Here is a 57,671-nt window from a genome sequence, read left to right on the forward strand (position 1 = left end):
AAGTAGGATATCCAAAGTCTGATTAGATGTTTTATTGGATTTTATCCAACAGAAATTCCAATACCTCAGCCTATGGATGTTCAGTTAGTTCTATGAACTCAATAACTCATGAATTTATGGCCACATATATGCGAATAGTGTCCGTATTATAAAAAAAGCGACCCCGCGGGGTCGCTTTCTCTATGCACAGATATTACTTCGCAGCGTCGTAACGTTTGCCAACTTCGTTCCAGTTCACAACGTTCCAGAAAGCCGCGATGTAGTCAGGACGTTTGTTTTGGTAGTTCAGGTAGTAAGCGTGCTCCCATACATCAAGACCAAGTACCGGCGTTTCGCCTTCCATGATCGGGCTGTCTTGGTTAGGCAAGCTGTATACTTTCAATTTGCCAGCTTTGTCCACAGCTAGGAAAGCCCAGCCAGAGCCAAAACGTGTTGTAGCTGCTGCAGCGAAGTCTGCTTTGAACTTGTCAAAGCCGCCAAGCTCGCTCTCGATAGCTGCTGCTAAAGCGCCAGTAGGTGCTCCGCCAGCTTCTGGTCCGATTGTTTCCCAGAAAAGGGAGTGGTTCGCGTGTCCGCCACCATTGTTACGAACGGCTGTACGAATATCTTCAGGAAGGCTGTTCAGGTCAGCGATCAGGTCGTTTAAGGATTTGTCATGCAGAGCAGGGTGTTTGTCCAGAGCTGCATTCAGGTTGGTTACATAGGCGTTATGGTGACGATCGTGGTGAATTTCCATTGTTTTTGCATCGATGTGTGGCTCAAGTGCGTTGTTCGCGTACGGAAGAGCTGGTAGTTGATGTGCCATTGTATAAATACCTCCTAAAATTATGTAGTTTCAACTTCATTATGAAGGAATTTCGATAATAAAGCAACATGTATGTTTACTAAGTCAGACGCCGCGGCGCTCAATTTCCTGGATGATTTGATTGTGAATATGGTTTCCTTGTTCATTGAGCCAAGGAGATAAATCGCTCATGGCACTGTGATTGTAACGGAGTTCGATCTTCGTCCATTCGCTCGGCTTCATAGTGCTCAGTACTTGAAAGTCACGTATTTTTCGTGGATATGAGTCACCGATCTCTTCATTGGTTGACATGAATTCACCTCCCGTTCCTTGCGCATCCTTCTATAAAATCCAACGTTTCGTTACTTTTTATACATAGGTTTGCAGTTGGAAAATGTTTGAATAAAAGTTGGGAGTTTAAGGGACAATGAGAGGGCGGAGAGGGTTACTCAAAAAGAGGTGTACAAAATGAGGTTTTTTCACCGTTTGTTTCGATGGGCGAATCGACATCTCAAACAAGCAGATGATTCGGCTCAGAAGGGACTTGATCTCATGCAGGAAAGAGGAATGCTCAGTACAGCTATCACTCAGAATATAGAATCGCTGAACAGCATTTTTAATGACACACCGGATTTGGTTGTCCGTACCTTCCTGTATAAGCAAACAGGCAGCCAGGCTGCACTAGTGTATCTTTCCGGTCTTACGGATAAGAACGCAATCAATAACAATGTGCTGCATCAGCTCATGTTTTATACTGTGGATGAAGATCAAGGTGAATTGCCGGTCACACTTGGAAGTATGGAAATGATGCATTCATGGGAGCGGGCAATGACAGCCATTTTGCAAGGAAACTGCTTTCTTTTCATAGATGGATTTTCACATGGATATTCGCTGGAGACACAGGGATGGCCGCAGAGAGCGATCACAGATTCCCAGATTGAAGCCTCATTAAAAGGAGCTCATCAAGGATTCATTGAGACAAGCAATCAGAATATTGCCTTAATTCGCCGATATATTACCAGCCGTGAACTGAAAATCAGGGAATTATACATTGGCCGAAGAGCGAAGAGTAAAATTTCCATCTTATATATTGAGGACATAACTTTGCCGGAACTTCTGCAAGAAATGGTAAATCGAATAACCAAACTGGATATTGATTGTATTCTGAATACCGGCGAATTGGTCGAGTATATCGAAGATAATCCGTTCTCATTGTTTCCTCAAATGATAACAACCGAACGGCCGGACACGGCGGCGTCTCAGCTTTTGCAAGGAAGGATTTGCGTAGTGGTTGATCGTTCTTCCAGTGTGTTGATTGCGCCGGTTAGCCTCGTTGCCTTCTTTCAAGGCATTGATGATTATAGTACGCGGTGGCCTGTGGCGACTTTCCTGCGATTGTTGCGTTTCTTAGCTTGCTTTGTTGCTGCCTTTCTCCCAGGAATTTATATAGCCTGCATTTCCTTCAATCATGAATTGATTCCTTTGGATTTAATATTATCCGTTGGCGAGTTTCGAGCGGCCGTTCCTTATCCTCCACTGATTGAGGCGCTCTTAATGGAGCTTATGCTGGAGATGCTTCGCGAAGCAGGGATTCGACTTCCATCGCCAATAGGTCAAACGGTCGGGATTGTCGGAGGCATTGTCATCGGTCAAGCAGCTGTCCAAGCAGGGATTGTTAGCAACATTATGGTTGTGATCGTAGCATCAACAGCGGTTGCCTCCTTCATATTGCCGAATTATGACATGGCCTCCGCGATTCGATTAGTTCGATTTCCCGTGATGATTATTGCTTCCTTGTTCGGCATTATTGGGATTATCGCAGGTTTCATGATTTTAATAGCGCAAGTCATTAATTTAAAGTCGCTAGGTGAATCGTTCAGTTCCCCCATAGCACCGGTTCGGTTGTCTGATTGGAAGGATGTTTTCATACGTGTACCATTGTGGAAGATGGTGATGCGTCCCAAGAGTGTACGATCTCTTCAAAAAAAGAAAATGAGCTCAAACCGTCCCAAAGGTGATGAACAATGACCATGAACGCCATGAATCCCTATAAAAGTAACCAAATTACACGATTACAGTTCATATTAATGGTTCATGGTATGCAGATGGGTGTCGGTGTCATCGCGATGCCTAGTCAGCTGGCCAAGACCAGCGGCACGGATGGGTGGATAGCCATCATCATTGGCTGGTTAGCTTCCATACTGGCCAGCCTAATCATTATTCAAGTGATGAAAAGACATCCAGACGGAACGATTTTACAACTCCTGACACACTATTTCGGCAAATGGGTCGGCAAAATGGGGGCCGTTATTTTTGCATGTTATATGGCTACACTTGCATACTTAGTTTTTGACCGAATGGTGCTTCTCATCAGGACTTGGATCATGCAGAACACCCAGGGGTATATCCTCATGCTTTTATTTATTATTCCTGCTTACATGCTTGCCATAGGAGGCATGCGCAGTTTAGGCCGATTCGCGGAAATTGTGCTGTTATGTACGCTTTGGATGCCGTTTTTTTTGCTTTTGCTGTTGAAAGATGCTCATTGGATTCATTTGCTGCCGGTGCTTAAAGAAGGCTGGATGCCGGTATGGCATGGTGTGAGTTCAACCGTAATTTCTTTTTTAGGCTTTGAAAGTGCGTTTTTTTTATATCCTTATTTGGATAATAAAAAGTCAGCATCAGCCAACATCATTATCGCTAATACATTAACTTTCCTTGTCTACCTATTTATTACAATCCTTTGCTTTATTTTGTATAGTCCGGATGAAATTACTCAGTTCAATGAAGCTGCTTTATCCGTTATTAAAGTGGTTGAGTTTCGTTTCATTGAAAGGTTTGACATCATTGTATTAACCATATATGTGTTGATTATATGCAGAACATGGGTGCCAGAACTATATATATTCACGTTATGTACGGAACAGCTTGTGTTGAAAGGGAAAACACGCGTACACTTGATCGTTCTGCTTTTTGTTATGGTTATACTAACGTACATCTTGGATCCGAGCTGGAACCAAAGTGTATCTTGGTTTAAAATTAGTGGCTACTTTGGGTTTGGTGTGGCGTATTTGTTCCCCATCTGTTTATGGGTGCTCCTTTCTGTGACTAGCCGGATAGCGAGGTGGCGAAAATGAAGCTTACACGTAGATTGATGCTGATGCTACTAGCGATAATGCTTCTGCTTCCCGGATGTGGAGACCGAGTTGATTTGGAGGATATGACGCTTGTTCTGATGCTGGGAATCGACTTGGATAAGGATAATAATCTCGTGTTCTATTCCTCAAGTCCAGTCTTCAACAAGGAAGCGAAAAAGAAAAATGAAGAATCCAAAGTAAGCGCCATGACAGTGCGAGATTCCAGAAATGGGCTTGACGCTCGAGTGTCAGCGCTAATAAATGCAGGCAAAGTTCAGAATATACTTCTGAGCAAGCGAATCCTTCAGCATGAAGGTTGGTTTAAGCTGTTGGATGTGTATTTTCGAGATTCGAAAACCAGGATAAATGGGAGAGTTATTGCCGTTGACGGCACTCTAGATGAAATTATGTTTTTTACCCCCGCCAACAAGCGGCGACTTCCCTTGTATATAGCTAAGCTCATTAAAACGGCGCATGAAAGAAGCATCACGCAAGAGACTACGCTTTTAGAATTGCACCGACAAATGTACGATAAAGGAATTACGCCCTGCTTGCCGCAAATTCAGAAAAATGGAGAAGTTCAAGTTTTAGGAACAGCGCTGCTAAATAAAGAAGGCAAGTATTTAACGACGTTAAACTTGCATGAAAATCAACTGCTGCAATTGCTGCAGGATAAAATAGAAGGGAGTCTGTCCTACACGATCGAGTTACCGGAGGAAAGTAAGCCAGATATTTTTAGTACTGGTGCTATGAGCTTCAATGTGGGTCATTTTAAAAGAAAGGTAAATGTGACCTACGCACAGGATAAGTTTCGTTTTGACGTGGCCCTGGAACTGCCTGTCCGTTTGACGGAACGGCTATTTTCTTATGATGTAGAGAAGGAAGGAGATAAACTGGAGGGTATGATTAATAAACATTTAGAAGAAGAGATGAAGGAGCTAATGACAAAGATACAAAAATATAAAATCGACCCGATAGGCCTCGGTCTTTTCGCGCGTGCTTACCAATATGAAGCATGGAAAAAGGTGCAGTATGACTGGGGAAAAGCTTTGTCAATAGCTGAGGTACATATTCATATCGCTACAACTGTTAAAGATATGGGGGAAGTTAAATAAGGAGAGGTCCGTTTCGACGCCTCTTTTTACAGTAAATTCATTGAAAACGCTTGCATTTAAGCGCTTTCAAGAGGATTTGCGAAAAAAACAAAGTTTTTTGTGAATTTTGACACATTTTTAGCAGGATTCCGCATTTTTTTGTCGTATTTACTACTTTACCAAAAAAATTATTCCTAACAAATAAAAGTGGAATTGGGAGAGAACCGTATGCACGTTCGTTCATTTCAGCTTGGTGATACCTCTTCGGTGAAGACACTTCTGCAGGATGTTTTATCGGAAACCTGCTATGAGGAAACGATTGAAGCATTTGCACGTCAGCTATCATGGGATACAGAGCTTGTTTTAATCGCTCAAGAAGAAGAGCAAGTTGTAGGCATGATTATCGGTACGATTGATAACAACAATGGCTACTACTATCGGATCGCAGTTGCAACAGAGTATCAACGCAAAGGTATCGGTAAAGCTTTGATCGAAGCAATGAAGCAAAGGTTCCTTCAACGGAACGTGAAGAAGATTATGGTGACGGTAGATATCCATAATGAAATGGTGCTGCCTGTGTACGAGTCTGCTGGTTACAGCACATCGGACTTTTCCCGTACCGCACATCGTCTTAGCATTGTGAAGAAAGTCAGTGTTTAACTGATCGTTCGGATGTCCATGAAATGAATAGATTTGGAACGAGGGAAGCATATCTGTGCCGCCATTGCAATTGGGGGTCAGATATGCTTTTCTATATAATATGGGAACTTTTCGGCAGCAATGAATAGAGGAGCTTTGGACATGGATAACTTCGCGTCGTATGTGATAAAAAGCTTCAAACATGATGGACATCTTCACCGGATGTGGCTGACGAATTGGCGAGTACCGCAGCACATCCTTCATGCCGATCATCAGCAGCAAGAAATGATGGTGTTTATTAACAGCCAGACCAAGATTCAGGAAGCAGACGGCAAGGAGTGGGTTAGCCGCATTCCAGGAGTATCTTTTTTTATTCCTAAAATGTGGTTTAATATTGTTGCACTTATAGAAGAAACAGGTGTTAGATACTACTGCAATGTCGCATCTCCACTGTATGTGACCCAGCAAGTACTGACTTATATTGACTACGACCTTGATGTTATTCGGATGCCGGATCGTTCCGTGCATATCGTAGATCAAGATGAATATGAACGCCATAAACTGAATTATCACTATTCTTCTCTTGTGGAAACGAAGGTGAAGCAAGGTCTTGCAGCTTTACTCGCGTTGGTTAACGCAGACAAGCCGCCGTTTCAAGATGATATGGTTATGTATTATTACGAGCAGTGGGAAAAGTATAAGAACGGAGGAGCATAAATGAGCTTCTTTGTAGGACGCAGTGAATCGAATAAGGCAGCTTCTCAGCCTAAGAACTATCATGAGGCTAAAAGCCTAACCCATGAGCTATGGGATTGGACGAAATCCATTCTTGTAGCTCTTCTTGTCGTTATTCTCGTACATCAATTCGGATTCAATCTCTCCACGGTTCGAGGTCACTCCATGCAGCCCACCTTGCAGGAGGGGGAGTGGTTGTTCGTGAACAAGGCTATAACGTACCTGAAGGCACCCAAACGCGGAGAGATTATCATTCTCAAAGAGTCTGAGGAATTTGTTACAGTGACGCATCCTTTCTTGGTTAAAAGGATTGTCGCGATTGCGGGCGACGAGGTGCAGGGCCGAGCCGGTTTTCTTTATGTAAACGGCGACAAGATGGAGGAGCCATATACAGATACGCTCATCGAGGACGGAGACTTTGGACCGACACGCGTCGGTCAAGGCCACGTCTTCGTGATGGGCGATAACCGTCATGCGGCGGCAAGTGGCGACAGCCGCAGGTTCGGGGCTGTTCCGACCGGCCAGATCCAAGGCCGCGCCGAGTATGTGTTGTGGCCATTCGCGATGGCTAAGAAGCTTTAACGTTAACGGACGCGAAAGAAGAGAGAGGTGAGAGGGTTGGCGGTTTCCATAGCAGCAGGAACAGATGCGGATTGGCGCAGGCTACAACAAGAGATCGTGGAAGCCGCGTCGTCCCTCGGTATTGATAAGATCGGCTTCACGTCAGCGGAGCCGTTCACAGAACTGAAAGAGATCCTTCTCCGCCACAGGGAGAAGGGGTTTGAATCCGGCTTCGAGGAGCCGGATATCGAGAAGCGGATACATCCAAGCTTAAGCTTCGCCGCGCCGCAGTCGATCATTTCCATCGCTGTTGCGTACCCGTCGAAACTGCCGAACCCTCCTCGATCCGAGCCTGGGGCTTATCGGGGGATTATTTCGCGCTCCTCGTGGGGGAGCGACTACCACGACGTGCTTCGCGATAGGCTCGCGAAGCTGGAGGCTTTCATCGCGCAGCGCGTGCCTGACGCGAGGCTAATGAGCATGGTCGACACCGGTGCACTGGTCGACCGCGCCGTAGCCGAGCGGGCTGGGATCGGCTGGACCGGCAAAAACTGCGCCGTCATCACCCCCGAATGGGGATCGTGGGTTTATTTGGGCGAAATGATCACGAATATACCGTTTACATCCGATACATCTATTATGGATCAGTGCGGGGACTGCACGATTTGTATCGATGCTTGTCCGACTGGAGCGCTGGTCGGGCCAGGGCAGCTGAACTCAAGCCGCTGCATCTCCTTCATCACGCAGACCAAAGGCTATGTCGACGATGAGTTTAAGCTCAAAATCGGCAACCGCCTCTACGGCTGTGACACCTGCCAGATCGTCTGTCCGAAGAACAAGGGGATGAACTGGACGCATCATCCCGAGCTCGAGCCTGACCCCGAGAAGGTCAAGCCTTTATTAATCCCCTTGCTGACCATGTCGAACAAGGATTTCAAAGAACAGTACGGGCGCATCGCAGCGTCCTGGAGAGGCAAGAAGCCGATCCAGCGCAATGCGATAATCGCGCTCGGGAATTTCAAGGATAGATCAGCTGTACCTGATCTTAGTGAGCTGCTGCTGACCGATCCGCGCCCTGAGATCAGGGCTACGGCAGCATGGGCGCTAGGGCGCATTGGCGGCGAAGACTCGGCGGCTGCTCTCGATAAAGCCCGAGCAGCTGAGCAGGAAGCCGCTGTAATGCAGGATATCGAGAAGGCGCTCGAAGTTGTAAGCCAATCTACAGCTGATAAGGGGGAGAAAGAGCAGATATGACACAGCAACAGACACAAGCTGCGACAGTCCTTTCCTATACGGAGGTTAATTCTCCAATAGGTCCTCTTGTTCTTGTATCGACCTTACAGGGACTCTGCAAGGTCGATTTCGGCACCTACGAACAGAACCGAGAGAAGCTGCAGCAATGGGCTAACCGATGGTTTGGCAGGCATGAGCTGCAAGAGAATGCCTCAAGGCTCGAAACGGTTGTGCAGCAGTTGGAGCAGTATTTTAGAAGAGAACGTTTAAGCTTTGAGGGTGAACTGGATTTACAGGGAACTGAATTTCAGAAACAAGTCTGGACAGCACTGCTTTCTATTCCATATGGAGAGACAGCTTCCTATAAACATATTGCAGAAGCCATAGGCTCGCCGAAAGCCGTCAGAGCGGTTGGTGGAGCTAACAATAAAAACCCAATTCCCGTCATTATCCCCTGTCATCGCATCATTGGCGCTAGTGGCGACCTTGTTGGCTACGGCGGAGGTCTCCCAATTAAAGTACTCTTGCTCGATTTGGAACAATGCTCGAATACAGTATTAACTAATAAATAAAACGTGGAGTGAATCCTATGAAATATGTGCATTTGGATTCCGTTGAGCCGGGTCAATTTCTGGGCCGAACGATATTTGCCAGCAATGGAGCTATTTTGCTTTCAGAAGATGTGCAATTAACGGTGTTTATGATTAACACGCTTAACCGAATCGGAGTCACAATGATTTACATCAAAGACCCGAACCTAGAGGATGTAGAAATCCCGGAAATCCTTTCGGATGAAACCAAACGTATCGTTATGCAGCAAATGGGCCAAACGTTCGCGGCTATCCAGTCAGGTAAGGAATTTAACTCGCGTGCTATGAGTATTTCGATTAATACGCTGCTGGATGAAATCATGAAGAATCGTGATGTACTCGTGCAGTTGACGGATATTCGTACGGAGGATAACAAGATGTATGTCCATGCAACGAATGTCTGTATGATGGCCGTGCTCATTGGGATTAATATGGGATTCAATGGAACCCAATTGAAGGAGCTCGCCATTGGTGCGCTTCTTCATGATGTGGGTAAGCTGGAGCTTGTTTGCGATGATGAGTCGCCCGACATGAAGAAGCATCATACTTGGCGCGGCTTCGAGCTTCTGAAGAACAAGCGTGAATTCAGCCTGCTCATTGCCCATGTAGCCTTCCAGCATCATGAAACGCTTAACGGCCAAGGGGTTCCAAGAGGACTTATGAGTGAAGATATTCATATTTATGCGAAAATTACGGCTGTAGCGAATATGTACGATAATCTGCTGTTTGATGTCTCCTTAGGGCGCCGTATGCTGCCGCATGAGGCTTGCGAGCATATGATGGCGGTAGCGGAGACCCAACTTGATCGCGATGTCTTGATCCAGTTTCTGAAAATCGTCTCGATCTATCCGACGGGAGCTTCCGTGCGTTTGTCCAATCGGGAGACCGGTGTTGTGGTTGGACAGCATAGAGGACTGCCAAGCCGTCCGATTGTGCGAATCGCGAAGCAAAATACGATGGATAAAGAGCTGGATATCACAGAAATTGATCTGGCCAAGCATACGACCATTTTTATCGAACAGGTTTTGTAATAAAGGGGTAGTCATTTGTAAAAAGATGAACAGAAATGATATGATAAGGCAAGCAATCGATACCAATTTGTACATGCAGGGGGCATAATTATGTGGAGTTATCTGATTCCCATTCTCACGTTAATTGTTGGCTTGGTCGGTGGGTTCTTCATCGGCGTATTCTATTTAAAAAGACAGCTGGAATCCATGCAGAACAATCCAGAAATGCTGCAAAAAATGGCCAAGCAAATGGGCTACAACATGAATAAGCAGCAGCTGAACAAAGCACAACAAATGATGAAAAACCAAAAGTGGAAATAAAACGTGGGGTTAGAATAACCCTTCAAAAGGGCTTTGCTGTTTAACCGTACGAACGGTGGGCAGCACGAGCCCTTCCTAATATGGGGATCTTTGAGTGTAGCTCAAAGTAGGACATACCAGTACTATTCAGAGGTGGCTCAAGCGATGGCTAGCAACAAAGACCGCATCATGGAAGCAGCCATGGATTTATTTCATGATCATGGTTTCCAAGGAACGGGTCTGGAAGATATATTGACGAGCAGCGGGGTATGCAAAAGCAATTTTTACTACCATTTTAAAAGTAAAGAAGAATTAGGTTTGAAAGTTATTGAGCGCAAGGTGCAGGAGATGCGGCAATCTGTGATGGAGCCTAGTTTGGGAAATGCGCAATTATCGCCGAAGCAGCGGGTACTGGCATTGTTTGAACGCATGCTGGCCTTTTGTGAGGAGCATGAGTGCCGCAGAGGCTGCTTCTTCGGTAATCTGGCCCTGGAGTTGAGTGATAGCTCTGAGGAGCTGCGTAAGCCGTTGAGCCGCTTTTTCAGGGAGTTGGAGGCTGAGGTAGAATCCTGTTTGCAGGAAGGTAAGAGACAAGGCGAGCTGCTGTTGCAGGGATTAACCCCTGTGGAACTGGCGACCCCGATCGTATCCCTTTTGCAGGGTGGGATGCTGCTCACCAAAACGCACAAAGACAGCAGAGCGCTGCGCGAAAGTATCAAGGTTTTGACCGTTTGTATAGGGTAGAGGATAAGAAAGAGGAGTGATAAATAGATGGCGTCTATTGACTACAAAAATGCAAGAGTTGCTGAGAATCGGGAGCTGATTGAACAGCATGTCCGAGAGATTTTAAGGCTGATTGGCGAAGATGTAGATCGGGAAGGCTTATTAGACACACCTGCTCGCGTAACCCGTATGTATGAAGAAATTTTTTCGGGCTATGAGGCGAATCCACGCGATGTGATGGGTGTAACTTTTGATGAACAGCACGAAGAGCTGGTTATTATTAAGGATATTATTTATTACAGTCAATGCGAGCATCATATGGCGCCCTTTTTCGGGAAAGTGCATGTAGGGTACTTGCCTAGCGGAAAAGTGGCTGGACTTAGCAAATTTGCTCGTCTGGTTGATGTGATCACTCGTAAGCTGCAGGTGCAGGAGCGGATTACTTCAGAAATCGCCGACATTCTAGACGATGTGCTGAAGCCGCACGGGGTCATGGTTGTTGTTGAGGGAGAACATATGTGCATGTGCTCCAGAGGCGTGAAGAAATACGGAAGTCAAACGATTACCTCAGCTGTTCGCGGTTCTTTCCGCTCAGACTCGACACTTCGTGCCGAGTTTCTGTCTTTGTTAAAATAAGCAATGCGTACGAGGGATGTGCATGGAGACAATAGTCTTGTGCATCATCCCTTTTTTTGTTCAGGAAGTGCGGCATGACTTGTTGCGAGGTAGACGATATAGTATTATTTTACCACATAAGAAAGTTTGAGATGTTCAGACCTCGAGAGAGGTTTTCTCAGTAGATAAGAAAGTATAAGTTTTATACTTTTGCTTCGCATCTACCTTGACAAACGCGCTCGTCCCAGAAGGACGACGGAGTCGTTTATCCTTGCATAATTCAAGATCCCCAAGGGACTATCGTACATGCTTTAGCATAAACTGATAGGAAGAATGCTGAGGTATACGGAGTAGCTGATTTGAACAAAGAGAGTAAGAACTATACCGGGGGTCCGGCAACAGCACTAGAGGAGGTAAGCTTATGAACAACATACGAAAATATCGGCCAGGTGAGGCCGGTTCCTCTAAATTGAGTGAAGAACGGGATGAATTTGAGCGGGATTATGCGAGGTTAATCCAATCTCCGACCTTTCGTCGGCTGCAGGGGAAGTCGCAAGTGTTTGGCGCAGGATCAGGTGATTACTATCGAACACGTCTAACCCATTCGCTCGAAGTTGCCCAAATCGCTAGAGAAGTGGCGAAGCGGTTAGAACGGACGAATCCTTTTTTGAGTAAAAGAGAGCATCCTGGCTTGATCATTGATCCTACCGTCGTCGAGTGTGCGTCGATTGCTCACGACTTCGGTCACCCGCCATTCGGGCATAAAGGGGAAGAGGTTCTGAATCATATTCTGATGAGGGATCATGGCTTAAAATATGAAGGCAACGCCCAAAATTTCCGTATCCTGATGTTTCTCGAAAAAAGAGCAGGCAGTGAAAGCGGCCTGGATCTTACAGCTGCGGTACTTCTTGGAATTAATAAGTATCCATTTTTGATCGAGGAAGAAGGCCGACTTAAGGGTGTTTATGCCTCGGAGTGGGAAATCATTCGTGATCTGCGTTCGCAATGGAACATGCCTGAGGGCTGTTCGACCTTGGAAGCACAATTGATGGATTTATGCGACGATATCGCGTACTCCACCCATGATATTGAAGATGGTATTCGTGCTGGCAAAATTCAAATGAACGCAACCTTTTTTGAGGATCAAAGACTGATGCGTCATGTGGTCATGGAAATATTAAATGATCCCAACAAGCATAAATTCGGCTGGGAGCAAGTCAATATCGAGCAAATGGTCAGACAAGTTCTGTCGGACTACTTGGAGCAGTGGGAGCAAATTTTCTCAGAGTGCAACGGGGAAGAATCGCGTACGCGCAGAGAGATGAAAGCCCGCTGGGTGAACTCTTTCGCGAGTAGTTTGGACATTCTGGATGACCCTGACCGAGGCTGGAAAAAGGTTGCCCTCGTGAAAGACGGCGCTGAGGATATGAATCTGCTGCGCACGATGGAAATTCTCAAGAAGCTTGCGTGGGTCACGCTGATCAAAGACTTCCGTGTGCTGCGCCTGCAAAAACGCAGCGAGATCATCGTCGAGCGCCTGTGGGACAGCTTCATCGACAAGGACAAGGGGCAGTGGATCATGCCTCCCGACTGGATAGATAGCTACGAACGCCGTAATGCCGCCTGGAGCTGGCCGCGTTTCGTCGCGGATTACATTTCCGGGATGACCGACGCCTACGCGGAGAAAGTCTACGCCGAATTGTTCGCCAGCAAATCCGGCTCGATTTATGAGATGGATTAGTTGGGGGTTAAGATTCAGACCCCAAGTGGCTGATTGGACCAGCATAATACCTTCTGTTGTAAAAAGTGATTGATTAACCACAGAAGAATGCTGAGAGAGCCGAAATGGACTTCTCATCGCCGGAAAAGTAGCAAAGTGTTGCTGAGAAGTCCGAAAAGGACTCTCGGAGCCAGAAGGATGCTGGTTAACCAACAAATGAATGCTGAGAGAGCCGAAATGGACTTCTCATCGCCGAAAAAGTAGCCAAGTGTTGCTGAGAAGACCGAAAAGGACTTCTCAGAGCCAGAAGGATGCTTGTTAACCACAAATGAATGCTGAGAGAGCCGAAATGGACTTCTCATCGCCGGAAAAGTAGCCAAGTGTTGCTGAGAAGTCCGAAAAGGACTTCTCGGAGCAGAAGGATGCTGGTTAACCGACAAATGAATGCTGAGAGAGCCGAAATGGACTTCTCATCGCCGGAAAAGTAGCCAAGTGTTGCTGAGAAGTCCGAAAAGGACTTCTTGGAGTCAGAAGGATGCTGGTTAACCGACAAATGTAAGCTAAGAGAGCCGAAATGGACTTCTCATCGCCGGAAAAGTAGCCAAGTGTTGCCGAGAAGTCCGAAAGGGACTTCTCGGTGCTTTAGATGCTTGGAGTAGCTAAATAGCAAGTCCGGTACAATTGGCAGGTGTTTGGAGTCATAACGAAGAAGCGGAAAGAGGTCCAATAAATAGGGCTTCTTTTTTTGATGATGCGATAAAGTTAAAATATGAGTGTCTACACAAGAAGAGGGTAAATGGACAAAATGGTGATGATTTAGACCGTTAAAGCGGAGTGTCGCAGGAGGTTGGAAACTTTCGGCAGAAACAAGCCGGTACAGAAAAAAAAATATCGGCCCACGAGGGGCCGATTTTATAGGGAGGAGGGAATACCAAGGTTAGCTTGCATAGGAGTGGTCGTGATACCGTTAAGGAAATTCATCGTTCGGCGCATATACGTTTTCGGCTCTGCTCGGTACAGCAGCTCATGCTGCGCTTTTGGGATAATCCACAGCTTGGATTGGGAGTCTTTTTGCTGCTTGAACATATCCTCTACCATGCCATAGGGTGCTTTGTAATCTTCCGTACCATGGATGAAGAAAATCGGCATCGGATAAGCTGTTGAAGTTACTTTGTTGTAAGGGACTTCTTGCAAGCTTACGCCATTGAGCAAAGGGAAGAATAAGCGTACGAGCGGTAGAGATGGAAATTTTGGCACATTAACGACTTGCTTCATATTATGATAGAGTGTGTCTGGATTGAGCAAAAAAGTGCTGTCCAGAATCATCCCCGAAATATCATTGCCACTTAGAAGAGCAGTCTGTAGTGCTGTTCCTGCTCCCATAGAGAAGCCCCAAATATAAATAGGACCGCTGGATACCTGCTTGATATAATGGATGGCGCCAAGCAGCTCTTGCGATTCTTGAATGCCGCCAGTCATAATTCGTTTACTGTTAGGGTGCACATAACCATAGTCGAACATGAGTACATTGTAGTTTTGCAAATGAAGTTCGCGGGCTAAGTTGTAAATGGGAACCCAAAGTTCTTCGCGATTGCCGCCGTAACCATGGGAGAAGATGACGGTTTTGTCGGATTTTCCAGGTATAAACCAACCGTCTAGGTTTGACGTGCCATTCAGACTTGGGAAGGTCACACTGCTGTAAGGAAGACCAACGGCTCTCATCGGATCCGAATGAAGCGGGTCAATATGCGGCCGAGCTAGTGTCCATGCAATATAGGCGTGAAAACCAAGAAGTAAAGAAGTGCATAGGATTAGGAATGAAGTGAGGATGGTGAAAACCAGCCTTTTTTTGCGTAAAAGCGGTCGGGTGACCACTTGCTCCAGTGTGGGTTGTAGTGAACCAGTTCCAGGGGATAGAGATGTTGTTGACATCGTAGTACCCTCCCTCCATTAAAATTAGTGTGATTATGCTGCTGCGGGTTAGAGGTTAAAGGGAGAATAAATTATTTAAATATTCAGATAAGTGTTCTATTAACTTAATATTATTCTGAATGCGCTTACAAGTCAATGAGGTTGCGCTAATTGTAAGCCCTTTGTAATCGTCCTGTAACAATGAGAAAACGGCCGTTTGACCATATATAGGGATCTTTGGTCTTGACCAAAGTCTCTCCTCCATAGGGATCTTGGTGACCAAAGTCTCTCCTTTACGGTTTACACGAGTTTCGTTATACTGATTATAACTGAGTTTCATATAGTGAAACTTTTTCACACGGATGAAAGTGGTGAAAAACGATGGAAGATGGCAAGCTGACGGTGCGTGCTGTAGAGCGCGCTTTAGATATTATGCTTTGTTTCACCGGGGCGTCGGAATTGACGCTGACCGAAATAGCAAGTCGTGCTGGGCTTCACAAAAGCACGGTACACCGACTTCTGGCGTCCCTAGAAGGCAAAGGCTTCATCATGCGCGATGGCTCGACAGATAAATACAGACTCGGTTATCGGTTATGGGAGTTGTCCGCTAACCTCTCCAAAGAGGGAGACCCCGGCGTTATTCTGCTGCCGGAAATGGAACGGCTGCGCGATCAACTCGGCGAGACGATCTCGCTGTACGTGCAGGACGGCCTGGTGCGCGTACGCGTCCAAGCCGTTCAGAGCAACCACGCCATTCGCCGCGTTGCCCCTGTCGGGGCGAGAATGCCCTTATACGTCGGCGCCTCGAGCAAGGTGCTCGTCGCCTTCGCTGAGCCAGCGCTGCAGGAACAGCTTCTAGCCTCGGCCGATTGGCCGACTGGGCTAGATAAGACTGCGTTCCTACAGCAGCTCAGCGACACACGACGCGCAGGCTTCGCCACGAGCGTCGAAGAGCGTGAACCCGGTGCGGCGGCTGTGTCCGCACCGGTTCTGGACCGCGGCGGCCGGCTTGTCGCCGCCCTCGCGGTCTCTGGTCCAGCGAACCGGCTTACGCTGGAGCTGATGCAAGAGCAGGCGCCGCTCATTGTGGAGGCGGCGCGTCGTATGGGAACGATGCTGCGCTAGCGCATCGTCCTTTTGAGCGGCTTCGTGCTGGCGCGAAGCCGCGGCCCTACCCGTCATCCGTCGTCGGGATGACGGATGCTTTGCTTCTAGGAGGTCATACTAGAAGAGGGAAAGGGAGTGGCAAGTGATGAATAAGACAGCCTCGATGCTGGCGATCTGGATCAGTCTTGCCAGTAATATCGTGCTGACCGCCATCAAAATCATCGTCGGCCTCAATTTTAAAAGCCAAGTGCTTATCGCCGACGGCATCCATAACGCGGGTGATGTCATAGCGACCGCAACGGCTTATAGCTCGATGCGCGTCTCCTCCAAACCAGCGGATGTTGATCATCCTTACGGGCATGGCAAAGCCGAGGTGCTCGGAGCCTTCATTGTCGCTATCATCTTAGGTGGAGCAGCCATTTACATGGGCTACCACTCTATTCATGCGCTATTTGAGCCAGCTGGAGAGGCGCATATTATTGCATTTATCGCGGCGATCATCTCGCTAGTTTGGAAGCAGATTCTTTATGTCTACACGAAACGCATCGGCAATAGGGTCAATAGCAAAGGATTAATAGCCACTGCGTATGACCATTTGGCTGATGTATATGCTTCGATTGCGGCTTCGATTGGCATAGGTTTAGCTTTAATCGGGGATCACTACAACTATGGCATATTGGCTTACGGCGACCCCGTGGCTGGTATCATCGTTTCTTTTTTAGTGTTGAAATTGGCGTACGAAATGGGTAGCGAGTCATTCGACATTCTCATGGAGCGCAGTGTAAGTACTGTATACATTGAACAATACGCGGCATTGATCCGATCTGTACCAGAGGTCAAACGAATCGACCGCCTACGCGCACGCGAGCACGGTCATTACATATTAGTTGACGCCAGACTTGCTGTTTCGGGGAAATTAACCATCCAAGAAGGCCATGACATTAGCCGCCTTATTAAGCAAAAGATCAAGGAAGCGCATAGTGATGTGGATGAGGTGCTGGTTCATTTGAATCCTTGGTATGAGGAGTCAACTAAATCAGGCGGTAACTGATCTTAACTCTTGATCTAATCTCTTGAGCCACCAATTCCCATATCTATGTAAAAACACCTCTACGCGAGGTCGCTCATTATAGAGCGGCTTTCGGTAGAGGTGTTTGCTTTTCTTACATCTTTATCTTTGATTACCTAGCAAAAATATGATTCCCAATCCGCACAGTCTGCGGACGTGACCAGATCCATTTGCTCGTCGCAGTTTTAGGATTAAAATAATACAAGGCACCCTTGGTAGGGTCTAAGCCCCGGACAGCATCCTGTGCTGCCATGTAGGCCGTCGAATCCGGCTTCAGCCAATATTGGCCGTCACTAACGGCTGTAAAAGCCCCAGGTTCAAAGATAATGCCTTGGATGGAACTCGGGAACTTACTCGATTGTAGACGATTCATGACAACGGCCCCAACGGCCACTTGTCCCTCATAGGACTCACCGCGAGCCTCGCTGTAAATCACCTTCGCCAACATATCCAATTCAGCTTGATTCACCGAATAGTTACGTAAAGCCTCCCATGTTTTCGCTCCAATCATGCCGTCAACGGTTAGACCATAATTATATTGAAAATTGCGAACAGCAGCGGCCGTAATCGGACCATATTTGCCATCCACAGATTGCTGGTAGTAGCCTAAAGTCTCGAGTCGGAACTGAGCGTCCCAGACATCACCGTTTTGACTGCCTTGCTTCAATGTCGTTGCTGCAGAAGCCGGCAGGCTCCATTCACTTACAGTAAAACCTAGACCCATTGAAGCTAACAGCACGACAAGGACGAGTTTTTTTATCAACTTCATCTTCATCTCCCCTTTCGTTCTATCAGTATAGGTGCCGAGAAGGGGAGGCTCAACCCGCAGTTATTGGAAATGTACCCCAAACGCTTGGCGCTCTAAGGGAATTTAGTTTGTAAATATGGCTCAAAAATTGTTGATTTGGTCTTTTTATAAAAAATAAAAGCCCGAGATCGCCAATAAGGCAATCCCGGACTTTTGCTGTGTGTAATGCGTTTTTTTGTGTGTTTTGCTGTATTAGTTTTTCTCAGCAAGGATTGAACGAAGAACGGTTTGCAGAATACCACCATTGCGGTAATAGTCTACGTCCACCAAGCTATCCAAACGCACAAGTGCGGTGAATTCGAAGCTTGTGCCATCTTCACGAGTAGCTGTTACTTTTACAGTAGAACCTGGTTGTACATCGTTGCTCAAACCAGTGATATCGAATGTTTCACGACCTGTGATACCTAGTGTTTTCCAACCATTTCCTTCAAGGAATTGAAGTGGAAGAACGCCCATACCAACAAGGTTACTGCGGTGAATACGCTCGAAGCTTTCCGCGATAACGGCTTTGACGCCAAGTAGGAATGTACCTTTTGCCGCCCAGTCACGGGAGCTACCAGTTCCGTACTCTTTACCTGCGATAACTACAAGGTTTTGGCCTTCAGCTTGATACTTCATGGAAGCATCGTAGATGGATTCAACTTCGCCAGTTGGCAGGTAAGTTGTTACGCCGCCTTCTGTTCCTGGTGCCACTTGGTTACGAATACGGATGTTCGCGAACGTTCCGCGCATCATCACTTCGTGGTTACCACGACGGGAACCGTAGGAGTTGAAGTCTTCTTTTTTCACACCATGGTTAATCAGGTATTGGCCTCCAGGGCTGTCAACTTTGATGTTACCGGCAGGGGAGATATGGTCTGTTGTAACGGAATCTTCCAAGAGTGCCAACGTTTTTGCATTGCGAATATCTGCGATATCATCCAGAACCGTGCCCAGATCTGTGAAGAACGGAGGCTCTTGAATGTAAGTGGAATTATTGTCGAACTCGTATAGATCGCCTTCCGGAATTGCGATTTGGTTGAAACGCTCATTCGCACGGAATACGTTGCTGTATTTATCACGGAACATATCAGCACTCATTGCAATACCAAGAGCTTCTTGAATCTCTTGGTTTGTAGGCCAAATGTCTTTGAGGTAGACAGGTTGATTGCTTTGGTCGTAGCCGATTGGATCGTTAGCCAAATCAATGTTCACTGTTCCTGCAAGTGCATAGGCAACAACAAGCGGAGGTGATCCCAGGTAGTTTGCTTTTACTTGAGCATGTACGCGGCCTTCGAAGTTACGGTTACCGGAAATAACGGCAGCCACAGTCATATCGTTGTCGATGATGGCTTTGCTTACTTCTTCTGGAAGCGGACCGGAGTTACCGATACAAGTTGCGCAGCCGTAACCTGCAACGTGGAAGCCAAGTGCTTCTAGAGGCTCAAGCAAGCCTGCTTTAATCAAGTACTCGGTAACAACCAGGGAACCTGGTGTCAATGAGCTCTTAACGAATGCTGGTTTTCTCAAACCGCGAGCTACCGCTTTTTTCGCTACAAGTCCGGCACCTAGCATAACGCTTGGGTTGGATGTGTTGGTACAAGAAGTGATTGCCGCGATGACAACTGCGCCTGTACCCATTTTGACAGTTTCGCCGTTTGGATAAACAACATCAACGACTTCTTCGATTTTCTCATCAGTAAGGCCATAGCCGCCTTTGTCGATAGGTGTACGGATGATGGAGTTGAAAGACTCCTTCATGTTCGTAAGCTCGACACGGTCTTGTGGACGTTTAGGACCAGCTAAGCTTGGTACTACAGAGCCAAGATCAAGTTCAATTACATCTGTGAACTGAGGATCTGGTGTGCTGTCTGTACGGAACATACCTTGAGCTTTGTAGTAAGCTTCTACGAGTGCGATTTGATCTGCGTCACGACCTGTACTTCTCAGGTAGTTCAACGTTTCGTTGTCGACTGGGAAGAAACCGATTGTTGCGCCGTACTCAGGAGCCATGTTCGCTACCGTTGCACGGTCAGCCAAGGAAATGTTGCTCAGACCAGGACCGAAGAACTCAACGAATTTACCAACGACGCCTTTTTTACGTAAAATTTGTGTAACAGTCAGAGCCAAGTCAGTTGCTGTAGCGCCTTCTGCCAGGTGGCCTGTCAATTTGAAACCAACAACGTCCGGAGCTACGAAGTAAAGCGGTTGTCCAAGCATACCAGCCTCAGCTTCAATACCGCCTACGCCCCAACCTACAACACCAAGTCCGTTAATCATTGTAGTGTGGGAATCTGTACCTACGAGGGAATCTGGGTAAACAACAGTTTCACCATCGATTGTTTTCGTAGCTGCTACGGAAGCCAGGTACTCCAAGTTAACTTGGTGAACGATACCTGTTGAAGGTGGAACAGCACGGAAGTTATCGAACGCTGTTTGTGCCCAACGTAGGAAACGGTAACGCTCTTCGTTTCTTTCGAACTCTAGGTTAATGTTGTAGTCAAGTGCATCCGGGGATCCGAAAGCATCGACCATAACAGAATGGTCAATAACAAGGTCAACAGGAACGAGTGGGTTGATCCGTTTTGGATCTCCGCCTTCACGAGCCATCGTCGCACGCATTGCCGCAAGGTCAACAACGACGGGTACGCCTGTGAAATCCTGAAGAACGATACGAGCAGGAATGAAAGGAATTTCTTTGTTTTCATCGCGGCCTTCAGCCCAACCAGCGATTTGTTTAACATGTTCACTTGTAATAGCACGACCGTCGAATTGACGAATAGCGGCTTCGAGCAAAACACGAATGGAGACAGGCAGATTGCTAACGGTTCCGTGACCTTGATTTTCAAAGTCAGGAAGACTGTAATACTGGAACGATTTCGTTCCCACAGTTAACTGCTTACGCACAGAAAAAGAGTCCTTATTGGACATGGGTAATTCCTCCTCAAAATATGTTCATCCATTGGTTTCATCTAGTGAAACTCAATTTCATTAATCCCTCTACATCAAGTATAGCGTTTCGGTGTGTATGAGTAAAGATTAATTTCAATCATTTTTACCGTCAAAATGTCATATATTGAATCAATTCAAAGCAATTCGGGCTTGTCCTAAGGAGGATACCAAGATGTCCTGGAAAACAGCGCTCTATAATTACGTTCACGCTAAGAACCAGGCAGAGATCGAAGGCTCTGCTGCACCTTTGGAAGCTTATGTCTCAGACAGCGCTTATGTACGGAAACAGGATGTCAAGGTACGTAGGCTCCTGAACAGTTACCGCGACCGTGATGCTAAATTGCTGCGCGGAGAAACAAAGCTGCGTCTTACTGGTGTCAAAGAATCACCCCAAGTGATTATCGCGGATATCCAATTACATCGATTTCTAAATTATCGGATTGGGTCCATCGAACATCTTGAGGAACGTATTGAACCTGAACGTGTGTTCATAGATAGCGCGGCGAACCGCTGGCAGGTCCGGTACACAGAATCTCTCCATGGAGAAAAGTCGCTTCCGAGCAAGCAGCGAGGCGTCTTTTTGCCTGACCATGAAGGTTTTGTGGATGGGTTTCGCAGAGCGCCCTCACTTCCTTATATCAATCATAGTATACTCAACAGCGGTGCTCAGGAATCAGCTCCTCGCAAAATCATTTATAATCGCGCCAAAGCGGCCCATTATGCAGAAACCTGGTGGCAAACCCCGAATCCGAAATACGAGGAATTTGAAGTCGACTGTACGAATTTTGTATCGCAATGCCTCTTTGCAGGCGGGGCTCCAATGGACTATACTGGGAAAAGGGATTTGGGCTGGTGGTATGCTGGCAAAAGAGGCAATCAAGAGCTTTGGAGCTTTAGTTGGGCTGTTGCCAATAGCCTACAAACATTTCTCTCACATAGCCGCAGAGGTCTGCAAGGTCATGCGGTATATGATCCTAGCGAGCTTCAAATGGGAGATACAATTAGCTACGACTGGGATGGCGATGGCCGCTATCAGCACAATACGATTGTGATAGGCAAAGATGCCAACGGGATGCCGCTGGTCAATGCGCATACATATAATAGCCGTAATCGCTATTGGGCTTATAAGGATTCACCTGCTTGGACAGAGAGGACGAAGTACGTTTTCGTTCGGGTTGCTGATTATATGTAATAGGAAAAGAAAATGCAAATACTAAACGGAGGTACGTAATGAGCCGCAAAATACGAATTGGACTAATTTATGGGGGGAAATCCGGAGAGCATGACGTGTCCCTGCAAACAGCATTGGCGGTTATGAAAGCTGTGGACTTCAATAAATATGAGATCACACCGTTTTATATATCCAAAAAAGGCGAATGGAGAAGCGGTGCACCCCTATTAGCTCCGGCTGAATCCAAGGAAGTATTGACTTTTAGCAGTGGAGAAACCGCTGCAGCCGCACCTGCTTCCAATGCATTGGCACCCATATTCGGGGCCATTCAGACAAAAGGCGATGTGGCTATTGCTGCAACGAATACAGCTGGCATGAAGGACACTGGCTTAGACGTAATTTTCCCTCTTTTACACGGCACTTTCGGCGAAGATGGGACCATTCAAGGATTACTTGAAATGGCGAACATTCCATACGTAGGTGCAGGCGTGCTTGCATCAGCCGTTGGGATGGATAAAGTCATGATGAAGAAGGTTTTCGCACAAGAAGGGCTTCCGCAGTGTATTTTCCGCCATTTCACTCGTACCGAGTGGGAGAAGAACCGTGCATATCACCTAATTGAGCTCGAAACAGCTATTGGTTATCCGTGCTTCGTGAAGCCGGCTAATCTAGGCTCCAGTGTCGGTATTTCCAAAGCAAGAAATCAAGAAGAATTAATTGAAGCGGTCAATTTCGCTTTCCAATATGATCGCAAAGTCATTATTGAAGAGAATATCGATGCCCGCGAGATCGAAGTAGCCGTTTTGGGCAATGATGAACCTATCGCTTCTGTTGCTGGTGAAATCGTGTCCTCGAACGAATTTTACGATTACAAAGCGAAATATATGGACGGCAAATCAGCGATGGTTATACCTGCAGACATCCCCGAAGAAACGTCCGAACAGATCAGACAGCTGGCACTTCAAGCATTCCTTGCAGTGGATGGTAGCGGCTTATCGCGCGTTGACTTTTTCTTAGGCAAAATCGATCAGAAGATCTACATCAATGAAATCAATACGATGCCCGGCTTTACACCATTCAGCATGTACCCGCTGCTATGGAAAGAAACCGGTAAACCATACACAGAGCTGCTCGACGATCTTATTCGTCTGGCTATCGAACGGCATACAGCGAAGCAGAATATCCAATATTCTTTTGATGTGGAGTAGATGCATATGGGATTTCAAACGGAGTTCAATTCGGTCTGCAAGTTTAAGTCCGCGCAGGAGCTCTACGAGCTTCTAGAGTACGGCCGCGGCAAAATGGTGAAAAGCGGCTTCCGCGTCTTCCCAACAGGTCAAAAGGTCATTGCATACACGCCTGAGAATCAGGCGATTGCCATTGTCCGAATCGTTGCTTCCATTGCGGAAATCAATTTCCAAGGTGATGAAGTAACGCAAGTGGAGATGGAGCTCATTCGCCGTCTGACGGAAGAAGAGTCACGGATTCAGACCTCACTTGCTTTTGAGATGTTTTTTGGTGAGCAAGCATAGCCGCATAGCGTAAATTAGAAGACATCGTCCGATATGGACGGTGTCTTTTTTGAATACCTCAAGAGGCTTATCTCATGTTTGTGAGTGCGAGGATCGGCTGAGTTGTCGACATAGTTGGTTTTCCGCTCGTAAGGATGATTTTCATCACTAAAGTATGCGCGAGGCGGTAAAGTACCACATTGCAAAAAGTCGCTCTCACCGTAGGTACTACAAGAACTTAGTACTTATTCAATCTAGCTCGAAGAACTACAATATACCTTGTAGATATTCAGATTGGAGCGTGAAAAGGATGAGACAAAAATTATTGACGGACAGAAAGTTTATTGCCTATTGGGTTTTCAATATTGGGTTAGGTATACCAACTCCATATGTACTTATTTATATGATTTTTGGGTTTTATGGCTTTATGTCGCCTCCATCGATGCAAGATCGGTATATGGCTGCGGGGGTGCTTTGCGTCTACTTGTTGGTTTGGTTTATCGGAAACTATATATGTTTGCGAAAAGAAGATCGAGGCACCAAGTACGGTATGTTAGCGTTAAGCTTGCTGCCACTGGCGATTTCGTCTTTTATCAGCTTCAAAATCATAGCATCCATCTCATCCTAATTAGGTGAGTTGTGTATGTGCGGCTCCTCCAGAGGGTACCCTATGAAAGGAATTTTTTCATCACAAATAACAAATGCAATCGTCCAACAGGACGATGTAAGCCATTTATCCTTGCAACTCTTCTTGGAGGTTACCTTGCATGATTATTCGCCTTGGGTATGTGGCTATGTCGACGATAGTCAAGAATGCGTCCCCTTCCAAAACGATGACAGTGACGAACTTCAGCAAGCTTTTGGATCGAGATGCAGCCATTCGGAAGCTAGAGCGACTTGGCGCCGAAAATTTGCATAATACGCTTAGATTGCTTCGGCACAACCGTGCGCATGACATCATGGTGTTTCGCTTTTCCTCGAGGCTGATCCCTCTCATAGGACATGAAATGTTAGGTGACTGGGACCCCATTACTACGCTTTCTGCGGAATTCAAAGAGCTTGGCAGCTACGCTAAACAGTCTGGCATGCGCGTAAGCTTTCATCCGGATCATTTCACCGTCCTGAGTACGCCAAAGGAAGATGTGCTGCAGAAATCAGTGGAGGATCTTGAGCGGCATACGGCTATGTTTAACGCGATGGGGCTGGGAATGGAATCCATGTGCAATATTCATGTAGGAGGTTCCTACGGCGATAAAGAGAAAGCTGCTAAGCGATTTATTCAGAATTTTTCCGCGCTGCGCCCTGAAATTCAGAGGCGGATTACACTTGAGAATGATGATAAAACCTTTACATTGCAAGAGACACTTGATATTGCAGAAAAAGTGGGAGCGCCTATGGTGCTGGATATTCATCATCATGCGGTCAATAACAACGGAGAGGATGCGGCAGATCTCTGGCCGCGGATCCGACAAACGTGGTCGAGACAGGAGAGTGAGCAGTCGGAACAGGCTGCAAACGTACTCCCACCGAAAATCCATGTTTCAAGTCCAAAAAGTGAAACGGATCTAAGAAGTCATGCTGATTACGTGGAAGTAGGTCCTCTTTTCGCATTCCTACGTGCGATAGCTCCAACCACGCCTAATCTCGATATCATGATTGAAGCGAAGAAGAAGGATGAAGCGTTATTTCGCCTCATGGAAGACCTCAAGATGCAAGAGGGAGTCAAGGTTCTCGATCAAGCCTCGTTCCAGCTATAACCGTTCAGATTTAATTCTTGAATTGTTGGACAAAATGGGGTACTTTGGAGAGTGGGAATGAACGACGCACAATCCATTGTGAGAGGGGCTTCTTAATACCATGAGTCAATTGTTAACAGGAAAAAATATACTTGTAATGGGTGTTGCCAACGACCGCAGCATCGCTTGGGCTATTGCTCAATCCTTAGCAGCACAAGGAGCCAATCTTGTTTTTACGTTTGAAAATGAGCGTGTTGAAGAACGCGTTCGCAAGCTTGCAGACACGATTCCAGGCTCAACCTTGATGCCTTGCAATGTAACTGTAGATGCTGAGATCGAAACACTTGCATCCACACTCAAAGAGAAGTTCGGTGTGCTTCACGGTCTCGTACATAGTATTGCTTTTGCTAAAACCGAAGAGCTGGACGGGCTATTCGTTGACACATCGCGTGATGGCTTCGCATTAGCGCATGACATCAGCGCTTACTCCCTTGTAGCGGTATCGAAACGGATTTACCCGCTGATGACAGAGGGCGGCAGCATCATGACAATGACCTACCTCGGCGCTGAGCGCGCGATGAAGAACTACAACGTCATGGGCGTTGCCAAAGCTGCGCTGGAAGCTAGCGTGCGCTACCTAGCGAATGACCTCGGTCAATTCGGCATTCGCGTCAACGGTATCTCCGCTGGCCCGATTCGCACCTTGGCTGCCAAAGGCATCAAAGACTTTAACTCCATCCTGCGCCAAGTGGAAGAGAAAGCACCGCTGCGCAAAACAACGGATACAGCCGAAGTAGGCGACACAGCGATGTTCTTGATGAGTAACCTTTCCCGCGGCATCACGGGTGAAGTTATCTATGTAGACGGTGGATATCATATCGTTGGCATTTAATCCTGCATACTAAGAAATTCCGTATTGCCTTATGGGTGATACGGTTTTTTTACGCAAAAAACAGGCTGATTCTAGTTAAAATGTAAAATTATACGAATATTTTGGGATGAAACGCACTAGTATTTAAAACGTATAATTTACTATACTGGAGTTACCAATTAAATTAATGAAAAGAAAGAGTTGAGATAAATGGTTGAGAGTAAGGTGGAGCCTTTCGTGGTGGGCAGTAAGAGCTTTACAGCGGTGGCCATTAATACGGCAGCTAAGGCTGGGCAATGGATTAAGAGCAAGCTGGGGGACATCAATCGCGTGGATACGAAGTACTCCTCTCAAGATTTGGTCACTGAGGTGGATAAAGGTTCGGAGAAGCTAATTCGTAATTTGATTATGACTCATTTTCCAGATCACTCCATTCTTGGTGAGGAAGGCGTGGAGCCAGGACCAGAGGCATCGGCCAAAGCGCTTCAAGCGATGAGCGATGAGGAGTATCTCTGGATCGTGGATCCGATTGACGGAACGACGAACTTTGTTCACGGCTTTCCGTTCTACTCTGTTTCGATTGCGCTTGCACATCAGGGTGAAATTATTGTAGGTGTCGTTTATGACCCGTCACGTGATGAGCTTTTCGTCGCTGAAAAAGGGAAAGGCGCCTATATGCACGGCAATAAGACTAAGGTTTCGCTCGATAGCAAGCTATCCGAGAGCTTGGTTGCAACCGGCTTCCCTGCGGACCGTGACGGCGCGCTCCCGATCAATCTTAAAGGGACGCTGGCTTTGGCGCCTAAGGTAAGGAATCTTCGCTCGGGTGGATCAGCAGCGCTGCATATGGCTTACGTTGCAGCAGGACGATTAAGCGGGTTCTGGGAGATTGGTCTCAGCGCATGGGATGTTGCTGCAGGCTCGTTGCTGATTCAAGAATCCGGCGGTAAAGTGAGCGATACGGCTGGGAATCCATACCGGCTTGCCGTAAGAAATGTGCTTGCTACCAATGGTCACATTCATGACGAACTTCAGCAGGAGCTGGCTGGAGCGGGAGCGACAGGTTTGTAAGCTTGAGCAGCTTACAAGATTTTCTTGTTGACAATCCAGCTATTTAAAGTATTATAAGACTATAATTTAATTTAGCTGCGGAGCTTAGGAGAACAGCAAGTTTATTTCAAATTGTACGTTACCATGCGTGCATTTGGAATAACTTGCTGTTTTCTTTTTGTTCCCAGAAAAAAAGGCGGTGAAAATGAAAGCGTTTTAAAAGGGTGGTTTAAATAAGGAGAGACTTTGATCTCCGATCAAAGCCCCAAAGCGGAGAGACTTTGATCTACGCTCAAAGATCCCTATATTAGGAGGAACAACATGAGTCCATTTTTTGGTGAGCTGATTGGTACAATGATTTTAATTATTCTTGGTGGCGGCGTTTGTGCAGGAGCAAGCTTGAAGAAGTCGTATTCGAAATAGTCCTGGCTGGATTGTTATAACAATGGGTTGGGGGATGGCGGTTGCAATGGCCGTTTTCGCAGTTGTTGGGAGCCATTGTAGGAGCGACTTTCGTGTGGGTGTTCTACTTCCCGCATTGGAAAGAGACGGAAGATCCAGCTACAAAGCTTGGCGTATTCTCGACGGGTCCTGCAATAAGAACACAGGAGCTAATTTTATTAGCGAAGCAATGGGTACGTTCTTTCTTGTATTTGGCATCATGGCGATTGGCGCGAATAAATTCGCAGATGGGCTCAATCCATTGATCGTTGGGTTTTTCATCTTAGCTATCGGCTTAGCATTGGGCGGAACGACAGGTTATGCGATCAACCCGGCACGTGATTTGGGACCGAGAATAGCTCACGCAATCCTGCCTATTCATGGTAAAGGCGGTTCCAATTGGGGGTATGCTTGGATTCCGGTTGTCGCTCCGATTATAGGTGGCGTTGCTGGAGCGCAATTTTATAAGATTGCTACTTCAGGAAATCAAACGCTTACAATTATAGTATTGGCTGTATTTTTCTTAGTTGCCATTATCGTTGGTAAAATGACTTCCTCTACTGAAGTGAGCAGTCAGGTACTTAGACAGAAAAAAGCCGGTTAACAAGTAACCGACAAAAGAAAATATATTCCAATGTAAGTGTATCATAGATGAAATAAAAATTCTAATTATACTTTTGGAGGCTGATAACCATGGAAAAGAAATATGTGCTTTCATTAGATCAAGGAACGACAAGCTCTCGTGCTATTTTATTTGATAAATCCGGTGCCATTATGGGTGTTGCTCAAAAAGAGTTTACACAAATTTACCCGAAACCAGGTTGGGTTGAGCATAATGCCGAGGAAATTTGGGAGACGCAGCTTGAGGTGCTCAAAGAAGTTTTGATCAAAAATCATGTGCATCCGCACCAAATTGCAGCTATCGGGATCACGAACCAACGCGAGACAGCGGTTGTTTGGGATAAACATACGGGCAAACCCGTGTACAACGCCATCGTGTGGCAAAGCCGACAAACCATGGACATTTGTAATGAACTGAAGGAACAGGGCTTTGATCCTACAGTGCGCCAGAAAACTGGATTGCTTATCGATGCGTATTTCTCCGGTACGAAAGTAAAATGGATATTAGACAACGTACAAGGCGCTAGAGAAAAAGCCGATAACGGCCAATTGTTATTTGGCACCATCGATACTTGGCTTATCTGGAAATTGACCGATGGTAAGGTCCATGTGACGGACTATTCCAACGCATCGAGAACAATGATGTACAACATTCACGAGTTGCAATGGGATCAAGAGTTGCTAAACATGCTGAATGTCCCTTCATCCATGCTGCCGGACGTGCGTCCTTCCAGTGAAGTGTACGGTGAGACGTCCAAAAGTTTGTTCGAAGTTCAAATTCCGATTGCCGGAATCGCTGGTGACCAGCAAGCGGCATTGTTCGGACAGGCTTGCTTCGAAGAAGGGATGGCCAAAAATACTTACGGTACTGGCTGTTTCATGCTTATGAACACGGGCACCAAAGCTGTTGCTTCCCAGAACGGACTGTTGACTACAATTGCATGGGGCTTGGATGGAAAAGTGGAGTATGCGCTGGAAGGAAGCATTTTCGTTGCGGGCGCTACGATCCAGTGGTTACGTGACGGTCTTAAACTTATTGAGAAGGCTTCTGATTCTGAAAAGCACGCAGCAGCTGTAGCTAGCACAGATGGCGTGTATCTCGTGCCTGCTTTTGTAGGACTAGGCGCACCTTACTGGGATATGGAAGCTCGTGGCGCGATCTTTGGGTTGACTCGTGGTACGACGCAGGACCACTTTATACGTGCAGCAGTAGAATCCTTAGCCTACCAAACGAAAGATGTGCTGGAAGCAATGGAAGCAGATTCGGGCATCCAATTACAAAAGCTGGCAGTTGACGGAGGCGCAGTGGCGAACAACTTCCTGATGCAGTTCCAGGCAAACCTTTTAGGCGCAGCCGTAGATCGCCCTCGTGTATTGGAAACGACAGCACTGGGAGCAGCTTATCTGGCTGGTCTAGCTGTTGGCTACTGGGCAGGCAAGCAAGATATTATCCAGAACAAAGTGATCGAGCGTACGTTCGAATCATCCATGGAATCTGCTGAGCGCGATGGGTTATATGAAGGCTGGAAAGCAGCGGTTCAAGCAACAATGGGCTATAAACAAAAGAAAGAGCAATTGGCCTAATCGAATAGATGCAGTGCATGGAGATGAGAGTCACAATGTGGCTCTCTTTTTTTTGCGCTTTGATCAGGATAAGAGAGAAGGGGAGATTGTTGAGATTACCCATCGCATGATCGAAGCTCTCGGGCTCTGTGCACGGTAAGTCAAGTCTGGTGTAAACGCTCAACATGCACTATAATATGAGATATATCCTTTATTTAAACGTTTCAATTAACTGGACACGCACAGGCGTGATCGGGAAATGGATGGAGAGCTTCTATGACAGCAAATACACAATCGCATTCAGGTTCTGGCCCGGATATCATCACTTTTGGGGAAACGATGGCACTGCTCATGCCCTCCGGTGGCAAGGGGTTGGAATATTCATCTGAGCTTCACAGCTTGTTTGGTGGTGCCGAAAGTAATGTAGCTATTGGTATATCGCGCCTCGGTGGCAAGGTTGGCTGGTTCGGGCGATTAGGCAAAGATCCATTAGGTCGCATGATTTTCAAAAAAATCCGTGGTGAAGGCGTCGATGTTTCACGCGCTGAGTTGACAGCAGAAGCTCCTACAGGGCTGATGATGCGTGAAGTACTTATGGGCAAAACGTCTGTTTACTACTATCGTAAAAATTCAGCAGCGAGTCTGATGAGTGCGAAGCATTTGGATGAGGCTTATATCGCTGGGGCCAAAATCCTGCATATCACAGGCATCACTCCTGCCTTAAGCGAATCTTGTAAAGAGGCGGCTTTCGAAGCTATTCGGATGGCTCGTAAGCATGGCGTCAAGGTCAGTTTTGATCCCAATTTGCGTTTGAAGCTTTGGAGTATGGAAGATGCGCGTCCTGTGCTGCTAGAACTGGCTAAGCTGTCTGATATTTTCTTACCTGGTCTAGATGAACTGAAGCTGCTCTATCAGACAGAAGACTGGGATGTCATCGTAAGCAAGCTGCGTGAATTGTCAGCGATATCCATCGTCAAAGGTGGAGAAAATGAGACGTACGTCGTAACCTCAGATAGCGTTACAGCAGTTCCTTATTTCAAAGCGGAGCATGTGGTTGATACCGTTGGAGCGGGTGATGGTTTCTGTGCGGGCTTTTTGGTTGGCTTGTTAAAAGAGTATGAATATGCAGAAGCTGTGCGCATCGGTAATCTCGTGGGCTCCTTGATCGTTCAGACCGAAGGTGACTGGGAAGGCGCTCCGACTTGGGAACAAGTGGATGCCGTACTTAACGATGTTAAACATATAGAACGTTAAAAGCTTGAAATAGAAGGGTGTAGATTCTAATGAAAAAGATTAAACTTATCCAACAAATATCAAGTGAAGGTGTCGTTGCCGTTCTACGTGGCGATACGCCAGAAGAAGTCGTGGAAATGGCTGATCAAGCCATTGCCGGCGGTATTAAGGTCATCGAAGTCACAATGACCGTGCCTTTCGCGCTGCGCGCTATCGAGGAGCTCGCGAAGCGCTACTCGAGCACAGCGCAGGACGCGGCCAAGTACGCGATCATCGGGGTGGGCACAGCCCTTGACCCCGAGACGGCGCGTGCCGCGATCCTTAGTGGGGCCGAGTTCGTCGTCGGCCCATCGCTTAACCCGAAAACGGTTGAGCTCTGCAACCGTTACAGAGTTCCCGTCATGCCAGGGTGCATGACGATTCAAGAGATTCAGACGGCGCTTGAGCTCGGCGTCGATATCGTCAAGCTCTTCCCGGGCAATCTCTACTCGCCCGCGATGATTAAGGCCATTAAAGGTCCGCTGCCGCAGGCGAACATCATGCCGACTGGCGGCGTCTCGCTGAGCAACCTCGGCGAGTGGATCCAGGCCGGCGCCGTTGCCGTCGGCATCGGTTCCGATTTGACTAGCGAAGCGGTCAAAACCCGTAACTACAGCCTTGTTGCTGACAAGGCAGCTCAATATATCGAGGCCTACAAAGCGGCCAAGAAGTAGGAAATGCGCACGCTCCGTCGAAATGAAGACGGAGCGTATTTTTTTTGATGAAAGGAAAAGAACTATGAGTCATGGCAAAGCGAGGCTGCTGCTGCAGGTCGATAATCTTCAGAAGTCGGTGTCTTTTTATACAAGACAGCTTGGTTGGGAGTTGTTGGAGGCAGAGCCTGCGGGCCGTGCAGCATTGCTTCGCATTTGGTTGAACGATGAAGTTGTATTGATACAGAGAGGTCAGTTAACCAAGCAGGAGCATGAATTACAAGAGACTTATCTAACTCGTTGGTTGCAGCCTAATTCCACCAACCCGAAAGCGGGGGATCTCGTTTATATAGGGGTTAGCTCCGTTAACGAAGTGGAAAAAAGCTTGCAAGAAAACGGATGGAAAGAGTTGAGAAAAGAAGAAGAAGCGGGGCATATTCGTAAGGTTTTTGTTCCCGCCGTTGATGGGTACACCTTCGTTTTCTGGGAGGAACTATTTGCTTCGGATGATGAAATTATGAAGATGTACGCTGAAGGAATAGATGAGTTGGAATGTGCCGTAGATGGCTTGTCTGAGGAGCAGCTCAATTTAACGGAAGCCCCGGGTAAATGGTCGATTCGAGAACAAGTGCTGCATCTAATTGATTTGGAATTAGTCACGATTCACAAAGTGAAATTTGCCTTAGCAGAGTCGGGGCGTACCTACCAAGGAAATCGTTTTTCACAGGATGATTGGAGTGTTAGTCTTCATTATACGGCGAGACCAATTACGTACGAAGTGCAGATGTTTCGTAGTTTGAGACAGCATATCCTTGGACTATGTGAACATCTGCCCGGTGCACTTGAACGGACAGTTATAACTACAAATAATCGCGAAGAGTCGGTTGCTAGATTGCTCAAAATGATGGCAGGACATGCTAGTCACCATGTACGGGCTGTGGAGCGAATTCGTGAACTTCATGGCTGTTAATTTACGGTATTCTATCTTAAAAACCGAGCAGAAAAACCCAAGCGCACAAGCTCTTGGGTTTATTTGTTGATTTTAGGCAAGTGAATTGATATGATAAAGAGTGATTAGGAAAAAATGTAATAAATAACATTATTATCCTAATATAATTATAGCATCAAGACAACCTTCGTGTCAAATTTGCATTTTACATGGTCTGAAAAGAGGTGTTGGAATGAATCTAACTGAGCAGGATTGGGCAGATGAGGAACAGAGAGTTCAAGAAGTAACAGCCAAGATGTGCATAAGAATGACAGGGTTAGAAGATCAGGTCGGCAAGGTTCAATCGGATGTTGTTGAGATTCGCAAGCATTATTGGGATGAAGTCACGATGGATCTAAGTACGACAGAAGACGCGGCAGAATCGATTGCAAGTATGCGGCAGCAAGCGGAGGTGCTATCTGAACGAGAACGTACTCATCGACAAGCAACAGCAGCTTTAGGTAAGTTAAAAAGACTTATGAAATCCCCTTATTTTGGGCGCATCGATTTCATGGAACGAGAAGAGAGGCAAGGAGAAGCCATTTATCTTGGTATTTCTGCCTTTTTGAATGAGCAGGAGGATCACTATCTGGTTTATGATTGGCGAGCGCCTATATCTAGCCTTTACTACGATTATGCGCCTGGGGAAGTAGCCTTTACAACACCGAACGGCATGGTAGAAGGACAAATGCTGTTGAAACGCCAGTTTGTGATTCGCGACAGCCATATTCAGCTGATGTTTGATACAGGAGTAACGATCGGAGACGAATTGCTGAAGCAAGTGCTCAGTCGAAGCTCTGATGCGCAAATGAAGACGATCGTGGCGACGATTCAAAAAGAACAAAATCGCATTATTCGAAACGACAAAGCACGAATGCTCATTGTGCAGGGGGTAGCTGGCAGTGGGAAAACATCGGCTGCTCTGCAAAGAGTCGCCTACTTACTATATAAGCACCGAGATCAGCTGAGTTCAGATCAGATGGTGCTATTTTCACCAAATCCGCTTTTCAATAACTATGTATCCACGGTATTGCCAGAATTAGGCGAAGAAAACATGCAGCAAACGACCTATCAGGCCTATTTGGAGCATAGATTGGGTGAAGAGTTTGATGTGGAGGACTCATTTACGCAATTGGAGTATGTGTTAGCACAGGGACGTTCATCAGAAAATGGGGAGAGGATTGAGGAGTTTATCCCACATGGCGATGAGGAATATGCTTACAGTGCTCGTTTAAGTGGAATTCATTACAAGTCATCGCTGGAGTTCCTTGCTGTTATACATGCTTATCAGGAACGATTGATGTATGCAGATATGCTATTTAACCCTATTAAGTTTCGTGAAAAAGAAGTCCTGAGCGCTGCTCGATTGGTGGAGCGGTTCTACAGCTATGATCCGGCCATTCGGCTGCCGAACCGATTGGAATTGATGCGCGGCTGGATTCTGGAACAGCTAGAGCTCTTTGCAGAACTCGAGCTGGAAGAAGCTTGGGTTGAGGAAGAGATTGAACTTCTCAGTAGTGAAGAGTACCACCTTGCCTATTTGCGGCTGCGTAAATTGGAGTGGGGGCAGGGAGACACATTTGATGATTTTGATCAGGAAAGGGTGCTGCTTGCACGCGACGTTATCAAGGAGCATTTGAAGCCAGTGCGGAGCGCTGTGAAGCGGCTTATGTTTGTAGATCTGAGAGGGTTGTATGGGCAATTGTTTCGTGAAGAGATCCGTGAAGAGGAAACCATGCATGAAATAAAAGTAGGTCAGGGGAATCCGATTGAGAATCAGGTGAGACCGATGGAGAATCAGTGGAGTCCTATAGAGAATAAGCCGCCATATTGGTCGGCAATCTGTGAGCGGACGCTGAAGGAGCTGGCGCAGGCCAGGCTGGCGTATGAGGACGCGACGCCGTTCTTATACATGATGGAAGCGGTCTGCGGCTTCCAAACGAACGGCGCCGTGCGCCACGTCATCATCGACGAGGCGCAGGATTATTCCCCGTTTCAGCTGGCCTACCTGAAACGACTCTTCCCGCGCTGCCGGATGACAGCGCTTGGAGATCTCAACCAGGCGATCTATTCGCACGCTTCCGCGTACAGCGTAATCGATCCGATCGCCGCTCTGTATGGGCCGGAGCAAACGGAGGTTATCCGTTTGCACCGCAGCTACCGCTCCACGCGTGAGCTCGTGGAGTTCACTCGCGGCATCGTGCCAGGCGGCGATGCCATAGAGCCCTTCACCCGCGGCGGCGCAAAGCCGCGGGTGATCAAGGTCAGCGATCGCGGATCGCTGCATAGCCTGCTGGCAGCCGAGATCGATCGGCTGCTAGGCGAAGGCTATGCCTCCATCGCGATCATCGCCAAAACCGCGAGCGAGAGTAAGCTCGCGCACCAAGCCCTAGAGCCCCAGCTGCAAGTGCCTCTGGGGCTCATCACCAAACATAGCCCGACCTTCGAATCGGGCGTGCTCGTCATCCCTTCGTATCTGGCGAAGGGGGTAGAGTTCGATGCCGTACTCATCTATGACGGTTCCCGTCATCAGTACGGACATGAAAACGAACGCAAGCTGTTCTACACCGCTTGCACCCGGGCTATGCATGAGTTATGTATATTCTCGCTAGGCGAGTTAACTGGGTTTGTAGGGGAACATCTAACGGATGCGTATGACTGGGTTTAATGTGACTTTGCTGCCTTACCTCTTTGAAATTATGAAAGGGGTGAGGTTATGTTAGTTATGAGGTGTCTTAAATTGGGATCAATCGTCATAGATGCTCAATTGAGGTTACTGGATGAATGAGTCCATATTCGCGGTCCGAATGATGTTGTAGAAAGTGCAACAATTGCTGCCTAAATCTCGCCTCACTCCCTCTGTTGTTGTATCATGTACAACAATTTGGTCCTATACAGGCCATTTCGTAACAAATGGGCTCGGAATGTTGTACAGATTGCAACAACAAGTTGCAAAATAGCCTTTGGGCGTGTGAATTGTTGCGGAAAATACAACAATTCCACCACAAAGCAACTTTTCACCTTGGAAAAGGAGCTTTACATAATGAATAACCCTTCTGCAAGGTTTGCAAAAGGGTTATTTTTGTCCAATTCTCAAAGCATCTTAGACTTGGTTCAAACAATATATATAACATATACTATATAACAAATTGTTGGAACTGAATAGAGTATCAAAATTTCTTTTTATCATACAAGGTTTGAATAGAAATGGTTTGGAAATGCTTAGGGCTATATGCTATATTTGATATGAGATCTTTATAACCATATATGAGAGTAATCTTGGAGGCTTGTAGTAGGATGAGCACAGACAGGGAACCGCTATATATTCAGATTCAAAACCATTTTAAAGAACTGATCAGCTCTAGAAAATTGCAAGAAGACGACAAGATTCCGACCGAGAAGGAAATTCTCGAACAGTTTAATGTTAGCCGGATCACGGTGGCCAATGCGTTGAATGAGCTTGCTCGTGAAGGTTGGATTTACCGCATTCCGGGTCGGGGGACCTTTGTTAAGGGTATCCCAGAAACTTATATTCCTACTGCGAAGACAGTTGCCGTTCAAACGCCGCCCGTTAATCACTCGGAACGTCCGAAGATCGGGCTTATCTTTCCATTCGTTGACGATTTTTTTGCTATCCGGCTGATCCGGGGCATTACTTCCGTTCTTGAGAATAGCGGCTACGCGCTGCTAATGATGTTCTCTTTCAATTCAAAGGAGCGGGAAAAGGAAATCATTCGGGATTTGAAAGATAAAGTAGCTGGCTTGATCATTTTTCCAGTGGATGCTGAAGTCTATAATGAGGAAATCATTACACTTAAAATGACGGACTATCCTTTCGTCCTCATTGACCGATATTTGCCTGGCGTAGAAACGAACACAGTTTATTCCGACAGCGCTTTGGCAGCCAAATTGGCTGTGGATCATTTGTGGGGCCTCGGTCACCGCAACATCGCAATTTGTTCCGATTCGCCTCAACCTACTGTATCCGTGGAAGATCGGGTGAATGGCTATATTAGCGCACTCAGGAATAAAGGCGAGATGATCAACCCAGCGTTATTCTTGACGGACTTTGCATCCCCACTCTCATCAGTTAATCCTGAGCACCCTCTGTACCGTTTTATCAAAAACCGGATGGCAACCGCATACATTGCGTTGAATGGAAACCTAGGTGTACACATTTTGTCCATTGCCAAGCGTGAAGGGCTCCGCGTGCCGGAAGATTTGTCCATCGTGACCTTTGATAATCCGAGTCCGATGATGGATGAGCTAAGTCTGTTCACCTATATCGACCAAAACGAGGGCGAAATAGGGGCTAGGGCTGGGGAGTTGATTATGGATACTATAAAAGGGAAGCGAACCCAACTTAAAAATAGCAGAGTGGTCTTGGAGCCGAGATTGGTTGTCAAACAGACGTCGGGTCCAGTACTTCCGCAAGAATAAGAGAACGAAAGAAACTGATCTCTGGCATTGCAGCCGAGGTCAGTTTTTTTGTTTGTAATTTTCTTATTAAAACATTGAAATAATTGATATATATGATATATTTGTTAGTGTTATATAGTTATAAGTTAACCAAGGCGTATTACATTAAACATTATCTTCATACATAATGATCAAAGGACGGTGCAGCATACATGCCATACCCCCCAATAAAGTTGGAAACCCTTAAGCAGACACTAAATCGAATTGAAAATCATATCTACGTGCAGGTAGCGCCTCTGTTAGCTGTCGCATACGTAACGCAGGAGCCCGTATCCTTCGAGCAAAGAATGTCAGGACAGTGTCTTGAAGTTCGCCCGGGAGAGAAGTGGGGAGAGCTGTGGGATTGCGCCTGGTTTCATTTCCAGGGTCAGGTGCCGCAATCGGCTGCGGGAAGCAAGATCGTATTGCTGATTGATGTTAACGGAGAGCTATGCCTTGTTGATGAGGAAGGAACTCCGACGCAAGGGCTCACAAACGTGAACTCGGAGTTTGACTTAACGCTGGGCTTGCCTGGCAAACGCGTGGTGCAGATTGCTTCTAACGCATCGGGGGAAGAAGTTATCGATCTCTGGGCTGACGCTGGCAACAACGATTTGTTTGGGCGCTACCGGAGTGGATCGCTGAAGGAAGCTCAAATAGCTATCTGTAATGAAGAAACGAGACAGCTATTTTATGATTATGAGGTGCTGCTCGATCTGGCCAAGCATCTAGAGGATCAATCTGCAAGAAGAGCGCGTATCCTTCAGGCCCTTTATGACGTTCATCTATTGCTCAGGGATATGTCGGATGAGAACGTCGCGCAGGCTAGACGTATTCTGGCTCCTTCATTAAGCAAGCAGGGCGGGGATCCAACGCTGACGGCTACCGCAATTGGACACGCGCATATCGATCTGGCGTGGCTGTGGCCTATTCGTGAGACTTACCGCAAAGGGGCTAGGACTTTTGCCACCGCACTGCGGATGATGGAGCAGTATCCCGATTATGTATTTGGAGCCAGTCAGCCTCAATTATACGAGTGGATCAAGCAGCAGCATCCGAAATTATATGCAAAGGTCAAGCAGCGCATTGCGGAAGGGCGCTGGGAAGTACAAGGAGCCATGTGGGTGGAGCCGGATTCTAATCTTGCGGGAGGAGAAGCACTTGTAAGGCAAATCCTCTACGGGAAACGTTTTTTCCAAGAGGAATTCGGTCAAGATATGAAGATGCTGTGGGTTCCTGACATCTTTGGTTATTCGGCTAGCTTGCCGCAGCTTCTGCAGAAGTCAGGAGTCGAATATGTGATGACGCAGAAGCTGTCGTGGAACGTCCATAATGATCATCCACATCATACGTTTTTCTGGGAAGGGCTGGACGGAAGCCGCGTGTTGACGCATTTGCCGCCAGAAGACACCTACAATGGCCCGGCGTTGCCAAGATCGATTCTTAAGGCCGAAAGGGATTATTTGGATAAAAACGTATCCGACCATTGCCTTGTCGTGTTCGGAATCGGAGACGGCGGTGGCGGGCCAGGAGAAGAGCACCTGGAGCGCCTTCAGCGTGAGCAGAATCTCCAAGGGCTTATCCCGGTGAAACAGGAGCCTGCCCTGAACTTTTTCGAGAAGCTGGCTATGAATAAAGAGAAATATAAGACATGGAAAGGTGAACTCTACCTAGAGAAGCACCAAGGGACGTTCACCAGCCAAGCTCGCAATAAGCGATATAACCGGAAGATTGAGAAGACGTTGAGGGAGCTGGAATTCGCTGCTTCGCTCCATTTCGCGTACGGCAACGAATATCCATCTGAGGAGCTTGAAACGATCTGGAAGGAAGTACTGTTGTACCAATTCCATGATATTTTGCCAGGTTCTTCTATTAAGCGTGTATTCGACGAATCCCTTGCACGATACGAAATTTTACTAGCTAGAGTAACGGAGCTAACCGATCAAATGTACCGCGGCTTTGCATCCTCCATAGGGACGCAGGGAGCAGTACGTCCGACGGTCATCTTCAACTCCCTTCCATGGGAGCGCAACGAGTGGATGCAGCTAGATAATCAATGGATACAGGTCACGACTCCTGCAATGGGCTATCAGGTTATAGACACGGCAGCGTTAGCTCAAGTCTCCTTATTCGAAGTAACAGCCGTGAGCGATACACTCGAGAACGAGTTGATTAAAATAGCGTTCGGATCAGATGGAAGCATTCTATCGATCTTCGATAAAGAATTGGGTAGAGAAGTAATCGCTGCCGGCGAAGCAGGGAACGTGTTATCCATTTATCACGATGACGGCGACGCTTGGGATTTCCCTGAGGATTATGCGGGAACGAAGCCTGCGCAGATGAAGCTTATGCAATCGAAGGCTTACGTCAGCGGACCTAAAGCGGTGGTTGAGCAGGAGTATCACTACGGCAAGTCGGTGCTCACACAAAAAGTAATTCTGACGGCGGGCAGCAAACGAATCGATTTTGAAACGGATGTCGACTGGCAGGAAGATAGCAAAATGCTGCGTTCGTCTTTCCCTGTCAACGTGTATGCCGATCAGGTTAATTGTGAAATTCAGTTCGGTCATCTCAAAAGACAGACTCACCGAAATACGTTGTGGGATTACGCTAAGGACGAAATATGCGCCCATCAATGGATCGACCTTTCCCAACCGGAATTCGGTGTCGCTCTCTTGAACGATTGCAAGTATGGCTATAGTGTTAACGGCAACGTTATGGATATTAACTTGCTTCGTAGTCCATCGTATCCGGATCCAACTTGCGACAGGGCACGCCATCAGTTCGTATACGCTATATTGCCGCATGAAGGGGATTTCATCCAGGCAGAAGTCTTCAAGCAAGGCTATGAATTAAATGCTCCGATTTCCGCGGTCATGGCGAGTGCAGAAGAAGGCGGAATGCCGAAGAAGTATTCCGGATTTGAGATTGAAGGCGCCAAGGTCATGATTGAAGCGGTGAAAAAAGCGGAGGACGAAGAAGCTCTCGTGGTTCGCCTTTACGAAACTTCGGGAGCGAATGGCGATATCAAGCTTTCGGTTCATCTTCCTCACCGAGAGGCAGTGCTAGCAGATTTGATGGAGAACCCATTGGAGCCACTGAGCGGCGATGACGGCCACTACCTGCTTTCTTTTACACCGTTCGAGATTAAAACCGTACTAATCCGCTTATTACATTAAATGCCAACTTAGGCCTTCCTAGTGTATTAATACCAAAGAGCCCGATAACCGCGTTTCATTAGAAACGAGATTACCGGGTTCTTTGTGTTGGTCCCTCTTTCAACGTGGGAGGGGGAGTTACTTATTTCTTATGTTCCGCTTCGTACTCAATGGCGAATTCCTCCAGAGACTTCACCTTACCATGTGGATGCTGAGCTTGTTTGCGGCTTTTCCATGCTGCTTCATCGCGGCGTTTCGAGTGGCTCATAGCTAAAAACCTCCTATGGTATGCGGATGGGTGCTGCACTAATAAAATGCGATGGTTGGGCGTATTTTATGCACCCGATGCAAACTCTTTCCATGAAAAAAAGCTCCACAAGACCAGCGAAGGTCTTGTGGAGCTTTTTGAACGATCTATTCCGTAGCAACGGATTGGTCAGCTTGCATGTTGACCGGGGAGATACGGATGAAGTTAGCTTCAAGATTGCTTAGCAAACCTTCGATTTTTGCTGCTGCATCGGATTGACCGGATTTAGCAAGCTCAGCGTGGTAAGCTGTGAGCAATTCAGTAAGATCTTTTTTGCTTTGTACGCCAATGGTCTCAAGTTTAACTTTCGCGCCCTTGGCAATACGACGTTCGATTGCTGCTTGATCTAGACCCATTTCTGGCACGAGACGTTGGTAGATCACGCCACCTGTCATACCTGCGCAAATCCATGGACCTGGATCGCCCATAACAACGGCACGGCCGTTTGTCATGTACTCGAACGCGAAGCCTTTGAGGTTCGCACGAGCGGCAAGTCCGCCGAGCTCATCACGAAGTGGAGTTGTAATCTCTCCGCCGAATACAACGTCTGCACCGGAGAAACGGATACAAGCGCGTGTGTCTGCACTGCCTTGAATCAAGAACAAACCTTTTTGCGCGCCGTAACCGAAGGATTTACCAACGCTGCCGTTGATGAAGGTGTTGTTTTTGCCAAGTGATTTAACAATCGCAACCTTACCACCGAAGGCCATTTTACCAAGACCATCCTCAGCACCGCCGTGAACAGTAATGTCTACGCCGCGAGCATTGAATGCAGCCAGACCGTTACCTGGTACGGAACCATCGATCAAGTTCAGAGCGACAGTCGGTAATTCATCGTAGCTGCCGTCGAAACGATCTCTTACGCGATGGCTGGAATAACGAGCTCCGAGAATACGGGACTCAGCATCCACTTTGGACCAGTTGCGCACGATTGGAGCATCCATAGCCAGGGATTCTGGGAAGAATTCTAGACCTTCTGCACCTGCAGCGATACGGATATCGGATGATACGGCCGCTTCTTCCATTGCTCTTTCAGCATCAGAGATGAACTGAAGTGGAGCCGGACGGAGGATGTCGGACAAGTCAATACGATCTACGTGGCTGATTTGTTCCAATAGATCAGAACGGCCAACGAGTTCTTGTAAGCTGTTGAAACCAAGGGATGCAACAACTTCACGTACTTCTTCACCAATACCACCAAACAAACGAACCAAGCTGTCTACAGCTACATCGAATTGACGAGGTACGAAACGGCGAAGACCTTTTTCTTCGGCTTCTTCCATGGAATCGATTTGTGTTGCGATACCAACGTGACAAGTGTCTAAGTGACAGCCACGACAAGTGGTACAACCGATCGATTGCATAGCGATACTTCCGAAACCTGCACGGTTCGCACCGAGCATAACCATTTTAACAACGTCACTGCCTGATTTCAGACCGCCATCGGACCACAGCTCAACGCGGTGACGAAGACCAGCTTCAATCAAAGCTACGTGAGCAAGCTTCGTACCGATCTCCGTTGGAAGACCAACATGGGTCAAGGAGTGAATACGAGCCGCACCTGTTCCACCGTCAAAACCGGAAAGTGTAATAACGTCAGCGCCTGCTTTCGCTACACCAACCGCAATCGTACCGATACCTGGTACAACCGGGATTTTAACGATAATTTTTGCTTTACGACCGCTACCTTCTTTAAGCTCGGAAATGATTTGCGCCAAATCCTCGATCGAATAGATATCATGGTTGTTAGAAGGAGAGATCAGGTCAGAACCAATGGTTGCGTTACGAGCAGCAGCGATTTTAGCAGTTACTTTGGAACCTGGCAAGTGACCGCCTTCACCCGGTTTTGCCCCTTGACCGATTTTGATCTCAAGGAAAGCAACGGCGTTAGCCAATTCAACGTTAACACCGAAACGTCCGGAAGCGACTTGCGCACCGCGCGTTTTTTTGTAACGGCCGAGCATATCTTTAATTTCTCCGCCTTCGCCGTTCATGGTAACCATGTTCAGGCGTTCGCCGGCTTCAGCGTAGGCACGGAAAGCTGTTTCATTTTGTGAACCAAATGACATGGAAGAAATCAGCATCGGCAAGGAATGACCGCCAATGGAGATATCAACTTGCGACGGATCAAGCGCCTTACGGCCTTCGCTCAGTGCTTTGTCAATATTGAATCCAGCAATGTGACGAATGGAAATCGGGTTCTTCTTCTCTTCTTCACGAAGTTTGTCGCGGTAGTCGCTATAAGGAGCAGCGCCTGAAGCGGCGTCGCCTAATGCTTTCCACATACGTTGGAAGAAACGGAAGTTTTTCGCTGCTTTTGCTTTTGGATTTGTATAGTCTGTGTAACGTAACTCGGCATCAGCTTCGAGTTGGGCAAAGCCAGTTCCCGCTTTTTCGCTGCCGAGGTAGTTCACGATATCTAATACTTCAGCAACTTCCGGATGGAAGCCGATGGAGGAGAAGAAACGTGTGTAACCGCGAAGCTCATGAGTACCGATCGTGGAAATAACTTTCTCCAGACCTTTAGTCAGTGCTGCATACACTTTACGTGCTGCTGCAGCATGGCCTTCTTTATCAGAAGCCGTTGAGAACAACAGGTATGGTGAGATTACGTCTGCGCCAAGACCGCAAGCTACAGCGATATCATGCAAGCTGCGAATCGCGGCGGAACGCAGGATCAAAGTAACATGGCGGCGCAAGTTGTCGCCGAAACCGAGTTTTTCCGAACGAAGTGCAATATCGATTTTGGAAACGGCAAGATGCGGTTCAAGCCACAAACGGTCATTTTGATGAGCTTCTGCATCGTCAAGAACGATCAGTGCAGCGCCGTTGCGGGCAGCAGCGATAGCAGCAGCAGCTAGAGCGTCCAAGCCATCACTCAGAGAAGTTCCACGAGCGAAAGTACTGGAAAGCACGGCTACAGCATTATCACCTTGTGCACGGAACAGGGCCAACAATTGCTCATAAGAAGGTTGTGACAGGTGCTCTTCGCTATCTACACCATTCGTACCTTCGAGTACAAGCGGAGCAAGAAGCTCAAGGCGCAGGTTGTTATCTACTTGTGCATAAACAGGAGTACGAGTACCGGCAATGATACGTGTGGAGAAATGCTCCATCTCACGGTCACGGTCAATCGCAGGATTCGTAACAACAGCTACGCTTTCTTTAATGAAGTCAGGCACGTTCTGGCGTTCCCAAGCAAGGGCGGCGTGAGGTGAATCGTGACCCAGGGAGCGGATAGGTTCTGCACCTGTTTCAGACATCGTTTCGATGTGTTGAATACCGTCACGATCCCAACCGAATGCACTGTACAATTGGTCTGTCGCTACAATGTTCTCATTAAGCTCAGCTTGAGTATCTGTTTTGACAGGATTCAGAAATTTGCGAAGTCCGCCAATATTCAGACGTTTGCTAGCGCGCTCGTACACTAAAGTTTGCACTTCATGGTAAGGAATAACTTGAACGTGTTCACCTGGTGTAAGCACAACGCCCACTTTTTCACCTGGTGCAATTGGTTTCGGATCAGCGACCATGTCACCAACCGTAATAACACCCTGCTCCGAGGAGAAGTACAAGGAAGTATCGCTCTCAACCATCCATACCGGACGAAGACCAAGCGCATCCACGCTGAAAATACATTCGTTGCCATAACGAGAAACGATACCAGCAGGACCTTGTGCAAAATGGCCCCATACTTGACGGTAGTACACATATAAATCTTGAAGTTCCGGACGGAACTGTTTCATTTCATTAATAATAGGAGGGAATACCATTTCCATCGCTTCGAAAAGGGACAATCCAAAACGGTGAATGAACGTTTCAATCGTTCTGTTCATGTCTTGGGAGTCAGAACCACCGCTAACCAGCGGTACGCCAACCATGTCAGCCTCAATACGAAGTTTCTTAACCGTGTTAATTTCACCATTGTGCCCGAGTAGGGAGAACGGTTGAACGCGGAAGAAGCTGGACAATGTGTTCGTCGAATAACGGTTGTGACCAATGGTAACTTGGGAAGCGAACAAGGAATCACGCGTATCGTTAAAGTATTTAGGAAGGATGCTAGCAGCGCCTAATACTTTGTAAGCAGATGTAACATTGCTTAGTGAAGCAACGTGAACGTTGTAACGATCTTCAATTGCGATGTGCAGTTCAAAAAGGTGATCGGCTACTTGGCCTTCCGTTTTGTTCGCAATCGCAGCAATTTGCCAGAAGGTAGGCTCATCGTTCATGCCGTTAGGGCCTAAAACGCTGCTATCGACTTGATTCTCTTGCTCAAGAATGATGGATACATCATGGGAAGCAAAGAGCTCGCGAATGCCATTCTGGATTTCGGTAACGGTCAGGTCAAGCTTGCGTGGAACAAAGATATGTCCAACAGAAAAACGGTTGTCGTAGGCAATCTTGCCATCAAGACCCGCATCTGTTAGTTTCTTTTCCCAAAGAGCACGTGGAATATCTGTTAAAATACCGCAACCATCGCCTTCACCGTTGATAAAACCCGAACGATGCTCCATTTTTACAAGCGCTTCAATCGTTTTTTGGATGTTATCACGGGAAGGGTGACCATTCTTTTCAATAATACAAATAATACCGCAGCTGTCGTGTTCGGTTCCTAGTAGATCTTGAAAACGGCCTTCATTACGCATCAATTCATTCATTGCTCAGGTCAGTCGCCTGACCGTCACCTCCCATACATATTTAAACTCCTCTTGCACTACGCTTCTTGCATTCTGGCATTGATGAGCCCGCAACCCTAGCATTTTCAAGGAATTACCCACAAAGGGGCCAAAACCGAAATATGCAAGAATGTGAATAAAAATGCAATATTATTGAATAGCATACCAATTTCAAGGAAATAATCCCCTCGAAATGAGGCTCTAATCGACCTGTATTAAAGTAAGGCATCACACACAAAAATCGGCAAAGAAATTGTAAATCATGCCCTAAATTTCTAGGAAAATACGGTGAAAACAAGACATTTAGCGAAAAGGGTAAAAGTAATCTTAGAATAGCATGAAAAAGTTCATCCGACAATAGTTGCAGATCGAAATCACAAATGTAAGCGTTACCTTTTTTGCATACTGGTGAATAAAACCATATTTCTCATGGCTTGGGGTACTCTTAAAATACGAACGAACTACAATCCATATAGGATCATAGTTCGTTTCTGGGACATGTAGTGGTAGAAGATGGAGTTGTTTATGCTTATGAAAGTTGTTGAGATTGTGTGAAGGATGGAGGCTAGGGCCAGGGTCAGGGCTAGAGCTAGGGCAAGAGCAAGAGCAAGAGCAAGAGCAAGAGCCAGGGCAAGGGGCAAGAGCAAGAGCAAGAGCAAGAGCCAGAGCAAGGCAAGGCAAGGCAAGGCAAGGCAGGGCAGGGACAAGAGCAAAGCAAGAGCAAGGGCCGGAGCTGGAGCATCTATCAGAGGATCAATGGTTCTATTGGAGAAAATCCAATGGAAGTGCCTTAAAAAGTAGAAAATCACAGATTTCAATGGATTTTTTCCAATGAAATCTGTGATTTTAGGGTGTTTAAGTCGATTTCATTGGATTTTCTCCAATGGAGATTAGGGTGGGTTCATGTTGTTCGGTAGTTCGGCCTAGTTTGCGTAACCCGTTACCGTGACCAAAGATCAAAGGCAAAGACCCAACAGCAAAGACCAAAGACCAAACCTGTATCTAACCTGTAATAACTCATAGCACCTAGCTAGTAATATCTAACCTGTAATCACTCATAGCACCTAACTAGTAATATCTAACCTGTAATCACTCATAGCACCTAACTAGTAACATCTAACCTGTAATCACTCATAGCACCTAACTAGTAACATCTAACCTGTAATCACTCATAGCACCTAACTAGTAACATCTAACCCGTAATAACTCAGAGCACTAAACTAGTAATATCTAACCTGTAATAACTCATAGCACCTAACTAGTAGCATCTAACCTGTAATAACTCATAGCACTTAACTAGTAGCATCTAACCCGTAATAACTCATAGCACTTAACTAGTAACATTTAACCTCTACCAGACCGTAACCTCTAACCTCTAGCCTCTAATATCAAACCCCTAACCATAACCAGTAATCCAGGGGGAGCCATCTTAGCGCATTTTCATGGTTTTGAAAGCTTGGTCAACGGCATCGAGCGTTTGCGCGATGTCGTCATCAGTATGGGCGATGGTCATGAACCACGCCTCGTATTTGGACGGAGCGAGGTTAATGCCTTGCTCCAGCATAAGTCGGAAGAAATCTGCAAAGCGTTCGCCGTCGGTATCCTGTGCTTCGTCAAAGTTCGTGACGGGATGGTCACAGAAGTGGGTGGAGAAGGCGCCGCCGATGCGATTGAGCGTCAAGGCGATGCCATGCCTTGCGGCGGATTCGGCGATGCCGCCCGCAAGTGTTGCGCCAAGCTGCTCGAGCTTGGCGTAGACACCAGCCTGCTGGAGCACCTCCAAGCAGGCGATGCCGGCCGAGATGGAGGCGGGGTTCCCCGCCATCGTGCCGGCTTGATAAGCAGGTCCGAGCGGAGCGACCTGCTCCATCACGGCCTTGCGGCCCCCGTAGGCACCGATCGGCAGCCCGCCGCCGATCACTTTGCCGAGGGCCGTAAGGTCCGGCTCCACGGCGGCGAAGCGCGCCGCCGCCTCGGAAGTGCCGCCCTCCACGAGTGGGAGGCTGGGGTAGGTCTGTGCCGCTCCATAATGGAAGCGGAAAGCTGTGATGACCTCGTCGTAAATGACGAGGGCACCATATCTATGAGCAGCTGCGCAGAGCTGCTCGAGGTAGCCGGCATGGGGCATGACCATGCCGAAGTTGCCGACGATGGGCTCCACCATCACCGCGGCAATTTCTTCACCCCAACGCGCAAGCGCGGCCTCGAGTGCCGGAATGTCGTTGAACGGCACCGTAATAACCTCTTGCGCGATGCTCGCAGGCACACCCGCGCTGTCCGGCGTGCCTAATGTGGACGGCCCAGAGCCGGCCGCCACAAGCACGAGATCCGAGTGGCCGTGGTAGCACCCGGCAAACTTAATGATCTTGGTGCGCTTCGTGAAGGCGCGCGCCACGCGAATCGTCGTCATCACGGCCTCTGTGCCGGAGTTGACGAAGCGTACTTTGTCGAGCGAGGGAATCGCCGACTTCAGCATCTTGGCGAACTCGATCTCGAGTTCGGTCGGGGTGCCGTACAGCGTGCCGTTCTGTGCGGCGCGGCAAATCGCCTCGGTCACATGCGGATGCGCGTGACCGGTAATGATAGGGCCATAGGCGGCGAGGTAGTCAATGAAGCGATTCCCGTCTACATCCCAGAAGTGTGCGCCTTGCCCACGCTTCATGAAGACGGGCGCGCCGCCGCCGACGGCTTTGAATGAGCGGGAAGGGCTGTTGACCCCGCCAACGATATGTTTCAGTGCTTCTTGATATAACTGCTCGGATTGTTTGCGTTCCATTAGAAAAATCATTCCTTTACGTAATGTAGTCGTTTTGTCTCTTATTAATGTAGTCGTTGTTTGTCTCTTATTTATGTAATCGTTTAGCCTCTTACAAAAAGCCCCTACTTGAAGGGCGCTAAGCCCTCTAGCCAAGTAGAGGCAAGTATCATTTTTGTTTAATTTACTTAGTCGACGTCTTCACCGCAGATTTCGGTGTAGGAGAAGGTGATGGCTTCGTAGGACCAGAGTCCGCCTCAGCCTTCCCTGCAAAAAGGTCCTTCACATAAAGCTGCAGTTTCTCTTTGTTCGCCGTAATGACAGCTGCGCCGCGGACGTTTTTCTCAATCAACAGTTCGGTTGGCGGCAATTGGGAGCTAACGATTCCGTCAGCTTTGGCCTCAAAACCAAGACCACCAAGCTTCAGCATATCCGTCACACTAAGGTTCGTATCGATATAAGGATCGATGGCATTTAGAATTCTTGGCAGCTTAATTAAGGAAGAGGTTGTTTGCATTTTTTGCGCGACCGCAGTTAGGAACTTCCTCTGACGTTCTGTACGCGAGAAGTCAGACAAAGCATCGTGTCGGAAGCGTACATACTGCAAAGCCGTTTTGCCATCGAGATGCTGAAGCCCTTTTTTTAAATTAATATCATACACATGATCATCTTCCGAGTCCGAATATTTCATATCTTTCTCGACGTCAATATCAATCCCGCCAACGGCATCAATAAGTGCAATGAATCCTTTAAAGTCGGTATAAACATAGTACTGAATAGGGATGCCGAGCAAATCGCTGACCGTTTTCATCGCTAAATTCGGACCGCCTGATGTAATGGCTGTGTTGATACGATCTTCGCCTTCGCCTGGGATCTTCACATAGGTATCTCGAAGGATAGAGAATAGGTGAGCCTTCTTGGTTACGGGATCAATCGAAGCTAGCATTATACTGTCTGAGCGGGGCAGCTCATTCTTCGTCATCCCACGAGAGTCTCCGCCTAGAAGCAAAATATTGACTCGCTGTTTGCCTTCCCATTTAGGTGGGGTAAATTTATCCCCTTTATCTTTGATATTCTGGGAAATCATGGTACCACTGCCTTGTGGATTGTCCGATTTATGGGAGATATTGTTGGCAAAATTATAGAAGGAATAAGAATAATAACCAGCTACTACCATAAGCAGCAAACCGATCAGGAGCAAGGTTCGTTTTATGATTCTCACAGGTTCTGCGCTCCTTTCGTAGGTAGAAGTAATCTGTACTTTTTTTTCTTACAGAATTCATGTATCATGAGTATGTTGTACAATTCATCTTTATGATCCATATTATAGAGGTTATGAAACTTCGATAGCAAGTTACGGCGATTTTTGCCATTATATGTAGCCGAGTCTACACGGACAGGGGGGTAAGTTCATGTTAGCGATTGATGTTCAAGATCTACGCAAGGAATTTCAAGTTCAGCAGAGCCGCGGGGGTTTAAAAGGCGCATTTCAAGATTTATTTCAGAGAGAATATAAGCAAATTACAGCTGTGAAGGACATTAGCTTTCAAATTCCAAAGGGCGAAATTTGTGGATATATAGGTGAAAATGGAGCTGGCAAGTCTACTACCATCAAAATGCTGACAGGTATTCTAGTACCTACATCAGGACATATCAAGGTCAATGGTTTCGTTCCATTTAAAGAGCGTGAGAAATTCGTAGCCGGGATCGGTGTCGTTTTCGGTCAACGCAGTCAGCTCTGGTGGGATATTGGTGTCGTCGAATCGTTTCAACTATTGAAAAAGGTGTATCGCGTATCAGAAGCCGATTACAAAAAGCGTCTAGACGAGCTCGTCGATCGTCTCCAATTATCCGATTTGTTATCACGTCCCGTTCGAAAGCTAAGTCTAGGTCAGCGGATGCGCTGCGAGTTAGCCGCTTCCCTTATTCATAATCCAGCGATTCTGTTCCTCGATGAACCGACCATTGGTCTAGATATCGTAGTGAAAACAGAAATTCGCGAATTTCTCAAGTCGCTTAATCAGCGTTACGAAACGACGATCTTGCTTACAACGCATGATCTGCAGGATATTGAAGCATTGTGTTCCCGTGTTATCATGCTCGATGATGGCCGTATTATTTATGATGGCGGACTCGAAGAGCTGAAGGTGAAATGGGGCAAAGGAAAAGAAGTCGTGCTGCAATTTGAGCATCCAACAACATTGGCTCGTCTTCAAGAGCTTACGCGAGGCCTAGATGTTGCTTGGCAGCTTGAAAATGAGCTGTCCGCCAAAGTGTTCATACCACACGAACGCGCCAATGTTTCTGAGGTGCTTAGCCGCGTAGTCGGCGTTTTGCAAATCCAAGATATCAAAATCAATGAAACGAATACGGATGATATCGTCCGTGAAATATATAAAGCCGGATCAGCCGATGTGAAACGTCAAGAAGAAGTACCGCAGCCAGAGGGAGTCGCGTCCCATGCTTAGTGCTTATTTAGAAGTTATCCGCATGCGATTTCTCATGATGCTCGCTTACCGTGTTAATTACTACAGCGGCATTTTGATCTATGCACTCAATATTGGTTCTTATTATTTTGTATATAAAGCAATTTATGGTGAGCAAGCTATCATTGGCGGCCTGACGCTAGGTCAGATGACGACTTATGTGGCCATTTCTTGGATGGGGCGCGCTTTTTACTTCAATAACTTAGATCGTGAAATTGCCAGCGAAATTCGTGACGGCAGTGTAGCCATCCAATTCATTCGTCCTTATAACTACGTTTTTGTGAAAATGATGCAAGGATTGGGAGAAGGCGTATTCCGTTTATTTCTCTTCACAACACCGGGAATGATCTTCATATGGCTCCTCTTGCCGATTGAGTTCCCAACCGATCCTAGCCTGTGGGTTATCTACTTTGTGATGCTGTTTTTCAGCTTTCTGATTAATACGCAGCTTAATATTATTACGGGATTATTCGCTTTTTTCTTGGAAAATAACGAAGGTCTTATGCGCATGAAGCGCGTTGCCGTCGACCTGTTCTCCGGTTTAATTATTCCGATCTCCTTTTTCCCAGGATGGTCCAAATCGTTCTTAGAGTGGCTGCCATTTCAAGCCATTACTTACTTGCCGAGCGCTGTTTTCACAGGCAAAATCTCAGGCACTGCGATATTCCAAAGCCTTGGCGTCCAAGTGCTATGGTTCCTGCTTTTAATTATTCCGATCTATGTCCTGTGGGTTAAATCCAAAACGCGTCTTTTCGTACAGGGGGGTTAGCACATGAAGTTCTATATCTCCCTAGTTGTGGAATATTTGAAGAATTACATGAAAACGCGTCTCACCTACCGATCCGATTTCTGGATTGAAGTTTTTTCTGACTTGATGTTCAATGGTTTGAACCTATTCTTCATTCTCGTCGTATTTTTGCAAACACAATCGCTTGGTGGCTGGAATCAAGAACAAATTTTGTTCATTTACGGTTATTTTATGATTCCATACGGCATATTCATCACTTTTTTTAACTTATGGGGCTTCAGCGAACGTTATATTGTTAAAGGGGAGATGGACCGCATCCTGACGCGTCCCGCCTACAATCTATGGCAATTGATGCTCGAAAACATGAGTCCATCTTCACTATTTAGTGCATTTGCAGGTCTGATTGTCATGATCTACTCGTGGGTTCAGCTCGACATTCCGTTTCATTGGCATGATCCGCTTGTCTTTATCGTACTGGTGATTGGATCGATTCTCATTTATGCAGGTGTATACATCTCGCTGACGTCGCTGGCTTTTTACTCTGATGCGCCGACAGGTATTCTGCCGCTGATTTGGAACATTCAAAACTATGGACGATATCCGGCAACGATTTACAATAAATTGCTCCGGACGATCTTGACGTGGATTCTACCTTTTGCATTTGTCGGCTTCTATCCGGCTGCTTATTTCATCGATCCAGAGAATTGGAAGTGGTTCGCCTTGCTGACACCGGTTGTTGGGATTGGTTTCAGCATCTTGGGAATTACGGTTTGGAATATTGGCGTGAAACGGTACCGCGGCGCGGGATCTTAATAGTGAAAGCCCAGTTCTTGCTAAAAAGCAGGAACTGGGCTTTTTTTGTATGACTATTGGTTTCACCTTGGTGCTTTCTTCGCCTTGGAACAGGTCAAGCAGTACTGCCTGCCATAGGCTTTGGCATAAGTGACGATTTTACGGATGATCGCTTTATCTTCCAGCTTGGTGAAAGGACAAGGGTCAGGTCGAGTGTTCACTTCCAAGATCCAGGGATTCAGTTTGTGGTCGACGGCGATATCGAGTCCGAGTTCATTCATGGCAGGATAGGAGCGGCCGAATTGCGCAGCTGTTAGTTTTGCTATTTGCTCCATCTTTTGCAAAAGCAAGGTCGTAGCTTCGCTTCCGTGCTTGGGTTCAATGAGATCAGCGGCATTGTAAATGGTACCGCCTTGGCTGCCGTTGGTAACGGCTTTGCGTGGATGAGCAACACGCCCGGCTGTTCCTGTACATTCCCATCCACCGGATGGTTTTTTTTGAATCATGACGCGAAAATCGAAAGGGTTTCCTTCGTGCTTTAAGACGTGAATGCCTTTCTGAATGAGATAACGTTTGCTGCCGCAGCGACTCTGTATGGATTGGAACAGCTTCTCAAACGTTGGAAAGGTGAATATTCGTACCACGCTTTGATAGCGGTAAACCCCGCCCTTTTTATCAACTCGCATCACGCCTATACCTAGAGAACCGGCATCGGGTTTGACATATATCATTCCGTATCTCGCGAGCATAGCTGATAACCTTTTTTGAGTAAAGGGGTGAGTGGGTGGCACATGTTTTTGTAGTTCCTTATTTCTAAGTACAATTCGAGTTTTTATCAGCTTGCTTGCAATGATTTTGCGGGTTTTGTTCATGGATACGATATCCTCTTCTCTTTAGAGAAAATAGAATTTCTTTAACATATGAATTGGATGGCATATAGGTGTAAATACCAGACCAGGTTTTGTGACAACTAAATCAGGATAAAGAACTAAGGGCGGGAAAAACGCATAGGATATGTAGTTAGCAGTGTCATGGATTATCGGTTGTTTATGAGGGAAAAGCGGAGAGGAGGAACCATCCTTCCATGCACATTATGGAAACGATACATGGGATGAAACGGCAATTTTCTTGGTATCCACAAGGGCATGATCTAGAGCGGTCGGATGAGGAAAGTGGAGCGTTGACTACTTTGCCTCTTATGTCTGCAGCTACTTTAGAGACGTTTTACTATACGGAAAATAACCCTTTTCTGCTGCGCGCTGATTTGAATCGGTATCAGACATCGGGTACGAGTTCCAAACGGCGAAAAACGATTTTTTACTCACAATCGGATGAAGAGGCTTACCTGCGCATTAAGCTGGATATTTTCCGAACGATTCTTGATGGACATAAGTATCGGACCGCGATGGCGGATATGGGTACCGGACACGCGGAGGCGACGGCTGTAGAGGTGTTCCGCGAACTGGGCATGGAGGTGGAATCTTTATCTTTCCAGCTTCCTATCGAGCAGCATATTGAAAGACTGGCGAGCTTTAGGCCAGAAGTGCTGTATACAATGCCGTCCATTTTAGATCGCATTCTGTTGGCCTCTGTTGACCCTGCTGCGTATGGGATTCGGCATGTAATTTTGGTCGGGGAAATTGCTGCGCCAGGCTGGGTCAAGCGGGTAGCTGAAAGTCTCAGCATCGCTGAGGAACAAATAACAGATACGTATGGCTCTATTGAGATTGGAACTATTGCTTACTTTTCCCACGAGCAGGGGAGATATCTGTTGGCGGAAGGACTACTGGCCGAGGGGGTCAGTGCGGAGTCGCTCGGAGAAGGTTTGGAGCCTCTGGCGGATGAGCAAGAGCAGGTGCTTATACTGACGTCAACGGTGAGAGACTCGTTTCCTGCATTGCGTTACGTTACTTACGATGTTGTTCGTGATTTGCGTCCTATTATGGTGGAAGGTATTCCTAGACAAAGCTTTCAAAGTATAGTGAAGCGAATAGGGCCTGATCTGAAGCACGGAGAGAAGATAAGTATCTACGATATTGAAGATGTCGTTTATCGTCATTTAGGAAATGCCAGTGTTCGTGTGAATGTGTCGGGAAATTCATTACGTGTATATGTGTACAGTACGAATTTTGCAACAACAGAAGTTCTGGAAAGTATTCGCTTTGATGTGGAAAATCGCATTCCAGAGATCGGCATGATGATTCGAGCCCGGATATTAGCAGGAATTCAGGTTATCGGAGGTACCTTTGAAGATTCGCTAAGCCGCGCCTCCGTGAAGAACAAAAAAATCTTTTATACGTGAAGGAGGGAATGCGTATGCAGCTTGAAGGGGGTATTGTTGAAGCGATCGGAGGCACGCCGCTCATTCGACTTGGGCGGTTGTTCAAAGATCAACCTTTCGAAGTTTACGGGAAGATGGAATGGATGAATCCAGGGGGCAGCGCGAAGGATCGGCCAGCACTTTATATGCTTCGAGAAGCGATACGGCGAGGTGAAGTTACCAGCGACAGCGTCATTGTGGAATCGAGTTCAGGTAATTTGGCTATTAGTCTTGCGCAGCTGTGCTGTTATCTGGGACTGCGATTCATTTGTGTGGTGGATCCCCGCACAACGGAGCAGCATAAGCAGATTATCCGCAGCTTCCATGGAGAAATCGATCTTGTTACGGAACCGGACGCGGAGACTGGTGAATTCTTGCCCGCACGGATTCGGAGAGTAGGTGAGCTGGTTGGACAAATACCGAATGCTTATTGGACCAATCAGTATGGGAGTCCAGACAATGCCAAGGCACATATGGAGACGACCATGTCGGAAATCGGAGAACAATTGGGACCGATCGATTACTTATTTTGCGGTGTAAGCTCGTGCGGAACGATTCGAGGGTGTATGGAATATATCCGAAGTCGTGGATGGTCCACACAGATTGTTGCTGTAGATGCGGAAGGCAGTGTCATTTTCGGCGGGGAAAAAGGTTCGAGAAGGTTCCCAGGGCTCGGCGCCGGAATAACACCAGGTCTGTACAGGCATGATGTAGCGGACCTTGTCATGTACGTTTCAGACTTGGACTGCGTGGAAGGCTGCCGTGCTTTGGTGCGGAGTGAAGCGATTTTGGCTGGTGCCTCTTCTGGAGGCGTTATTTCTGCAATCCGCAAAATGAGCGGAAGCATCCCTGAAGGAGCGGTTTGTGCCGCCATTTTGCCGGATCGAGGCGAACGTTATTTGAACACCGTGTACAACGACGAATGGGTGCTGCAAGAGATAGGCTCTAATCCGAGTACCTGGCATGGGAGACTGGAGTATGATTTATTTACATGATGACCATATCCGAGAAATCGGAATCGATTGGACGAAGTTAACTGACATCATCAAAGATGTCGTTGCACTTAAAGACAAGGGTGACAGTGTACACCTCTTAAAGCCGTACTTACGATTCCGTGATCAGGCAAACCGGATTATAGCGATGCCTGCGTTTGTAGGCGGAACTATCGAGATGTCGGGAATTAAGTGGATTGCAAGCTTTCCGAATAATAGCCGCCTCGGCCTTCCTAGAGCGCATAATACCATTATTCTAAATAGGCCTACTACCGGTGAGCCTCTGGCATTTATCCACAGCGGCTTGCTGAATGGCTTGCGAACAGCTGCGGTGAGCGGTGTTATGCTTAGCCATTACATCGCTGCCAGGCAGCCTGTTGATTTGCGCATCTGTGTGATAGGGTGGGGACCTATTGGTCGGTTGCACCTCGATATGTGTATCGCGTTATTCGGAGAAAAGATTAAACGGGTGACAGTGTACGATCTGAAGGGTATAGATCCAAGCACGATTCCGGCTGCCGTTCAAGGGATTACTGACATCACAAGCGATTGGCGGTCCGGTTATCGAAGCGCTAATGTAATTGCCACATGTACAGTATCTGCACAAAGGTATATCGACGAGGCTCCGCCAAAAGGGGCGCTGCTGCTCAATATATCGCTAAGGGATTATAAGCCGCAAAGTGTGGCCAAGGTGAATGGGATCATTGTGGATGATTGGCGAGAGGTGTGTCGTGAAAATACGGATATCGAGCAGCTGCATCTGTTGTATGATTTACAGGAATCAGGTGTTCTAACGTTAGCTGATATTGTGCTGCGTAATGGATTAGCAGCTATTACCGCGGAGGAGCCCATTTACTTCAATCCGATGGGTTTAGGCGTCTTTGATATTGCTTTAGCGGGGCACTATTGGAAGGAAGCGTTGCAGATGGACAAAGGCATAAGATTAGAGAGTAGTCGATCTGTTTGATGTGAAAAGTAGCAGCACTGGCCTTGGTGGCACAGTGCTTTTTTTGACATTTGATAGGGGGGAAATAGGAAATGGGAAACAGGGAATTGGGAAGGCGAGTTGTACAGCGTGGAGCAATTTTCTTGATTTCTTCTGGGCGAGCCCAGAATGCTGTATGTTGGAGACCGTAGATTCATTCTCACAACTGGCAGGCATAACACCAAAATTCGATTTTTGAGTCGCTCGGCAGCTAATGTTGCATTTTCTACAACAATTCACAAGCCCAAAGGCTGTTTTGCAGCTTGAAGTTGCAGTTTGTACAACATTTCGAGACCATTTCGTACGAAATGGCTTGATTAGGGACAAATTGTTGTACAAGATGCAACATCGAGGGGGAAGAGGTGGGATATAGGCTGGAATTGTTGCACTTTTTACAACATCATTTCGACCGTGAAGATGGTTTCATTCATCCGGCAACCTCTAATGAGCCTATAATACGATGAATTCCGATTTAAGACATCTCTATGTAGAACAATATTCGATGAATGAATCGGCGGACTGGGTTATCCACATAATTGCCCACAATTCCACAGGGTAAAAAGTCCCGTTGTGCATAACTTTCATGTACAGTGTCAACATATCCACAGATAAAGATATCCACAAAGAAAGTTTGGTTATGAAATCGTATCTGTCACAAAACACATCCCTATTTCGCCTTATAAATGAAAAGCGAAAACGGAGGGTGATGAACATGAGGAAATACGACACAGCGATTATTGGTGGAGGCTTAGCTGGATTAATTGCGGCAATTGAACTAGCTAAGGCTGGAAATAAAGTGGTTATTTTGGAGAAGTCGGGGCGCTTGGGCGGCAGGGCCATTACGAATAAGAAAAATGGTGTTTTCTTTAATTTAGGCGGGCATGCGTTATACCGCGCTGGGAAAGCGTACTCGATTTTACAAGAGCTTGGAGTTTCCATAGATGGGGGGGCGCCTTCATCCAAAGTGAACGCCATCTGGAACAAACAAATTCTTCCTATGCCAGCGAGCCCGATCAGTATGTTATCTTCTAAGCTTCTATCATGGTCTGGCAAAATGACTCTCCTGCGACTGGTGATGAAGTTAAACAAAATCGACTCAACCACATTAAGAAATTCAACACTGAGGGATTGGGCTGAAGGTGAGATTCCT

47 protein-coding genes and 1 pseudogene (1 of these 48 running past the window's edge) are annotated in these 57,671 nt (G+C 47.0%); 38 read left to right on the plus strand and 10 right to left on the minus strand.

Annotated elements, in window-relative coordinates:
- Positions 1 to 193: 193 nt before the first annotated feature.
- Positions 194 to 805 carry a superoxide dismutase gene (locus GC098_RS04070; protein ID WP_029194504.1) on the minus strand — a complete coding sequence of 204 codons (612 nt, stop codon included), beginning with the start codon at positions 803 to 805 and terminating at the stop codon, positions 194 to 196.
- Between the two features lie 84 nt (positions 806 to 889).
- Positions 890 to 1,096 (minus strand): mother cell protein YfhS, encoded by a 207-nt coding sequence (gene yfhS / locus GC098_RS04075; RefSeq protein WP_171641223.1) that lies wholly within the window; start codon positions 1,094 to 1,096, stop codon positions 890 to 892.
- Between the two features lie 156 nt (positions 1,097 to 1,252).
- On the opposite strand from yfhS, the gene GC098_RS04080 reads away from it, so the two are divergent.
- The 13 genes from GC098_RS04080 (at position 1,253) to GC098_RS04140 (ending at position 13,162) form a co-directional block, all read left to right on the plus strand.
- On the plus strand, positions 1,253 to 2,812 hold the full coding sequence (locus tag GC098_RS04080; protein WP_171641225.1) for a spore germination protein: 1,560 nt from the start codon (positions 1,253 to 1,255) through the stop codon (positions 2,810 to 2,812).
- A complete protein-coding gene (locus GC098_RS04085) occupies positions 2,809 to 3,921 on the plus strand; it encodes a GerAB/ArcD/ProY family transporter (protein WP_171641227.1) in 1,113 nt (370 codons plus the stop codon). Before GC098_RS04080 ends, GC098_RS04085 begins: the two co-directional genes overlap by 4 nt.
- Positions 3,918 to 5,036, plus strand: coding sequence for a Ger(x)C family spore germination protein (locus GC098_RS04090; RefSeq protein WP_171641228.1), 1,119 nt, complete (start codon positions 3,918 to 3,920; stop codon positions 5,034 to 5,036). Before GC098_RS04085 ends, GC098_RS04090 begins: the two co-directional genes overlap by 4 nt.
- 207 nt (positions 5,037 to 5,243) lie before the next feature.
- Positions 5,244 to 5,675, plus strand: a complete 432-nt coding sequence (locus GC098_RS04095; protein WP_171641230.1) for a GNAT family N-acetyltransferase — start codon at positions 5,244 to 5,246, stop codon at positions 5,673 to 5,675.
- A 141-nt stretch (positions 5,676 to 5,816) separates the two neighbouring features.
- Positions 5,817 to 6,371, plus strand: a complete 555-nt coding sequence (locus GC098_RS04100) for a DUF402 domain-containing protein (RefSeq protein ID WP_171641232.1) — start codon at positions 5,817 to 5,819, stop codon at positions 6,369 to 6,371.
- Positions 6,372 to 6,971 carry a signal peptidase I gene (gene lepB, locus GC098_RS04105; protein WP_171641234.1) on the plus strand — a complete coding sequence of 200 codons (600 nt, stop codon included), beginning with the start codon at positions 6,372 to 6,374 and terminating at the stop codon, positions 6,969 to 6,971. It abuts the gene before it with no gap.
- Between the two features lie 36 nt (positions 6,972 to 7,007).
- Positions 7,008 to 8,204: a tRNA epoxyqueuosine(34) reductase QueG gene (gene queG, locus GC098_RS04110; protein ID WP_171641236.1), complete on the plus strand. Its 1,197-nt coding sequence runs from the start codon at positions 7,008 to 7,010 to the stop codon at positions 8,202 to 8,204.
- Positions 8,201 to 8,755 (plus strand): methylated-DNA--[protein]-cysteine S-methyltransferase, encoded by a 555-nt coding sequence (locus tag GC098_RS04115; protein WP_171641238.1) that lies wholly within the window; start codon positions 8,201 to 8,203, stop codon positions 8,753 to 8,755. Before queG ends, GC098_RS04115 begins: the two co-directional genes overlap by 4 nt.
- Before the next feature lie 17 nt (positions 8,756 to 8,772).
- Positions 8,773 to 9,804 (plus strand): HD-GYP domain-containing protein, encoded by a 1,032-nt coding sequence (locus tag GC098_RS04120; protein WP_171641240.1) that lies wholly within the window; start codon positions 8,773 to 8,775, stop codon positions 9,802 to 9,804.
- A 90-nt stretch (positions 9,805 to 9,894) separates the two neighbouring features.
- Entirely contained in the window at positions 9,895 to 10,104 is a 210-nt protein-coding gene (locus GC098_RS04125) for a YneF family protein (RefSeq protein WP_036632513.1), read from the plus strand.
- A gap of 144 nt (positions 10,105 to 10,248) precedes the next feature.
- Positions 10,249 to 10,827, plus strand: a complete 579-nt coding sequence (locus GC098_RS04130; RefSeq protein ID WP_171641242.1) for a TetR/AcrR family transcriptional regulator — start codon at positions 10,249 to 10,251, stop codon at positions 10,825 to 10,827.
- A gap of 27 nt (positions 10,828 to 10,854) precedes the next feature.
- Positions 10,855 to 11,442: a GTP cyclohydrolase I FolE gene (folE, locus tag GC098_RS04135; RefSeq protein ID WP_171641244.1), complete on the plus strand. Its 588-nt coding sequence runs from the start codon at positions 10,855 to 10,857 to the stop codon at positions 11,440 to 11,442.
- Positions 11,443 to 11,842: 400 nt separating this feature from the next.
- Positions 11,843 to 13,162, plus strand: a complete 1,320-nt coding sequence (locus tag GC098_RS04140; RefSeq protein ID WP_171641246.1) for a deoxyguanosinetriphosphate triphosphohydrolase family protein — start codon at positions 11,843 to 11,845, stop codon at positions 13,160 to 13,162.
- Positions 13,163 to 14,053: 891 nt separating this feature from the next.
- Here GC098_RS04140 and GC098_RS04145 read toward each other — a convergent pair.
- Positions 14,054 to 15,073, minus strand: a complete 1,020-nt coding sequence (locus tag GC098_RS04145) for an alpha/beta hydrolase (protein ID WP_171641248.1) — start codon at positions 15,071 to 15,073, stop codon at positions 14,054 to 14,056.
- 360 nt (positions 15,074 to 15,433) lie between these two features.
- On the opposite strand from GC098_RS04145, the gene GC098_RS04150 reads away from it, so the two are divergent.
- Complete coding sequence (locus tag GC098_RS04150) at positions 15,434 to 16,177, plus strand: IclR family transcriptional regulator (RefSeq protein ID WP_171641250.1); 744 nt, start codon at positions 15,434 to 15,436, stop codon at positions 16,175 to 16,177.
- 127 nt (positions 16,178 to 16,304) lie between these two features.
- Positions 16,305 to 17,210 (plus strand): cation diffusion facilitator family transporter, encoded by a 906-nt coding sequence (locus tag GC098_RS04155; protein ID WP_171641252.1) that lies wholly within the window; start codon positions 16,305 to 16,307, stop codon positions 17,208 to 17,210.
- 130 nt (positions 17,211 to 17,340) lie between these two features.
- Here the strand turns inward: GC098_RS04155 and sleB are convergent, their stop codons facing one another.
- Positions 17,341 to 17,997: a spore cortex-lytic enzyme gene (gene sleB / locus GC098_RS04160; protein WP_060646915.1), complete on the minus strand. Its 657-nt coding sequence runs from the start codon at positions 17,995 to 17,997 to the stop codon at positions 17,341 to 17,343.
- A 231-nt stretch (positions 17,998 to 18,228) separates the two neighbouring features.
- Complete coding sequence (gene acnA / locus GC098_RS04165; protein WP_171641254.1) at positions 18,229 to 20,946, minus strand: aconitate hydratase AcnA; 2,718 nt, start codon at positions 20,944 to 20,946, stop codon at positions 18,229 to 18,231.
- Between the two features lie 193 nt (positions 20,947 to 21,139).
- Here acnA and GC098_RS04170 point away from each other — a divergent pair, with 193 nt between their 5' ends.
- From GC098_RS04170 to GC098_RS04240, 15 genes and pseudogenes are all read left to right on the plus strand, one after another.
- Positions 21,140 to 22,159 (plus strand): amidase domain-containing protein, encoded by a 1,020-nt coding sequence (locus tag GC098_RS04170; protein WP_171641256.1) that lies wholly within the window; start codon positions 21,140 to 21,142, stop codon positions 22,157 to 22,159.
- A 38-nt stretch (positions 22,160 to 22,197) separates the two neighbouring features.
- Complete coding sequence (locus tag GC098_RS04175) at positions 22,198 to 23,346, plus strand: D-alanine--D-alanine ligase (RefSeq protein WP_171641258.1); 1,149 nt, start codon at positions 22,198 to 22,200, stop codon at positions 23,344 to 23,346.
- 6 nt (positions 23,347 to 23,352) lie between these two features.
- Entirely contained in the window at positions 23,353 to 23,670 is a 318-nt protein-coding gene (locus GC098_RS04180) for a hypothetical protein (protein ID WP_029194487.1), read from the plus strand.
- Between the two features lie 289 nt (positions 23,671 to 23,959).
- Positions 23,960 to 24,277: a hypothetical protein gene (locus GC098_RS04185; protein ID WP_171641260.1), complete on the plus strand. Its 318-nt coding sequence runs from the start codon at positions 23,960 to 23,962 to the stop codon at positions 24,275 to 24,277.
- A 139-nt stretch (positions 24,278 to 24,416) separates the two neighbouring features.
- Positions 24,417 to 25,406 carry a UV DNA damage repair endonuclease UvsE gene (gene uvsE / locus GC098_RS04190; RefSeq protein ID WP_171641262.1) on the plus strand — a complete coding sequence of 330 codons (990 nt, stop codon included), beginning with the start codon at positions 24,417 to 24,419 and terminating at the stop codon, positions 25,404 to 25,406.
- 100 nt (positions 25,407 to 25,506) lie between these two features.
- On the plus strand, positions 25,507 to 26,277 hold the full coding sequence (gene fabI, locus GC098_RS04195) for an enoyl-ACP reductase FabI (protein WP_029194483.1): 771 nt from the start codon (positions 25,507 to 25,509) through the stop codon (positions 26,275 to 26,277).
- A gap of 189 nt (positions 26,278 to 26,466) precedes the next feature.
- Positions 26,467 to 27,327: an inositol monophosphatase family protein gene (locus GC098_RS04200; protein ID WP_171641264.1), complete on the plus strand. Its 861-nt coding sequence runs from the start codon at positions 26,467 to 26,469 to the stop codon at positions 27,325 to 27,327.
- 300 nt (positions 27,328 to 27,627) lie between these two features.
- Positions 27,628 to 28,351: pseudogene (locus GC098_RS04205) on the plus strand (MIP/aquaporin family protein).
- Positions 28,352 to 28,440: 89 nt separating this feature from the next.
- A complete protein-coding gene (gene glpK, locus GC098_RS04210; protein WP_171641266.1) occupies positions 28,441 to 29,952 on the plus strand; it encodes a glycerol kinase GlpK in 1,512 nt (503 codons plus the stop codon).
- A 255-nt stretch (positions 29,953 to 30,207) separates the two neighbouring features.
- Positions 30,208 to 31,185, plus strand: a complete 978-nt coding sequence (locus tag GC098_RS04215; protein WP_171641268.1) for a sugar kinase — start codon at positions 30,208 to 30,210, stop codon at positions 31,183 to 31,185.
- A gap of 29 nt (positions 31,186 to 31,214) precedes the next feature.
- Entirely contained in the window at positions 31,215 to 31,877 is a 663-nt protein-coding gene (locus GC098_RS04220; protein WP_056833998.1) for a bifunctional 2-keto-4-hydroxyglutarate aldolase/2-keto-3-deoxy-6-phosphogluconate aldolase, read from the plus strand.
- A gap of 64 nt (positions 31,878 to 31,941) precedes the next feature.
- Positions 31,942 to 32,826 (plus strand): VOC family protein, encoded by an 885-nt coding sequence (locus GC098_RS04225; RefSeq protein ID WP_171641270.1) that lies wholly within the window; start codon positions 31,942 to 31,944, stop codon positions 32,824 to 32,826.
- Positions 32,827 to 33,037: 211 nt separating this feature from the next.
- Positions 33,038 to 35,512 (plus strand): RNA polymerase recycling motor HelD, encoded by a 2,475-nt coding sequence (gene helD / locus GC098_RS04230; protein WP_171641273.1) that lies wholly within the window; start codon positions 33,038 to 33,040, stop codon positions 35,510 to 35,512.
- 629 nt (positions 35,513 to 36,141) lie between these two features.
- The gene (locus tag GC098_RS04235; protein WP_171641275.1) at positions 36,142 to 37,284 is read left to right on the plus strand and encodes a GntR family transcriptional regulator; all 1,143 of its coding nucleotides are present in this window, start codon (positions 36,142 to 36,144) and stop codon (positions 37,282 to 37,284) included.
- Positions 37,285 to 37,496: 212 nt separating this feature from the next.
- Positions 37,497 to 40,481, plus strand: coding sequence for an alpha-mannosidase (locus GC098_RS04240; RefSeq protein ID WP_246358417.1), 2,985 nt, complete (start codon positions 37,497 to 37,499; stop codon positions 40,479 to 40,481).
- A gap of 121 nt (positions 40,482 to 40,602) precedes the next feature.
- On the opposite strand, the gene GC098_RS39765 is transcribed toward GC098_RS04240, so the two are convergent.
- The gene (locus GC098_RS39765) at positions 40,603 to 40,728 is read right to left on the minus strand and encodes a DUF6254 family protein (protein ID WP_246321359.1); all 126 of its coding nucleotides are present in this window, start codon (positions 40,726 to 40,728) and stop codon (positions 40,603 to 40,605) included.
- Between the two features lie 146 nt (positions 40,729 to 40,874).
- Positions 40,875 to 45,425 carry a glutamate synthase-related protein gene (locus tag GC098_RS04245; RefSeq protein ID WP_246358418.1) on the minus strand — a complete coding sequence of 1,517 codons (4,551 nt, stop codon included), beginning with the start codon at positions 45,423 to 45,425 and terminating at the stop codon, positions 40,875 to 40,877.
- Between the two features lie 565 nt (positions 45,426 to 45,990).
- On the opposite strand from GC098_RS04245, the gene GC098_RS04250 reads away from it, so the two are divergent.
- On the plus strand, positions 45,991 to 46,278 hold the full coding sequence (locus tag GC098_RS04250) for a hypothetical protein (RefSeq protein WP_171641279.1): 288 nt from the start codon (positions 45,991 to 45,993) through the stop codon (positions 46,276 to 46,278).
- A gap of 594 nt (positions 46,279 to 46,872) precedes the next feature.
- Here GC098_RS04250 and GC098_RS04255 read toward each other — a convergent pair.
- Positions 46,873 to 48,219: a glutamate-1-semialdehyde 2,1-aminomutase gene (locus GC098_RS04255; RefSeq protein ID WP_171641281.1), complete on the minus strand. Its 1,347-nt coding sequence runs from the start codon at positions 48,217 to 48,219 to the stop codon at positions 46,873 to 46,875.
- Positions 48,220 to 48,382: 163 nt separating this feature from the next.
- Positions 48,383 to 49,375: an LCP family protein gene (locus tag GC098_RS04260; protein ID WP_171641318.1), complete on the minus strand. Its 993-nt coding sequence runs from the start codon at positions 49,373 to 49,375 to the stop codon at positions 48,383 to 48,385.
- Between the two features lie 235 nt (positions 49,376 to 49,610).
- On the opposite strand from GC098_RS04260, the gene GC098_RS04265 reads away from it, so the two are divergent.
- From GC098_RS04265 to GC098_RS04275, 3 genes are read left to right on the plus strand one after another with little or no spacing between them, the layout of a single operon-like run.
- A complete protein-coding gene (locus GC098_RS04265) occupies positions 49,611 to 50,666 on the plus strand; it encodes an ABC transporter ATP-binding protein (protein WP_171641283.1) in 1,056 nt (351 codons plus the stop codon).
- Positions 50,659 to 51,453 carry an ABC transporter permease gene (locus GC098_RS04270; protein WP_171641285.1) on the plus strand — a complete coding sequence of 265 codons (795 nt, stop codon included), beginning with the start codon at positions 50,659 to 50,661 and terminating at the stop codon, positions 51,451 to 51,453. Before GC098_RS04265 ends, GC098_RS04270 begins: the two co-directional genes overlap by 8 nt.
- Positions 51,454 to 51,456: 3 nt before the next feature.
- Positions 51,457 to 52,245 (plus strand): ABC transporter permease, encoded by a 789-nt coding sequence (locus GC098_RS04275; RefSeq protein ID WP_171641287.1) that lies wholly within the window; start codon positions 51,457 to 51,459, stop codon positions 52,243 to 52,245.
- Positions 52,246 to 52,307: 62 nt separating this feature from the next.
- On the opposite strand, the gene GC098_RS04280 is transcribed toward GC098_RS04275, so the two are convergent.
- Entirely contained in the window at positions 52,308 to 53,096 is a 789-nt protein-coding gene (locus tag GC098_RS04280) for a YheC/YheD family protein (RefSeq protein ID WP_171641289.1), read from the minus strand.
- Between the two features lie 212 nt (positions 53,097 to 53,308).
- Between GC098_RS04280 and GC098_RS04285 the strand changes: the two genes are divergently transcribed.
- From GC098_RS04285 to GC098_RS04300, 4 genes are all read left to right on the plus strand, one after another.
- Positions 53,309 to 54,526 carry a phenylacetate--CoA ligase family protein gene (locus tag GC098_RS04285; RefSeq protein ID WP_246358420.1) on the plus strand — a complete coding sequence of 406 codons (1,218 nt, stop codon included), beginning with the start codon at positions 53,309 to 53,311 and terminating at the stop codon, positions 54,524 to 54,526.
- 14 nt (positions 54,527 to 54,540) lie between these two features.
- Positions 54,541 to 55,539 (plus strand): 2,3-diaminopropionate biosynthesis protein SbnA, encoded by a 999-nt coding sequence (gene sbnA / locus GC098_RS04290; protein WP_246358421.1) that lies wholly within the window; start codon positions 54,541 to 54,543, stop codon positions 55,537 to 55,539.
- Complete coding sequence (locus GC098_RS04295; protein WP_171641293.1) at positions 55,523 to 56,503, plus strand: 2,3-diaminopropionate biosynthesis protein SbnB; 981 nt, start codon at positions 55,523 to 55,525, stop codon at positions 56,501 to 56,503. The genes sbnA and GC098_RS04295 overlap by 17 nt, the downstream gene beginning before the upstream one ends.
- Positions 56,504 to 57,233: 730 nt before the next feature.
- Positions 57,234 to 57,671: the 5' end (the start) of a phytoene desaturase family protein gene (locus GC098_RS04300; protein ID WP_246358422.1), read on the plus strand. The gene runs 840 nt beyond the window's last position; the window shows 438 of its 1,278 coding nt (coding positions 1–438); the start codon lies at positions 57,234 to 57,236; its stop codon lies beyond the right edge, outside the window.

It is taken from the genome of Paenibacillus phytorum (assembly GCF_013141715.1).
Classification (GTDB): Bacteria; Bacillota; Bacilli; order Paenibacillales; family NBRC-103111; genus Paenibacillus_E; species Paenibacillus_E phytorum.

What these genes read in the sequence shown, in the direction of transcription:
- GC098_RS04070 (WP_029194504.1), bottom strand. Translation starts at nt 805, where the DNA reads ATGGCACATCAACTACCAGCTCTTCCGTACGCGAACAACGCACTTGAG.
- yfhS (WP_171641223.1), bottom strand. Translation starts at nt 1,096, where the DNA reads ATGTCAACCAATGAAGAGATCGGTGACTCATATCCACGAAAAATACGT.
- GC098_RS04080 (WP_171641225.1), top strand. Translation starts at nt 1,253, where the DNA reads ATGAGGTTTTTTCACCGTTTGTTTCGATGGGCGAATCGACATCTCAAA.
- GC098_RS04085 (WP_171641227.1), top strand. Translation starts at nt 2,809, where the DNA reads ATGACCATGAACGCCATGAATCCCTATAAAAGTAACCAAATTACACGA.
- GC098_RS04090 (WP_171641228.1), top strand. Translation starts at nt 3,918, where the DNA reads ATGAAGCTTACACGTAGATTGATGCTGATGCTACTAGCGATAATGCTT.
- GC098_RS04095 (WP_171641230.1), top strand. Translation starts at nt 5,244, where the DNA reads ATGCACGTTCGTTCATTTCAGCTTGGTGATACCTCTTCGGTGAAGACA.
- GC098_RS04100 (WP_171641232.1), top strand. Translation starts at nt 5,817, where the DNA reads ATGGATAACTTCGCGTCGTATGTGATAAAAAGCTTCAAACATGATGGA.
- lepB (WP_171641234.1), top strand. Translation starts at nt 6,372, where the DNA reads ATGAGCTTCTTTGTAGGACGCAGTGAATCGAATAAGGCAGCTTCTCAG.
- GC098_RS04115 (WP_171641238.1), top strand. Translation starts at nt 8,201, where the DNA reads ATGACACAGCAACAGACACAAGCTGCGACAGTCCTTTCCTATACGGAG.
- GC098_RS04120 (WP_171641240.1), top strand. Translation starts at nt 8,773, where the DNA reads ATGAAATATGTGCATTTGGATTCCGTTGAGCCGGGTCAATTTCTGGGC.
- GC098_RS04125 (WP_036632513.1), top strand. Translation starts at nt 9,895, where the DNA reads ATGTGGAGTTATCTGATTCCCATTCTCACGTTAATTGTTGGCTTGGTC.
- GC098_RS04130 (WP_171641242.1), top strand. Translation starts at nt 10,249, where the DNA reads ATGGCTAGCAACAAAGACCGCATCATGGAAGCAGCCATGGATTTATTT.
- folE (WP_171641244.1), top strand. Translation starts at nt 10,855, where the DNA reads ATGGCGTCTATTGACTACAAAAATGCAAGAGTTGCTGAGAATCGGGAG.
- GC098_RS04140 (WP_171641246.1), top strand. Translation starts at nt 11,843, where the DNA reads ATGAACAACATACGAAAATATCGGCCAGGTGAGGCCGGTTCCTCTAAA.
- GC098_RS04145 (WP_171641248.1), bottom strand. Translation starts at nt 15,073, where the DNA reads ATGTCAACAACATCTCTATCCCCTGGAACTGGTTCACTACAACCCACA.
- GC098_RS04150 (WP_171641250.1), top strand. Translation starts at nt 15,434, where the DNA reads ATGGAAGATGGCAAGCTGACGGTGCGTGCTGTAGAGCGCGCTTTAGAT.
- GC098_RS04155 (WP_171641252.1), top strand. Translation starts at nt 16,305, where the DNA reads ATGAATAAGACAGCCTCGATGCTGGCGATCTGGATCAGTCTTGCCAGT.
- sleB (WP_060646915.1), bottom strand. Translation starts at nt 17,997, where the DNA reads ATGAAGTTGATAAAAAAACTCGTCCTTGTCGTGCTGTTAGCTTCAATG.
- acnA (WP_171641254.1), bottom strand. Translation starts at nt 20,946, where the DNA reads ATGTCCAATAAGGACTCTTTTTCTGTGCGTAAGCAGTTAACTGTGGGA.
- GC098_RS04170 (WP_171641256.1), top strand. Translation starts at nt 21,140, where the DNA reads ATGTCCTGGAAAACAGCGCTCTATAATTACGTTCACGCTAAGAACCAG.
- GC098_RS04175 (WP_171641258.1), top strand. Translation starts at nt 22,198, where the DNA reads ATGAGCCGCAAAATACGAATTGGACTAATTTATGGGGGGAAATCCGGA.
- GC098_RS04180 (WP_029194487.1), top strand. Translation starts at nt 23,353, where the DNA reads ATGGGATTTCAAACGGAGTTCAATTCGGTCTGCAAGTTTAAGTCCGCG.
- GC098_RS04185 (WP_171641260.1), top strand. Translation starts at nt 23,960, where the DNA reads ATGAGACAAAAATTATTGACGGACAGAAAGTTTATTGCCTATTGGGTT.
- uvsE (WP_171641262.1), top strand. Translation starts at nt 24,417, where the DNA reads ATGATTATTCGCCTTGGGTATGTGGCTATGTCGACGATAGTCAAGAAT.
- fabI (WP_029194483.1), top strand. Translation starts at nt 25,507, where the DNA reads ATGAGTCAATTGTTAACAGGAAAAAATATACTTGTAATGGGTGTTGCC.
- GC098_RS04200 (WP_171641264.1), top strand. Translation starts at nt 26,467, where the DNA reads ATGGTTGAGAGTAAGGTGGAGCCTTTCGTGGTGGGCAGTAAGAGCTTT.
- glpK (WP_171641266.1), top strand. Translation starts at nt 28,441, where the DNA reads ATGGAAAAGAAATATGTGCTTTCATTAGATCAAGGAACGACAAGCTCT.
- GC098_RS04215 (WP_171641268.1), top strand. Translation starts at nt 30,208, where the DNA reads ATGACAGCAAATACACAATCGCATTCAGGTTCTGGCCCGGATATCATC.
- GC098_RS04220 (WP_056833998.1), top strand. Translation starts at nt 31,215, where the DNA reads ATGAAAAAGATTAAACTTATCCAACAAATATCAAGTGAAGGTGTCGTT.
- GC098_RS04225 (WP_171641270.1), top strand. Translation starts at nt 31,942, where the DNA reads ATGAGTCATGGCAAAGCGAGGCTGCTGCTGCAGGTCGATAATCTTCAG.
- helD (WP_171641273.1), top strand. Translation starts at nt 33,038, where the DNA reads ATGAATCTAACTGAGCAGGATTGGGCAGATGAGGAACAGAGAGTTCAA.
- GC098_RS04235 (WP_171641275.1), top strand. Translation starts at nt 36,142, where the DNA reads ATGAGCACAGACAGGGAACCGCTATATATTCAGATTCAAAACCATTTT.
- GC098_RS39765 (WP_246321359.1), bottom strand. Translation starts at nt 40,728, where the DNA reads ATGAGCCACTCGAAACGCCGCGATGAAGCAGCATGGAAAAGCCGCAAA.
- GC098_RS04245 (WP_246358418.1), bottom strand. Translation starts at nt 45,425, where the DNA reads ATGAATGAATTGATGCGTAATGAAGGCCGTTTTCAAGATCTACTAGGA.
- GC098_RS04255 (WP_171641281.1), bottom strand. Translation starts at nt 48,219, where the DNA reads ATGGAACGCAAACAATCCGAGCAGTTATATCAAGAAGCACTGAAACAT.
- GC098_RS04260 (WP_171641318.1), bottom strand. Translation starts at nt 49,375, where the DNA reads ATGGTAGTAGCTGGTTATTATTCTTATTCCTTCTATAATTTTGCCAAC.
- GC098_RS04265 (WP_171641283.1), top strand. Translation starts at nt 49,611, where the DNA reads ATGTTAGCGATTGATGTTCAAGATCTACGCAAGGAATTTCAAGTTCAG.
- GC098_RS04270 (WP_171641285.1), top strand. Translation starts at nt 50,659, where the DNA reads ATGCTTAGTGCTTATTTAGAAGTTATCCGCATGCGATTTCTCATGATG.
- GC098_RS04275 (WP_171641287.1), top strand. Translation starts at nt 51,457, where the DNA reads ATGAAGTTCTATATCTCCCTAGTTGTGGAATATTTGAAGAATTACATG.
- GC098_RS04280 (WP_171641289.1), bottom strand. Translation starts at nt 53,096, where the DNA reads ATGAACAAAACCCGCAAAATCATTGCAAGCAAGCTGATAAAAACTCGA.
- GC098_RS04285 (WP_246358420.1), top strand. Translation starts at nt 53,309, where the DNA reads ATGCACATTATGGAAACGATACATGGGATGAAACGGCAATTTTCTTGG.
- sbnA (WP_246358421.1), top strand. Translation starts at nt 54,541, where the DNA reads ATGCAGCTTGAAGGGGGTATTGTTGAAGCGATCGGAGGCACGCCGCTC.
- GC098_RS04295 (WP_171641293.1), top strand. Translation starts at nt 55,523, where the DNA reads ATGATTTATTTACATGATGACCATATCCGAGAAATCGGAATCGATTGG.